A 57,671-nucleotide genomic window follows, 5' to 3' on the forward strand; every position below is an offset into this window, starting at 1 on the left:
GGTTTAGAGACTTGCGTTGGGTGTAGATGGAACTAATCTTGTTCAGCAAGCCCTAACTTAGATATAATCATCAATAACACATTAGGGAATATTTTAATTTTTCTACCATTAGGAATTTTTCTTCCTCTGTTATTTAAAAAATACCAAACCTTCACGAAAGTATTTGCTGCGTCAATTCTAATCAGCTTTTCAATCGAATTCTTACAACTTGTTCTTAAAATTGGACAGTTTGATATCGATGATATCATTTTAAATGTCACCGGTAGTATCATCGGTTTTTTACTTATAGGGACAATAAAGAGTATGATCCATTTACCGAAAGGAAGTATATTCCGAAAAACAACAAATTAATTGCTTTTTCCCTTGGTTGCCTTCCGCAGCTGCTGGTGGTAGCTCTCGATCATATTGGTCGTGTAGATCAGCTTGCACAGATCAGGTGGATACTTAAAGAAGGTAGCGAGCTCGTCCCAGTTGCTGCACCATGAACGGATAATGTTGTGGAGTGCTGCTCACTGTTAGTCAGGAAAGACTAAGAGTTGAGATGTATTGGCGGATATCGTAACGGAGCGGGAGAATGCCCGCTTCTTTTTTTGAACTTATTATGATAGGGGCGGCTAAGGAAGACGCTCTTCTTCTACATACCCCCTCAGTGCCGAATGATTGACTTTTTTGTCGTTGTAACCCTTAACTTAAGCATAATTTTCCTTCGTTTGTTTAAAACCATTTCCATTATTTAATTACTAATGTTTTAACCAATGAGCAGGAACTTTTAAGTAACGAGGTAATCTGGTCTCTTTATTACCTTTAGCCGAGTTAACCTGAGCTTGAGTAAGAAAAATACTTCCGGTAAGATTTGCACCTGATAAATCAGCATCTCTTAAGTCTGAACCAATAAAATCCACTTTTCTTAAGTCAGCGCCCCTCAAATTAGATGCAATCAACAATGCCCCTCTTAAATTCATACCTCGTAGGTTAGCACCTTTTAAATTCGCACCTATAAAATCCTTGCGTATCTTGCTTTCCTTATTACTTTGAATGAATTCTTTTCGAATGAATTCACTTGTTTTGAGTAATAAATGATTCACGATTTCTCTATGAGCCGGTACATCTAAATTAAGAATATCTTTCGGATTAAGATTAGTTAGAGATAAAGTTTTATCGAAAACGCTTTGCAATTCATTCCGGATGGGTTGAGTTTCTTCTAAATCTAAAGCTTGACTTAAGTAGCAAAGCATCTCATGCAACTGTTGAACAATAGGAAATACTGCAAACATTTCCTTTGATAACTCTGGATTCTTTCTCCAATCTTTACCTTTAAAAATTTCTTGTGAAACATGTTGTCCAGCACCAAAACATTCATAGGAAACACACCCATGAAAACCTTGATCTCTTAGATGTTCATGTATGCTGCAACGATGATCTGGACACAAGTTACGACAAGGGACTCCGCCTTCTTTATTAAAAGCAAAATCTGCTGATTTTGTATAGGGTAAGGCCACACAACATAACCCAAAGCAATTTTCACAGTCAGACTGCAATTTACTATTCAAAAAATCACTTCCTAAATTAATTTGACCCGCTTGCCCGTCGCCAGCGGCGAAAAGCCAAGGTAAGCGTTCCATTTGGTTCATCGAATCATTCTTCTTGATACGTGACCATATAACATCATAATGGATGCTGTTCCATTTGTCACGCCGGCACAAATGTAGGGGCTCTCAACAATGAAACGTCTATATTGTCTAATCTATGAGATCTATCCCCAGCCCCTGGGGGACTACCCCAAGCTTGCGACTATCATAGTGCATAGATAGACAGGCAAAACAAAAAAACTACCCATTGCAGTAAGGTAGGTCTTATTTCTCAGCAACCTGGCGATCATATCACTGGGTATTTAGACCCATGGATTTGCGTCCCTATTTTTCGATAGGTTTGCCTTGTGTATAAATTTTATTGAAAAAAAATGTGCAACCTTCCATACTGGTCGTACAATGTTGATTATTCGACAATTTATTTATTGTACAATTATAGTCCTAAGGAACTCCATTTGCAACCATTTCCAATAAAATTCCTTATGCCAATAGGCCTATAAAATGTCCGCGAAACATTCCTCTACGTAATCAGGAGCAGCTTTGTTCAATTGTTCAATCGTATGTAAATACCTTTGAGTCGTATTAATGTGAGCGTGACCCAGATTTTCCTGAACTTGCTGCAAAGAGGCACCGTTAAGAAGAGCAAGCGTTGCATTCGTGTGTCGAAGCCAATGTGGGGTTGGTTCCTTTCTCAGATCGCTTTGTTTACGAACTTTCTGCATAATTCTTTCGACCTGCCTGACCGTTAGGGGAAACAGACGTTGTTCCGGTCGATAGTGGGAAAAACGTTCTGCATAGATCATCCAGAGTTTTTTGGGAACCTTCACTTCTCTTTGTTTACCCCCTTTGCCGTCAACGACGGTTAACCACATGGAAATGCCAGCGGGATCCGAGTGGAAATGCCCCCATTCGATTGCAACCAGTTCCGATACTCGTAATCCCATTAATATTAAAGATAGGCCAATCAAATAGTTGCGTTCACCTGATTTTTTTAGCTCGATTAGGAGATGTATTGCTTCCTTTTTCGTCAGATAATGATTTTTGCTGGTTACCGGTACTTTGGGGGAGCGGATGCAAGTTGTTGGATTTACCGTAAATAGACCAATATTCGGATCACTCCCCCATTTGTATAGCGAACGAATAGGAGCAAGGAAATTTGCTACTGAAGCAGGGGATAAGGGCTTTTTACTAGGACTGCAAAGCCCCTCAGATAAACTGATCTTGAATACCTCGACCTCTTTCCATGTTACTTCACGAAGCGGCTTGAAGGATAGAAATTGACGAAATAATTGGATCGCTCTGCTGTAATTTCTCAAGGTGAATTCAGATTCCATGCAAGTCATTTTTAGGAACATAGACACGATTTGGTCATCAGTGTACGTTCGATTTTTCTGCTTTATTTGTTGTTCCGGTAATACCATAACTTGATTCATCTTGGTTGTTTCTCCTCCATGATGTCGAATAATCAACATTGTGCGACATTGTACATCGTGTTTCGCATTATTTGCAATATGTTCTAAACGGAGGGACACCACATTGAATCAACGAATCGCAAGTTGGCTGTCCAAATTGCGGTTACACGATTCGTCTACCTATCATCACAGTATTCGCGTTAGTAATATGGCAAGACGAATAGCCGCAGAATTAAATTTAAATCAAGAGCAAACCCAAAAACTTGTGCTGGGATGCATTTTACACGACATCGGTAAAATTTTCGTTCCAAAATCGATTTTAGGAAAATCCTCCGTACTGACCCACAATGAATGGGTCTTGATGAAGCAACATCCGATCTGGGGAAACGATTTTTTACGGAATGAGGGCATTACCGATCAGGATGTTACCGGCGCGGTTCTCTATCATCATGAACGTCCGGATGGAACGGGCTATCCATTCGGTTTGGCTGCCGGTGACATTCCATTCTGCGCCAGAATTTGTGCCATATTGGATGCGTTCGACTGCATGGTTTCGGGCCGGCCCTACCGTAAAAGCATCACGTTCGCGGATGCCAAAATCGAGCTATGGGAAAATAGAAACAAACAATTTGATCCGTATGTTTTGACCGTATTTTTACAGATGAGTGAATCGTACTTTATTGAACTGCACCATACCATGAATTCAGAATATGACAGACAGTATCTTTCCCAGAACGATCCGCCGTATCTTTTATCCGAATCCGCATTCCTTGGTTGAGTGAATATCTAGGGGGTGAAATAGTGGAAGTTTTACAGCAAGACCAGTATATCGTGATTGAACTGGGCACAGAAGAATACGCTCTAAAGATTTCTGAAGTTTATGAAATTATCAAAATGCAAAAAATAACAGCAATACCTAACAGTAGGGCTTTTTTGGAAGGTGTTACGAACATTCGGGGTAAAATTGTGCCGATCATCAGTTTGCGTAAAAGATTTCAATTGGGAGAGACGTCCGTAATTCATAAAGCGAGAATCGTAGTGGTGAATCATAACGAAGAAATGATCGGCATCGTTGTAGATGGAGTTAATCAAGTGATCAAATTTTCCGATATACAGCCCTCTACCGAAATTGTTTCTGGAGTTGATGGCAGTTATTTTCAAGGGATTGGCCAGTCGGAAGAAGGACTTATCGGCATTTTAAATCTAGAACATGTTCTTGTAGGGTAAGGGGGAAACCCATATGAATCGTTCGGAATTGATGGGAGTTTTCTTGTCTGAAGCGGAAGAATTGCTTCAATTACTGGAAATAGAGATCCTGAATTTGGAACAGCAAGGCGATTCCCCGCAAATCATACATAATATTTTTCGGATTGCTCATACATTAAAAGGTTCATCCGCTGCGATGGGTTTCGAGGAAATAAAACAATTGACCCACGAAATGGAAAATATTTTTGACAAGATTCGAAATCAACTTCTACCGGTGACGCAGCAGGTTGTAGATATCCTATTTCAATGTTTGGATCATTTAAACTGGTTGAAAAGAGAAATTGAACAAGAAGGTGTTACAAAAACAAATATCGATTCCATCGTGCATCAATTGCGGCAATTGGAAAAGAGGACGGAAGAGAACTTCGAATCGAATAGTAAGTTGTTTGAAGACAAAAAACAGAAATTAAAAAAGTGGAGATGTAAAGTTCGTTTATCCGAACATTGTGAGATGAAGCTTCCTCGGGCCCATATTGTGTTAAATCATCTTAAGAAGTGGGGATCCGTTATGTCGTCGGAACCGGAATTGGACAGCGTCATCGAAGAAACAAACCTCAATGAAATTTCCTATATCGTCAAGACGAACGCGGATTCCGATGCCCTTCAACATTTGCTGAGCCAGCTTATTGATGTTGAAGATGCCGAAGTGGTGCCTTTTTCAAACGACAATTTGGTTGATGCTTTCGTGCCATTGACAGATGCCAATAAGGACTCGGAGCCGGACAACCCGATCCCAAACCAGGGCAGAAAAGAAGAAAAGAAAATAGGACAAACGATTCGCGTCGATGTGGAACACTTGGACAGCATTATGAATTTGGTTGGTGAATTGGTCATCGACCAGACAAGAATCGCCCAAGTCGGAAATTTGTTGCGCGATCGTTACTCTACGGATGAAACGATCGATGATTTGGAGCGAATTTCCAATCATTTCAGCCGAATCATTGGGGAACTTCAAGAATCCGTGATGAAGACGCGAATGCTTCCCGTCGAGCGATTATTCAACCGATTTCCAAGAATGGTACGAGATTTAGCCCGGACGTTAAACAAGGAAGTCAATCTGCTGCTTGAAGGGAAAGAAACTGAACTGGATCGGACAGTCATAGAGGAAATTAGCGATCCGTTGATTCATCTGATCCGGAATGCCATAGACCACGGTATAGAAGAAGTAGAAGTTAGAAAAAAACGGGGAAAATCCCTTAAAGGTACGATAAAGATTAGGGCGTCCCATCAAGAAAATCAAGTGGTGCTGACGGTAGAGGATGACGGGGCGGGAATTAACGCGGAGAAAGTAAAAGAATCCGCCATACGCAAACAATTGATTACTGCGCAAGATGCCGAAATGATGTCGGAACAGGAATGGATTCAACTTATTTTTCTTCCCGGTTTTTCGACAGCCCAATCCGTAAGTGATATATCGGGACGCGGAGTCGGGATGGACATTGTCCGAAATCATATCGAGAAATTAAACGGATTGATCGATGTAGAAACCCGTTTGGGCGAAGGGACGAAGTTCACGATTAAATTGCCTTTAACTTTAGCTATTCTTCGAGGACTTCTGATCAAGTTGCAGGAAACAACTTATGCCTTGCCCATGAACAGTGTGATCGAAATCGTCCGTATATCGAAAAAAGAAATCCACTCCGTTAAGGGACAAGCTGTTGTAAAAATCAGAGAAAAAATTCTTCCACTCATCGGTCTTCACGATCTTTTTAGAATGTCCTGCGGCAAAAGAAAAACAAAGCATGTATTTATCGTGGTTGTCGGACTGGCAGAAAAACGGCTCGGTTTGGTTGTCGATGAATTGATCGGCAGCCAAGAAATTGTAGTAAAATCCATCGGTTCCTATATCGGACAGGTCGAAGGCGTTTCGGGGGCCACGATTCTGGGCGATGGAAGCGTAGCGCTGATCTTGGATGTAACCGGAGTATTCAAATTGGCAAATAACCTTAAGTCTATCGAATCCGAAGTAATGGATGATGTGGTCTAACCATATCCATTTTTCACAGTAAGGAGGGACTCATCGTTGACATCTGCCCAAGCCATCAAGCAGTTGGTTACCTTTCGGATAGAAACGGAGGAATTCGGGCTTCCCATTACAGATGTATATGAAATTATATTTGTTCCTCAAGTCACATCGATCGCAAAAGCACCCGAATCCATAGTCGGAGTTATCAATCTTCGCGGGGAAATCATACCGGTAATCGATCTTAGAATTCAATTTTTGAAAGAACCGATTAAGTCCAAAAAACAGCGCATTATTATAACCCGCTCCCAAGGAAGAGTTATCGGATTATTGGTCGACGAAGTGAAAGAAGTGCTGCGAATCGATGAAAACAGCTTGGAACCGGTTCCTGATACGATCGTTACTACACAAACGGCTTATATGGGAGCAATCTGTAAAATGGACAATCGTCTCATTATATTGCTTCATCTCGATCACTTGTTAAACAAGCTGGAAATAAATTTCATCATCAACGAAGTTGAAAAAAGGGAGGAAAACATTCCATGAGCACTTTGACGAAAAAACTTGCTCACAAATTTATGAAAGCTGCAGGAGTTTCCGAAACCATTGAAGCGGCTATAACCGATTCAAAAAGATTAGAGCAAAATCTGAAGGATCTTGCCGTCATGACGGAACAGATTTCTCATGGGACCAGCCAGCAGTCTTCAGCCATTGAATCCACATCCGACATTGTTGAAGAGATATCGAAATCCATTGAAGGGGTAAGCAAAAATTCAGATCGTCTGGCTGCTTCCGCCAGTGAAATATCGGAAGTCATCCAAGAAATGGTCGCTTCCGTTCAACAGGTTGCTGGCAATAGCCAAAGTACGGCAAGTTCAGTGGAGCAGATTTCCGCTTCCATTGAAGAAATGGGGCAATCGATCCAAGGCGTAGCCGATAATGCGGCGAGCCTGACCGCCTCGGCGGAAGAAGCTTCGAATGCCATCCAGGAGATGGTGGCTTCCATTCAACAGGTTGCCGGAAATAGCCAAAGTACAGCAAGTTCAGAGATGGTGGCTTCCATTCAACAGGTTGCCGGAAATAGCCAAAGTACAGCGAGTTCCGTGGAGCAGATTTCCGCTTCCATTGAAGAAATGGGGCAATCGATCCAAGGCGTAGCCGATAATGCGGCGAGCTTGACCGCCTCGGCGGAAGAAACTTCGAATGCCATCCAGGAGATGGTGGCTTCCATTCAACAGGTTGCCGGAAATGCTGAAAGCACAGCCAGTTCGGTTGAACAAATCTCCGCATCCATTGAGCAGATGGGAAAATCGATTCGCGGCATTGCTGCCAATGCAGACCAATTGCAGAAAATCGCCGGCGATACCTCTGCTTCGATTCAGCAAATAGCGGCTTCGATTGAACAGGTGGCTAAAAATGCGCAAAATGTGAATTCACTTGCGGACCAGGTTCAAACGGATGCCAAAGATGGACAAAAGGCGGTTAGTCAGTCCCTCACGGGAATGAAAGAAATTGCGGATGTCGTAAAACAGGCCTCTGGCGTCATAACTAATCTGGGGAAAAGCTCGGAAGAAATCGGAAGCATTATTGAAGTCATCGACGACATTGCCGAGCAAACCAACCTTTTGGCACTTAACGCCGCAATTGAAGCTGCAAGGGCTGGTGAACACGGAAAAGGGTTCGCCGTTGTTGCCGATGAAGTGAGGAAGCTCGCCGAAAGAAGCGCAAAAGCCACCAAAGAAATTGCCCAATTAATTAAAGGGATCCAAAGCGAAACAACTGATGCCATCAAAGCCATCGAGATCGGTATGGTAAAAGTCGAACAAGGAAACAAATTGGCGGATGAAACAGGTATAGCCATCGAAAAAATAGTAACCGGAGTCGAAAAAATTACGAATGAAATCAGACAGATCACTTCAGCTACGGTTGAACAGGCTAAGGGAAGCGAACAAATCGTGATGGCCGTAGGCGCATTAACCACTCAGGCAGAAATGATGACTCAGGCGACGAAGGAACAAGCCGCCGGCGTCGAAGAAGTCATCAAGGGTGTAGTGAATGCCCGCGAACAAGTGCGTCAAATCACCATAGCAACTGGTGAACAGGCAAAGCAAGGCGAAAATATCGTAAGGGCGGTAGAAAATGTAACCAAACAGGCCGCGATGGTGACTCAGGCGACGAAGGAGCAGGCCGCCGCCGTCGAAGAAGTCGTTAAGGGCGTATCGAATGCTCGTGAACAGGTGCGTCAAATTACCGTAGCAACTGGTGAACAGGCAAAGCAAGGCGAAAATATCGTAAGGGCAGTAGAAAATGTAACCAAACAGGCCGCTATGGTGACTCAGGCGACGAAGGAACAGGCCGCCGCCGTCGAAGAAGTCGTTAAGGGTGTAGTGAATGCCAGTGAACAGGTGCGTCAAATTACCGTAGCAACTGGTGAACAGGCAAAGCAAGGCGAAAATATCGTAAGGGCGGTAGAAAATGTAACCAAACAGGCCGCTATGGTGGCTCAGGCGACGAAGGAACAGGCCGCCGGTGTCGAAGAAGTCGTTAAGGGTGTAGCGAATGCCCGGGAACAGGTGCGTCAGATTACTGCGGCCACAGTGGAACAAGCAAAACACGGAAAGGATATTGTAAAAGTCGTCGAAAATGTAACCAAACAGGCTGCCGAAGTAACGGAAGCGATAAAATTTCAAGTGAAAGAAAGGGACAAACTCGAAAAGGCGATATCCGATACGGAACGTGTTGTCCAACAGAATATTCAAGACGTGGAAGGGATGGTTGTGGTTGCGCGAGAATTGTCAGACCGATCCGCAACAATCAAAAATTCACTTCGAATATTGCAAGCCTAGCATCCGTCCGACGGAAAGCATCAGTTCTTTATTATTCTCTAATGCGAACCTTTGAGAGAGCTTTGAGGACCTTGTTAATGCGCTGCTCATATGGGAGATGTAACATTAATGAATATGGAGTTCATAAACGAAATTCAGGATAATGATATGTGCTTAAAAGATTTGGGGCAAATGATTTATGACTTTTGCGGACTGAATTACTTGGACAATCTTTCGTTGCTCGCCTCGAAGGTCTCGAAGAGACTATCCCTTCTGAATATGACGTTCGGGGAGTACACCGAATTCTTAACAAGGAACCAGCAAGAATGGAATCACCTTGTTGAACTCATTACTAACAACGAAACCTATTTTTTTCGTGAAGAGAGTCAGCTAAATGAATTAAGCAATGCGATTCTTCCCCAATTGCGGAATAAGAAATGGATTCGGATTTGGAGTGCCGCTTGCTCAACGGGAGAAGAACCTTACAGCTTGGCGATGACAATCGCAGAATCAGGGATTGTACCGCTGGAATCTGTACATATCATTGCAACCGACATTAATAAAAAAGTTCTGCAAATCGCGAATCGTGGGTGGTACCATAAAAATTCGCTATGCTTCCGCCGGACTCCTAAGGAGATGTTGGATAAGTACTTTTTTCCGCAAGATGAAGGATTTCAAATCAAGAGCTTCATAAAAGACAGGATTGAATTCCGGCATTCGAATCTTTTACATGATGAGGATATGGCGGCGGTCGAAAAAGTCGATATCATTTTTTGCAGAAATGTGCTTATTTATTTCGATTCCGTAACTACAAGCCGGGTCATTGCGAAATTTTATCATCGTTTAAATCCAGGCGGATTTTTATTTCTGGGACATGCCGAAACGATAACGGGCTTGAACACCAATTTCGAAACCATAAATGCTCGTGCGACATTTTATTTCCGAAAAGGGGACGTTGAGCGTTCGCAATATTGAAGAGACGCCAGCTTCAGAAACTATTCTCATAAGGAGGCAAAGCCAATTGAGTCGGTACGGTGTGCTGATCGTCGACGATTCTGCATTCATGAGGAGGGCCATCAGCCTCTTAATTGAGAAGGATCCGGATTTTTTTATCGTGGGTATCGCCCGCAATGGCCTGGAGGCAATTGAAAAGATAAAGCGGTTCAAACCGGATGTCGTTACGATGGATGTAGAAATGCCGGAAATGGACGGAATAACCGCCTTGGAACAAATCATGAAATATCATCCGGTTGCCGTCGTAATGCTGAGCACATTAACAGGCGAAGGAGCGGAAGCCACTCTAACGGCATTACAATTAGGTGCGGTAGATTTCTTTCCAAAAAGCTCCTTGATGAAGGATCCTGCGGAACCTAAAATAATAGACGATTTTTTGATGAGGGTAAAGGCCGCCGCTAATGCAAAATTACCCTTACAAAACAATGTTGCATCTGTGAAAGAAGCAGTGGAAGAAAATAAGAAAAGAGGTTCCGCTTCCGTTGATCTGCTCATTATCGGGTGTTCCACAGGCGGACCGTCGGCCATACAATCCATACTTCCTCGATTTACACCCGACTTTCCTGCAGGAATTGTTGTTCTACAGCATATGCCGCCCGGATTTACCAAACCATTGGCAGACCGTTTCGATAACCTATGCAATTTGAAAGTGAAAGAAGCGGAAGATGGCGATGTCGTAATGCCAGGAGTCATTTATGTTGCTCCTGCAGGATATCAGACCTTGTTTCAAAAAACAAATGACGGGAAGACGACGTTCAAAATCGTGGTAGACGAGAGCAAATTGTACAAGCCATCCATTGATGTTTCGCTTCAGTCCGGATCTTCGATTTATCGCGATCGTTTATTGGTCGTTATTCTTACTGGAATGGGGACAGATGGGTTAATCGGTTGCGGTGAAGTGAAGCGGCAGCGGGGTCATGTGATCGTTGAATCTGAAGAATCATGTATCGTATATGGTATGCCAAAAGCGGTTTATGAGGCGGGATATGCTGATCGGCAAGTATCTTTACCCAATATATATCAAGAGATCCTATCATTTATTTAGATGCGGGCGATCGTTTTTTTGGATACCCAACCGAACATTTGCTGGCGAAGGGGATCCTCTTGCCCCTTTCATGCTTTTCATTGTTGAATACAAAATCCAAACGTTTTCAGACAAAGAGGAGATTGCGGCATCTTCACAAGTTGCTTGTTTCAATTGGCAGATGATCTCAATAATTTGGTATCCATGATTGCAAGGAGGCTCTAAAATGGAGAAAGAAAAGGAAATCCTCACTCCGGAAGAAATCGAGGAACTCATCCGCAAATTGGAGGTTGAATATCCAGAGTTGGTAAATCCCAGACAAACCGAAAAATCAGATAAGGCGAGAGAAGTGTAATTGAATTGTTAAATATTCATCAAGCCGTAGAGAAGGATTTGTCTCCAGTTCCGGACACGATCCGTCCCTTTCCGTGTCACATCCATCGTAGCCAAATAGAGCATCTTGAGCAATGCTTCATCAGTTGGGAAAATGCTCTTGCCTTTGGTTACTTTCCGGAGCTGGCGATAATAGCTCTTGATCGGATAGTCGTATAAATGAAAGCCACGAGAGCCGCTATCAGAGCGGCCTTCGTGGCTTTGGTATTAACGTACAGCCTTACATTCCATTCTTGATTCACTATTTAATCGTATATCCGCTTTGAATCAGCAATTTTTTCACATCATCATTTGCTTTCTTCATGGCCTGTTCAACGGGCATCTGGCCGCTAACCGCTTGAGAGATTGCGTTCCCGATGGTATCGATAATTTGGAAGCTTTCCGGAATCCGAGGGCGGCAATCGGCGTAAGCTTTCTCGGCGGATTGGGCCAACGTATCAATCCAGTGGAACTTTTGTTTGATCTCGTTGTCGTTCAATTCGGATAAACGGGAAGGAGGTCCGCCTTGAAGAACAAATTTCTTATGGTTCTCTTTGTTGTTGGCCCATTTAATGAAATCCCAAGCGGCCTCCTTATTTTTACTGTATTTGTTAATGCTCATCACCCATCCGCCAAGAGGAGCCACCGGATCTTTGCCGGAAACACCAGGTACAAGGGCTGTAGCAAATTTATCTGAAACTTGAGAACGGCTTGGATCCAAAAGACCGGGGGTCACAACCGACCATGCGGCCATCATAGCTACTTTGCCCTGTGCAAAGGCTTGAGTACGATCATCCCAAGCGAAGTTGAGCGCGCCATCAGGCTGGTATTGCAGGAGCTCCTTGAACATGTTGACTATTTTAATACTTTCAGGCGAATCTATTCTCGGCGTCATGTCGGCATAGGCATCTTTGCTGCCTGGATAGTTGCTTTCAAAAGGCTTATCCACGTTAAAAATGTACTCAAACCAAGCCTGGCCTGCAGGCGCTCCTTTGGCATTATTCATGGCAATCCCGGACATTCCGGGATAGTTCGGATTGTTTGTAAAACGTTTGGCGATGGCCACCATTTCATCATAGGTTTTTGGAGGCTGAAGACCTTCCTTTTCAAAGAGATCTTTGCGATAGTGAAGCATCACGTAATAAGGCGCGAAAGGAACTCCGACAATTTGTCCCTTCCACTCGGCAACTTGGCGGAATGAAGGGATATAATCATCCCACTCGAGATCAGGCGTTGCTTCAATTCTTGCTTTCAAGTCCTCTGTAATTTGTCCTTCGGCAAATTCGCCAATCCAAGGGGAATCCAGGACTATGACGTCTGCAGCGTCCGACTTTTGGGTTCCTAACAGGACTTCTTTTTGGTGTGTTTGATCGTAGGAATAGGAATCGATTTGGACTTTGATTCCAGTGGCTTTCTCATATTCCGCCCCGAAGTTTTTCATTACGTCAACCCAGGGGTCGGCAATCATAATAATTTTCAAGGATTTTGGGGTTCCGTTGTTCGTATTTTCAGCCGCGGTTGAACCTTCCGGCTTGTCATTAGAGCAGGCGCTAGTAAGAAGCAGGGTACCGGCTAAAACGGCGGGTAGAGCTTTTTTCAGGTAATGTATAGATTTCATAGGAAGCCTCCTTGGAATTTTTAGAAATCGCTTACACAAGTGTTGCAATGGAGTGCAGTCCTGTTCGTTCATAAAATGCCATGAGCGAAAATAGGGACTGCACGAAGGATAGGGATTAGCTTTTATTTATCTTGTATCGTATCTTTTTTTTATTATATAATATAAGTTGTATAGTTTTTTTTTCTTTCGGTACTGTAGTTTCTTTTGGTTGTTACCATTGGAAATTCAGTACTGTTTTTTTCCATCCTCGATGTTCCGCAGCTTCTTTCATTACAGCGGCAAAGTCCTCTGAGGTTCGAATGGTGACATTCTGGTCAGGAAGCAATCTGCGCAAGGTGGTTTGAAAGCCGATATCTTTCATAGCAGAAATCAAAGGATGGTAATCGGAATAGGAGCTTCGACTGCTTCCGATGACCAATAAGCCCTTCTCCAATATATCCCTCGTATTCATTGGAACTCTCTCTTCGGTAACCCCCATTAATAATAAAGCACCGCCAGGACTTATAATATCAATCGCCTGATTAATGGCACTTTCGGAGAAGCGACCGCCTGTGCATTCAACCGCAATATCGAATGAAGCCGAATGGGTAAAATCGTATTCCTGCACCAACGCTCTAGAAGCGAATTGGAATTGCTCAAGCTTCTCTGGAATCGCACCAAATACGTGCAGCCGGTCTTTTGTAACCCCGAAAACATGATGCAAAACTGCGGCGGTCAAGTAACCTACGGGTCCGTCGCCGAACACGGCGACACGACTTGCGGGTAATCGGTCGGCAATGCGGCTGGCTGCCTGATAGGAGACGGAACACAGTTCCGCCAATACGGCAATTTCGTCAGGAACCTCGTCCGGAATCGGTATGGCACATGCGGCCGGAAGGACGAGATGACTTTGAGCAATGCCGTCGAAACCGCTTCCCAAAAATTTGCCGTAATGGCAATAGTTTTCCCCCAATCCTTTTTGGCAGGCTGGACAGCAAACCTGCGGAGAAATGTTTCGAAGCAAATATCCTGGTAAATTAGGAACAATGATAACCCGCTGGCCCATTTGGATATCCGGCGAAGTGCTTTCAACAACGGTTCCGATGCCTTCATGGATCAAGGCCATCGGTAATTTTTTGGCCAGTGCTTCAGGCCGTCGTTGACCGGTAAAATACCTTAGGTCTGCATGACAGATGCTGCCCATGGACGGTTGAACAACAATTTCCCCATCGCGTATCTTGTGTTCGAGGGTCACCTCACTGATTTCTCCCGGTTTAAGTAATCTGTACGCGCGGGACTGAACGGATGTCTTGTTCTTGAGTGGTTGCAATGAAAATCAATACCTCCCTATAAGGATATGAATGATATAAGAAATTTCTTGCAGCCCTCTTCTGAGGCAGAGATCCGGAATGCAAGAAATGTCCTAACGCATGGCATTTTATTTAAACCGTAATCAACTGAATCCCTGAATCCTTAAATTGCTTTCGGACGGATTCGGATATGTCGTTACCGGTAATTATCGAATGAATCGATTCGATCGGAGCAACCGTATGAAGCGACACCTTGCCTACTTTCGATTGATCGGCGACCACAATGACCTCTTGAGCCGCTCGAATCATACCTTGCTTCGTGGGAACAAGCTGGGCCTCGGGATGAGTAAGCCCAAACTTAGGATGAATAGCCGGTGTCCCGATAAATGCTTTTTGCACATGTAAAGTATGAAGTACCTGATCTGTGAACATGCCGTTGAGCATAAAACTCGATTTATATAAAAGCCCCCCCGTAACGATAACCGTAACCCCCGGAGAGTCGCGCAGCTCACTGGCCACATTAATGTCATTGGTCACTAAGGTAATGTTGTTACGGTGAGTAAGATGCTTTGCGATATGAATCGTTGTTGTACCGGAATCCAGAATGACATGATCGCCGTCTTCAATCATTTCAGCCGCCTTTTTGCCGATCCGGATTTTTTCTTCTATCTGATCGATAGCCCGCTCGGAAAAGGATGGCTCAAAATTGGCCCCCTTATCCAAAACGACTCCACCGTGTGTACGACGTAACAGGCCTTCCTGTTCGATTTCAATCAAGTCTCTGCGGATCGTTGCCTCATGAACATGAAAATGTTTGGCGAGAGCGGCTACAGTGGCAGTATGTCGTTGTTTTACATATTCAACAATAAGATGCTTTCTTTCGGCAGCAAGCATAGTCGATGACCTCCACTGTTTGAAATTGCTCGTTTTTTTTCATAATTGCTTGATATAAGCTTATTATCGAACACGATGTTTTGTCAAGAGCTTATCATTTCAGCTAAATAACGTAAGATTACCTCTATTTTAAACGAAGTCACGAAGGTTACCTACTAAAAATCAAGCTTATTAATGTTTATATATGTTCGATAATGCGTATAAATTTTCGTTTTTTTGAAAATTAATCTTGATTTAACGGAAAGAAATCATTTAAAATAAACTCATAAATTCGAGTAATCGCTTTCAAATAGGAATGATGAATTGGTTATGCGCGAAAATGTTCATTTTTACGTGAATGGCTTTGCGTGAATAAACAACATGTTAGGAGTGGTCATATGCAGGCGAAATATATGGAGGGAGACATTAAGTTGCTAGCCAAAAAGAAAGAACTGGGGCGATCCCATTTGACTGGCTGGATCATGCTGCTGCCGGCACTGATTTATTTGCTGGTCTGGAATGTGTATCCGTTGGTTTATGCGCTTTACGTCAGTTTTAGCAATTTGAATCTGACCAGAATCAACGCTGCAAAGTTTATTGGATTCACGAATTACACGGTGTTGTTAAAAGATAAGACCTTTTATACCGCCGTTGGAAATACGTTGCTGCTTACCGTTTCGACGATTGCCATTGAACTCATTATAGGTTATTTCATTGCCAAGCTCTTTACGGCTGCCGATGGAGTAAAGGGAACCGGTATTCTTAGGACATTGTTTATGATTCCGATTATGGTGACGCCTTTAATTATAGGTTTACTTTGGTCGTACATTTTGAATCCTACCCTTGGAGTGATGAACTATATATTGGACTTGCTCCATTTGCCGACTCTGGCGTGGTTTGGCGACCCAAAAGTTGCCCTGTATTCCATTTTGGGTATCAATGTATGGCAATGGGCGCCTTTTATGATGCTTCTGATTATTGCCGGATTAAACAGCATACCGAAAGATTTAACGGAAGTAGCTCAAATAGAAGGCGCCGGTTTTTGGTCCAGGCTGAAAAATATTGAAGCTCCATTTATATGGCATGTTGTCGTTCTTGGTATTTTTATCAGGGTGATGGAAAGCTTGAAAATGTTTGATGTAGTCTATGTAACTACTAACGGTGGCCCTGGAACCGCTACAGAATTGATGAGCTTGATGGCGTACCGGCAATCCTTCTTGTACTACCAGACGGGGAGCGGAGCCGCTGTTGCCATAATCATTTTGATAATAAGTACTGTGATTGTTCAGATGCTGTTTAAATACTTATGGAAGAGAGATGTGGTATGAACCGTAACTTAGTTAGAAATGCTGCCGGCGTATCGGTCTATTTGGTAACTGCTGTTTATATACTTCCGTTGATTTGGCTTCTGCTTGCCGCGTTCAAATCAAGAGCTGAAATGTTTACTATGCCTCCGTCTATTTTGCCAAAATCATTAAATTTTAATAACTTTGCCGTCGTTCTTTCCGAAACGTGGCCGTACTTTATTAATTCCTTTACCGCCGGTGTATTTTCAACCGTGATTGCCCTGCTGCTTGGCATACCTGCGGCTTATGCGTTAGCGCGATATACTCTTCGCGGCTCGAAACATATCGAATTATGGATCTTGAGCACGAAAATGATGCCCCCGATTGCCGTTATTATTCCACTATTTATTATTTTTCAAAAAGTTGAGCTTTTTGATACGCGCATGGGGCTGGTTTTGCTTTATACGGCATTCAACTTGCCTTTTGCCGTTTGGATGCTGGTCTCTTTCATTAAGAAAATGCCAAAAGAAATTGAAGAGGCTGCATTGATTGACGGGTGCAATCTGATGCAGACGCTGCTGTTCATCGTACTGCCATTAATTCGCTCCGGCATTGCTGTAGTGGTGATCTTCTCTTTTATTTGGACTTGGAACGACTTGTTGTTCGGGCTTATCATGACGCAGGATGCGGCCAAAACATTGCCGGTCGCATTGACCTCCTATACGAGTCAACTCGATATTAAGTGGGAGTTAATGGCGGCATTATCTGTTTTACAAACGATTCCTATCGTCTTGTTTACATTCTTTAGCCAACGTCATATTGTTTCTGGACTGACATTTGGCGGTGTTGAAAAATAATTACGGAGGCTATTGTCATGAATACTCCAACATGTTCGCTGGGAATTGATTTTGGCACGGAGTCCGGTCGTGCGGTTCTTGTGGATGTGTCGAATGGCGAAGTGCTTGCAAGCCATGTAACGCCGTATGCTCACGGGGTGATTACAGAACGTTTGCCTCATGCAGAATCCAACTCGTTTGTTCCCCCGGATTGGGCTTTACAGCATCCCCAGGATTACCTGGAGGTGCTTTACCGTTCCATTCCGGCTGTCCTTCAGGCGGCCGGCGTATCGGCGGAGCAGGTGATTGGGTTAGGAATTGATTTCACTTCATGCACGATGCTGCCGGTCGATGCTGCTTTTGAGCCGCTCTGTCTCAAAGCGGAATATTCGAATCATCCCCACGCTTGGGTTAAGTTATGGAAGCATCATAGTACCCAAGAGGAAACGGACTTATTAAATCGTATCACTCTGGAACGCAATGAACCTTGGTTAAAACGATATGGGGGGAAGATCTCCTCGGAATGGATGCTGCCCAAATGTCTTCAAATACTCCATGAAGCCCCTGAGATTTACCGGGATGCAGCTTATTTTATTGAAGCGGGAGATTGGATTGTCGCCAAGCTGATTGGTCAGTTGAAACGCAGCGGCTGTATGGCCGGATTCAAGTCGTTTTGGCATGAGGCCGAAGGGTATCCGGCTCCCGATTTTTTTGCGGCAGTAGACCCTCGCCTCCAATCGATTACCGATACCAAATTAAGCGGTGAAGTAGTGCCGCTAGGAAATCAGGCGGGGACGCTTCTGCCTCATATGGCTGCAAGACTTGGGTTAACTCCCGGCCTTCCGGTAGCCATATCGATGATTGATGCCCACGCGGCGGTTCTGGGCACCGGAGTATGCACCCCCGGGAAATTAGTTATGGTCATGGGTACTTCAACTTGTCACTTAATGTTATCGGAGAAGGAAATCTGTGTTCCAGGCATCAGCGGTGTTGTTAAAGATAGTATCATTCCAGGTCTTTACGGGTATGAAGCGGGCCAATCGGCTGTAGGAGATATATTTGCTTGGTTTATGAAACAAGGGATTCCGGTTCAAATCATCGAAGAGGCTGCAAAAGCACAAATGTCCGTTCAGGATTGGATGGAGCGGCTGGCGTCTGAACTGAAGCCTGGAGAAAGCGGGATTCTTGCACTGGACTGGCATAACGGCAATCGTTCTCCACTGGATGATGCTGAGTTAACAGGTGCGATATTCGGTATGACGCTGCGCACTCGACCTCATGAAATTTACAGGGCGCTGCTTGAAGCGACGGCATTCGGTGCACGCAGCATCATGGAAACATTTCGAAACTATGAATTGCCGGTTCATGAGCTTTATGCTGCCGGGGGCATACCTCAGCGCAACCGATTGCTAATGCAAATTTATTCCGATGTGATGAACATGGAAATCAAGGTGGCCGACTCTCCGTTTACACCGGCCATTGGCGCGGCTATTCTGGGCTCCGTAGCAGCAGGAGAGGCCGGGGGCGGATATAAAACCATTCAGGACGCAACGGCGGTCATGGGGAAAACAAAAAGCGGGGTGTTCAAGCCGATTCCCGAGCATGTTTCCATTTACGAGACGCTTTATAAGGAATACAGCACACTGAAGACATATTTTGGCGAGGGCGGCAATGACGTGTTAAAGCGTCTGAAAAGGATGAAATGATTGTCGCAAGTACGGGCATGGCTGCATTCGAGCACGCCTTGCACGGACAAGCCAATCCGTCATCGTAGCGCAAGCCTTCTTTCTGCGAAAGCGGGGAGGGGCTTTTTCTTTTTCATACGATTCATATGAATTTACGTTCGGTTTCGTCTCGTTATTGAGCATATGTGTCTGCATCCCGCAGGCAAATAATTATTTATGATAATACCATAGCAGCGAGAAAGACGAGTGTAAGAAGGAGGCATGTAAAGTGAAAATAATGGGGACTTGAGACTGCTTGGGCGGAGACGAAGGGGACGCAACTTTTTTGAAATCGAATTGTAAGCGTTTTAATTAAAGGAGGTATGTACAGATGGCGCTTAGCAAAATCCAGGTCGAACAGCATTCCAAAATTCAAGCGCTTCTCGCAAGCGCGGAAACGATCGGAAAGATCGCGGAAGCGGAAGCCATTGAGGCGGATCGCAATGCCCGCTTCTCCCCACGCGTGGCGAAGGCGATCGAGGAAGCCGGGTTTCACAAGATCATGCGGCCCAAAAAGTACGGAGGGCTGCAGATCGATCTCAAGACGTACGCGAAGATCATTCGAACCGTGTCCCGTTACAGCGTGCCTGCGGGGTGGCTCGTTTACTTCTACTCCGTCCATGAGCTTTGGGCCGCGTATCTTCCTCCGAAGGGCAGGGACGAGATTTTGGGCGGCGGAGAACTGCTGGCCGATGTTGTCGCTCCCATCGGACGCGTGGAGAAGGATGGAGAAGGATTCCGCCTATACGGGCAGTGGAATTTTTGCAGCGGGGTGCTCTGGAGCGGTTGGATCGGGCTCGGAGCCATGATGGAACTGCCGGACGGACAGGGACCCGAATATTGCTTGCTGGCGCTCCCGAAGTCGGATGTCAAAATCGTTGAGAATTGGGACACGATCGGTCTTCGTTCCTCGGGCAGCAACGGAGTTTTAGTGGACGGCGCTTATGTGCCGCCGCATCGCATTTTTCCTGCCGGACGGGTCATGGCCTCCGGAACGCCGGCCGGCGGCGAATACGATCCGAACGATCCGGTGTATCGCATGCCGTTTATGCCGCTTTTTCTCCTGGGATTCCCTATTGTCGCTCTGGGCGGCCTGGATCGGATTTTGTCTCTCTTTTACGAACGCACGGAGAAACGTGTCCGCGTCTTCAAGTTGGGAGCGAAGGAGAAGGAGTCTTCCGGCAGCCAGCGGTTTCTGGCCGAGATGAAGATGCAGCACCACGCACTGGAGGGAATCGTGGACAGTTACGTCCGTCAGTTGGAAGAATGTCAGGTGGAAGGAAAAACGGTCATGAACGATGAAGAACGGGAGCGGATGTTCGCCATGCGGGGTTACGTCGCGAGGTCCGTTTCTGAATTAACGCTTCGGGCGATGCTCACCTTGGGCGGAACATCCATCTTCAAGGGCGATCCGGTGGAGCTGTTTACAAGAGATCTGATTGCGTTGGCGGCTCACCCGAATCATTTGTATGAGGATGCCATGGCCGCTTACGGACGAACCATGTTCGGCCTGCCGGGGGACCCGGTCTGGTAATAAGCGTCTTACTGTCGAAGGCAGACACTTACTATATATAAAACAAGGAGGCAATTCAAATGCAAAAAGAACCTATGTTTGATGTCCATCAGTTGGCCCATGTGGAAATTTTCAGCCCGAAGCCGGATGAAACGTTGTGGTTTTTCAAGGAACTTCTCGGGATGGAAGAGACCGTACGCAAAGGCCAGTCCGTATACTTGAGAGCCTATGAAGATTTCTATCACCATACGCTGAAAATTACGGAAGCGAAGGAACCCGGACTCGGTCACGTCGCATGGAGAACGTCCTCGCCTCAGGCGCTGGAGCGCCGCGTTAAAGCGATTCAGGCGACTGGACTTGGCAAAGGCTGGTTGGAAGACGAAGAAGGCCACGGAGCCGCGTATCAATTCATAACGCCGGACGGGCATAAGATGGAACTTCTATGGGAGGTAGAGTACTGGCAGGCGCCCGAGCATCTGAAGACGCCGCTTCTTAACCGTCCGCAAAAGCGTCCGACCCGCGGCGTGCCGGTACGCCGCCTCGACCACGTAAACTTAATGGCGCACGAAATGAAGCCGAACGTAGATTTTTTGATGGATCAGCTTGGCTTCAATCTGCGAGAGCATATCCGTCTGAACAACGGTAACGATGCCGCGGCCTGGCTGAGCGTGAGTCCGCTTGTGCATGAGATTGCGATGATGGGAGACCCGCTTGGCGGCAAAGCGCGCATGCACCATATATGCTACTGGTACGGGTTCCCGCAAAACATTTCGGATATTTGCGACGTATTCATCGAGAACGGCATAAAGATCGATGCGGGACCGGGTAAACACGGGATCAGCCAAGCGTATTTCTTGTATGTAATTGAACCGGGCGGAAACCGCGTGGAGCTGTTTGGCGATCCGGGTTACTTGATTTTCGATCCGGCCTGGAAGCCGATCACCTGGAAGGAAGAGGATTTGGCCAAGGGCATCATCTGGTTCGGCTCTCAGCTTCCGCAGGAATTCTTCATGTACGGCACGCCTGTCATTGACAACACACAAGAAGTGGCCAGCACGAAATAAATCTTCCGATCCGAAAAGCATTGCCGCTGCGTGGTAATGCTTTTCGGTCATCAGACTACCTTAATTGAAGGAGTTGAACGGTATGGATGATCGCTCGTTTCGGAACGCTATGGGCCAATTCGTAACCGGGGTTACTGTTATTACGACGAACGTCGGGGATGAAACGCACGGCATGACGGCCAACGCATTTCTGTCCGTTTCTTTAAACCCGAAGCTGGTTCTCGTATCGATCGGAGAGAAGGCCAAGATGCTTCAAAAAATCAAGGACGCGGGACATTACGCGGTCAATTTCCTGGCGGAGGACCAGCAGGAAATCTCCATGTTGTTTGCAGGACAAATCAAAGACGGGCGCTCCGTCGATTTCGAATGGCTGAACGGAATGCCGGTCATTCCCGGAGCGATCGGACGGATCACATGCCAAGTCGTAAACGAACATGTCGTTGGCGATCATACGCTTTTTGTCGGTGAGGTTACAGGCATCGAACTGAACGACGGCGCCCCCCTGATTTATTTCCAAGGCAAGTACCGCGAGCTTGCGTCGATGAATGAAAACGAAACATTGCGAATATAAAGGAGGTTAGAGATGGCTGCTCCATTCGAATACACGGTGATTCCCCCGAAAGCGATCGAATCGGGGAAGACGTATCCGGCCGTTTTCGCTCTTCACGGGATTGGTTATACCGAGAAAGATATGCTGTCCGTTATTGAGCCGCTGAAAGGCGAGCTGTTCTTGATCGGCATTCGCGGTCATCTACCTTACGAGGAGGGACACGCCTATTATTATTTGAAGAGCTTCGGCAATCCGGAGCGTGACTTGTTTGACCGCAGCGTGGAAATGCTGCAGCACTTCATAGACGATGCCGTCCGTCGCTTTCCTATCGACCCGAGACAAGTCTATTTGATCGGCTTCAGCCAAGGAGCCATCTTGAGCTTGACCTTGGCTCTAACGCTCGGCAGTAAAGTCAAAGGCGTGATTGCAATGAACGGGTACATTCCATCCTTCGTAAAGGAGGAGTACGTTATTCTGCCGGCCGGTCATCTGTCCGTCTTTCTTTCTGACGGCGATTGCGATCCGATCTTTCCCCCTTCAGTAGGAGCGGAGAGTCATCAATACCTCAAAGACAAAGTCGAACGCATCCAGTATGTAACGTATTCCGCGGCACACGAAATTACCGACCGGAATAAAGCGGACGTCGTGGCCTGGATTGAGAAGGAGATTGCGCGTTAGGCGAATTAGGCGGCCCTCATCGGAGGGCCGTTTTCGTTAATGATTGTCCTGGCTATGGCTTTGGCCGGCGTGCGATGGAGTTTCGTACGATTCGTACGGAAAGATCATCTGCAGCCCCGGTATTCCCGCACAAATCGGCGTATTTTCAAGAACGGAGATGGTGTATAATTCGCCAGAGAATCAAAAACGTAGTACAATTATTATTGAATACGCTTACAATGGGAAAGCATCAAATGCTTGCCATCGTAAACATGCAGAATCATCATTGCCAACTTTCAGTAAGGTGGGGAGATTATGAGGTCTGCGGATTTAAAGTTAAACGAGTTTTACAAAACGTCCTTCGATGCCGATCCCCGTTACGAGAAGATGATATCGATCCCAACGTCGGCGATCGGCACGCTGCGCAAGGAATTGATCGAAACGATCGGTCCGGAACGAATGAAAGGCTTTTTGATGCGATATGGCTGGCATTGCGGCGTCAGCGATGCTCTGAAAATGAAGCAATTGGCTTGGGACGACCCGGCCGAAGCGCTGCTTGCCGGACCCAGGATGCACATTTTGCACGGGAACCTGGAAGAAGTGATCATTCTGCAGAACGACTTCGATTTCGAGAAAAAGACGATGCATATGGAAGCGCTCTGGCGGAACTCCTATGAGGCCAAGGAGCATCTTGAGAAATTCGGGAAGGGCGGTCATCCGCAATGCCACACTCTGGTCGGCTATGCCAGCGGGTATTTGTCCACCATTATAGGCGAGAAAGTTATCGTCATCGAGCAAAGCTGTCAAGCCATGGGGAACGACTGCTGCTTCCCGATTTGCAAGACCGTGAAAGAGTGGAAAGGCAAAGCGGACGACGTGTTGAAATATTATGAGCCTGACAGCTTGATCAACGAATTGGACCGGATGTTCGAGAAGCTGAGGATTGAACGGGACAATTTGAACAGAACGTACCAAGTGCACGAAAAATTAATGAATGAAGTGCTGCGGGAGAAGGATCTGTCGTCGATTGCCAAGGTGCTGTTTCAAACGACGGGCATTCCCGTGCTGATCGAGGATAAGCATCAAACGGTATTGGCGATGTCCGGAATTGAACAGCATGAGTTAGCGGAGCGTCAAATCAAAGGCTTGTCGGGTATTACGCGGACGGAATGTTTGTCGGTGAAGAATACGTGTTACCTGGTGACGCCTATTTTTTTGCAACGGAATATTGTGGGGTATTGCTATTTTCTTTACGACGATGGGCTGCCCCAGGAAGTCGATTGGATGATTCTGGAGCGTGCCGCCGTCACGTGTTCCATGTATCTGTTAAATGAGCGAACCCGCTTGATGGCGGAGCAGCGGATGAAGGGCAGTTTTCTGGATGAGATGATCTCCGGTCATCTCTGCCGGGAAGAATTCATGCGCCGGGCGCAATATTTCGAATTTGATGTGCGGCCTCCGTTTTTTATGGTGACGCTGCACGAGAAATCGAAAAAGCTGTCCTCAAGATATCCCCTTGATTTCAACGACGAGCTTGTAAACAGCTTATACAACTTCTGCAGAGACCGCCAAATCAACAACCTCATAGCAGATAAGTCCGGGAAGACAGCGCTGCTGTTCTCGGAAACGGCCTTAACGGAACGAGGGTATACGAAACGCGATGTAAGCAAAAAAATCGTGGAGTGTTTGCAGCAAAAGTATCCTCATTTGGACTTTAAGGCGGGCGTAAGCTCCTCCTCGGAACGGCTGGAAGAAATCGGGCAGCTTTTTGAAGAAAGCTTGGCCGCGCTGAAAATTACGAACCCGAAATCGTGCGTCGTGCATTACGACAGCCTGGGCATCGAGGGGGTCTTGTTCCAGGCCAGCAACGTGAATTTGATCGAGAAATTCGTCGACAAAAGACTGGGCAAGCTGATCCGGGAAGATCGGCATAAGGACATGGAACTGACGAAGACACTGTACCATTACGTCAGCAACGGCTGCAACGTCCACAAGACGTCCCGCAAGATGAATATTTCTATCAGCGGATTGAGATATCGCCTTCAACGGTTGAACGAGATTCTGGAGTGCGACATCAACCGGCCGGCCGTTACGTATCAAATCTATTTAGCGCTTCAATCGATGATTGCATTAGGAGAATTGGATATGAACCTGGAGCTTGAAGAATTGTGAATCGCTTTTAGCCCGACCGATCGCGTCGTGATTGTTTTTTTCGGGAAGGTTGTCGCCGGCGCGTTCGTACCTTTCATACGAAGAATGCCGCGATTTGGGCGGAAATCCAATAGGAATCGTCTGCTTACTTTGATCACGCCCTGTATTATGATCGGATTGTACGCAGATGATTTTCATTAAAAGGGGGGCGATACATGGTGCATTCCTTTGCAAAAGCGGCCGCGTATGCGGACCACCTGGCTGCTGCGGAACAAACGTTAGCCGGCGCCGCGCCGCTGACGGAGCTGGATCGGGAGCTTACGGTCGAGCAGGCGTATCTGGTGCAGCTGGAGACGATCGGGCGAAGAGTGGCCGGCGGAGCGAAAATCGTCGGCAAGAAGATCGGGCTGACCTCGCTTGCCATGCAGAAGCTGCTGGGCGTCGATCAACCGGACTACGGCCATTTGTTAGACGATATGGCCGTTGAGAATAACGGAGACATCCCGGCGGGACGGCTGCTGCAGCCGAAGGTGGAGGCGGAGATCGCGTTTGTTTTAAAAAAAGACCTGGCGGGCCCGAACGTAACGGCTGCCGATGTGCTGCTCGCCACCCAATACGTCTTGCCCGCTTTGGAAATCGTGGACAGCCGCATCGCGGATTGGAAGATCAAGCTGCAGGATACGGTGGCGGATAATGCTTCCTCGGGGCTGTTTGTGCTTGGCGGCAAGCCGGTGAGGGTCGATGAAGTCGATTTGCCGCGTCTCGGGATGGCGTTGTACAAGAACGGCAGCCTCGTCAATACGGGGGTCGGCGCGGCGGCGCTGGGGAATCCGGCATACTGCGCCGCTTGGTTGGCCAACAAGCTGCATGAGTTCGGGATTACGCTGAAGGCGGGAGAGGTGATTTTATCCGGAGCCCTCTCGGCCGCTGTGAACGCGGAGCCCGGGGATACGTTCTCCGCGAGGATTGCCTGTCTCGGACAAGTCGGCGTTTCATTTCGATGCTCGGGGGATGGGATATGACAAAACTGAAAGCGGCTATTCTGGGTTCCGGCAATATTGGGACTGATCTTATGATGAAGCTGAGAAGCTCGCCTGTGCTGGAATTGACGGCCATGATCGGGATCGATCCGCTGTCGGACGGTTTAAAACGGGCGCAGGAACGAGGATACGCCACCTTTAGCAGGGGCTTGAAAGCGTTTCTTGAAGAGGCTCCGGATATGGCGGATATCGTCTTTGACGCCACCTCCGCCAAAGCGCACATTCGGCACGCCAGGATGCTTAAGGAAATGGGGAAAATCGCCATTAATTTGACGCCTGCCGCGGTGGGATCTTATGTCATCCCGTCTGTCAATCTGACTGAGCATCTGAAGGCGGAGAACATCAATTTGATCACCTGCGGCGGGCAAGCGACGATTCCGATTATTCATGCGATCGGCAAAGTCGTTCCGGTCAGCTACGGAGAGATCGTGGCAACCATCTCTTCCCGGAGCGCGGGTCCGGGGACAAGGGCCAATATCGACGAGTTTACGGAGACGACCTCTCATGGCATTCAGCTCATCGGAGGGGCAAAGCGCGGAAAGGCCATTATCATCCTAAATCCCGCCGAACCGCCGGTCATGATGCGGGACACCGTCTATGCGCTGGTCGAAGGGCAGGCGGACGCGTCGGCGATCGCCGCTTCCATTGCCGAAACGGTCGACTATATCCGGTCGTACGTGCCCGGCTATCGGCTGAGAACCGAGCCCATCATTGACGGCAATAAGGTATCGGTGTTTCTCGAGGTCGAGGGCGCGGGGGATTATTTGCCTTCCTATTCCGGCAATCTCGATATTATGACGGCGTCGGCTGTGAAGGTTGCGGAGGAAGTGGCGAAGAACCGGCTGTCCGAAGCCGCCGTATCATGAATCCGGGTCCGAGGGAGGAAGAGGGATTGAAGACGAATCAACGGATTACGATCACCGAGGTGGCGCTTCGCGACGGCAGCCATGCGATCAACCATCAATATACGGCAGATCAAGTGATCAGCATAGCGAAAGCGCTCGATGAATCGAACGTTCCTTATATTGAAATATCCCACGGCGACGGACTTGCCGGGTCATCGCTGCAATACGGATTGTCGCGGACGAACGAGATGGAATTGATCGAAGCGGCCGTTTCTGTTTGTACCACGTCGAAGATTGGAGTGCTGCTGCTCCCGGGGATCGGAACGATTCGCCATTTGAACGAGGCGGCGAAGTTGGGGATCGGCATGGCACGCATCGCCACCCACGTCACGGAGGCGGACATTTCCGCACAGCATATCGCAAGGTCCAAGGAGCTCGGGCTGCACACCGTCGGCTTTCTCATGATGTCGCATATGGCCCCGCCCCGGTTGCTCGCCGAACAAGCGAAATTAATGGAAAGCTACGGGGCGGATACCGTCTACGTGGTCGATTCGGCCGGAGCGCTGCTGCCCCATCAGGTGACGGAGCGAATCCGCGCGCTCACGCAGTCGCTCTCCGTTCCGGTTGGGTTTCACGGGCATAACAATTTGTCCCTTGCGATGGGAAATACGCTGGCGGCGATTGAGGCGGGCGCGACATGGATCGACGGCAGCGTCCGCTGTCTCGGCGCAGGCGCCGGCAATACCCAGACGGAAGTGCTGGTCGCGGTGCTGGACCGTTTGGGCATCGAAACCGGCATCGACGTTTATAAAATCATGGATTTGGCGGAGGAGATCGTTGCGCCGATTCTGCTGAAGCCGCAGGAAATTACAAGAGGCAGTCTTATCCTCGGTTATGCGGGGGTGTACTCCAGCTTCCTGCTTCATGCGGAACGGGCGGCGGAGAAATTCGGGCTTGATGCCAGAGACATTCTGTTGGAAATCGGAAGACACAAGGCGGTAGGCGGGCAGGAGGATATGATTATGAGCGTTGCGGCCGAACTGGCGAAAGGAAAGCGGGAAGCGCCGGTTTAGGATGGGGGGATGTCCATGAATCCAAGTGGTTATGAGGAAATGGCCTTGTTTTTAATCGAGTCGGAGGTCGGCAAACGAGAAGTCGAGCGGTTTACCAAGCGGCGGCCCGAATTGACGGTGGAAGACGGCTACCGCATTCAGGAAGCGCTCATCGCCCGAAAGCTGGAGCAGGGCTATCGGGTGATCGGGCCCAAGATGGGGCTGACGAGCCGGGCGAAGATGAAGCAAATGAACGTTGAAGAGCCGATTTACGGGTTCATTTTTGATTATATGGTCGTGGAAGGCGATGTGCTTCGACTCGATGAGCTGATCCATCCGAAGGTGGAAGCGGAAATCGCGTTTGTGCTGGCAGCGGACGTACAGGGACCGGGAGTGACGGCTGCGCAGGTGTTGGCGGCGACGGAATATGTCGTGCCTGCGCTGGAGATCATTGACAGCCGATATGAGGACTTCCAGTTTGCGCTGCCGGATGTCGTAGCGGACAACGCTTCGTCGTCTCGCGTGTTTATCGGCTCGGGCTTCAGAAGTCCCGTCGGCTTGGAGCTCGATTTGATCGGCGTTACGTTATCGATCAACGGAGAATGGAAGGACGCCGGAGCGGGAGCGGAAGTATTGGGCCATCCGGCCGAATCGGTGGCGATGCTGGCCAATATGTTATCCCGCAGAGGTCAGTCGTTAAAGGCGGGTCAGGTCATCCTGAGCGGCGGCATAACGGGTGCGCACACCTTGAAAGCCGGGGATACGGTCACGGCGATCTGGGACCGGCTGGGAACGATGCAATTCAGGGTGCAAGGTTGAAGTGCCGGCTTACATTCATATTATTTATCGGGGAGGTTGGCGTATGCAGGAGCAAGGATTGTATGACACGATCGGCGGTCATCGCGTGTATTATCATGAAGCCGGACAAGGGGAGCCGCTGCTTTTGATTCACGGTTCCGGGCCGGGGGTTTCGGCTTGGGCGAATTGGCGTTTGGTGTATCCGATTTTATCGAAGCATTATCACGTATACGCTCCGGATCTGATCGGCTTCGGCTCGTCGGAAAAACCCCCTTCGGCTCAATACGGGGTAGACGCGTGGGTGGAGCAGCTGATCGCATTCATTGAAGCGAAGCATATCGGGCCGACGTCGATCGTCGGTAATTCCCTCGGCGGCTGTCTTGCTCTGCATTTGGCCTATCGAAGGCCGGATCTGGTGAAAAAGCTGGTGCTAATGGGGAGCGTAGGTGTTTCCTTCCCTCTGACGGAAGGTCTGGACCGTGTGTGGGGCTATACGCCGGATCCGGAAACAATGAGACAGTTGATCCAAATTTTTTCCTATGACAAAAGCTTTGCCGAAAACAGCGATCTGGTGCATATGCGTTATCAAGCCACTTTGAACGAAGAAAACCAGTCGGCCTTCGCTTCGATGTTCCCCGCCCCGCGGCAGCGCCATATCGATGCGATGGCTTTAACGGAGGATCAAGTCAAACGGATCGATTGTCCGGTGCTGCTCGTGCACGGTCGGGAAGACGAAGTGATTCCGGTCGAACAGACCAGCTGGAAATTGGCGCAGCTGCTGCCGGATGCGGAGTTTCATATGTTTTCAACATGCGGACATTGGACGCAGATCGAAAAGACGAATTCGTTCTGCACATTGGTGGAATATTTTTTGCAAAAATAGATGCTTTATAACGGAAAAGAAGCCGCGCCGCAGGCTGCCGCGGGCGGCTTCATGGCGTGATCGCCCGTCCGTTGAATTGAAAAAAGGAAATGTGCAGTGTGAAGATCAGGCTGGGGCCCTGGTCTTTTTTTCGTTCCCGGCGGATCATTTTACAATCAAGATATTGGAAATTAATTTTCGATCGTTTATAATAAAAACCAGGTCCGTCGTCCTAGAAACAGGAGCGCGCGAGAAGCGGACTATTCCTCTTCATGAGGCCGAAAGGCTACCCGTCAGTCCCGGCAGCCGGCCCGGATAAGGGTGTCTTTCTTGGAGTATTGTGAACGCAATGATGATCATAACCCCCATCTTTGTGGAAGCCATGATCAGCCATTCTCAACTGGGCACTTGAATGGCTGGGAGCGAGTAGTGCAACCGACCCCATAATCTATAGGGTCGGTTTATTTTTTACAATGAATTTCGGTGGAGCCGAACCATTCCGGCGGCATCCTTCCAAATCAAATTTAACGGGTGATGAGAGATGAGAAATCAAGGTTCAAATCGTGTGTCCGTTTCACCAACATATCCTTTTTTGGAAAGCCCATTATTCGAAAAGGACGAGAAATTGAAAAATATTTTAAAGGAATTGGCCGATATCAGGCATGCCTTGGACCAGTCCTCCATTGTGGCCATAACCGACCCGCGCGGGATCATACTCTACGTTAATGAACAGTTTTGCAGAATCTCCCGATATGAAAGGGAAGAATTGCTTGGTCAGGACCATCGGATACTTAATTCCGGGTATCACTCCCGTGATTTTTTTAAGAACATGTGGGCCACCATCGGATCCGGAGATATTTGGCGGGGGGAAATACGGAATAAAGCCAAAGACGGATCATTCTATTGGGTAGATACGACCATCGTTCCTTTTTTAAATGAACAAGGAAGACCGTATCAATATGTTTCGATTCGAAATGATATCAGCCTCCGAAAACAAATGGAAGAAGAGATCAGGAAAAGCGAGGAAAGATACCGTTTAATCACCGAAAATTCGTCGGACCTGATTTCAATCATTGATGCGGAGGGGAATTTTTTGTATGTGTCTCCTTCCCACGAAAGCTTGTTAGGACACGATTTGGCTGATTTTGAATCCAGCCAAATCCTTCAATGGGTGCATGAAGAAGACCGCGAGACGGTCGTTGATGCGATTGAGAGCCGGCTGGCCGCCAGAAAAGAGTCTCCGCCGCTGGAGTTCCGGGTCCGTACGAGGGGCGGCAGCTATTGCTATATGGAAACCAAGATCAATCCGATCCTCAACCAATCGGGCGAAGTCAACAGCCTGACTCTGATTATGCGGGATATCACCGAACGGAAAAAGTCGGAACAAACGATTTACCATTTAGCTTACCACGATACATTGACGGATTTGCCGAACCGGAGATTATTTATGGATCGGTTGCGTAAAGAAGTCCATCAAGCTAAGCGCCGTCATTCGCAATTGGCCGTCATATTTCTTGACTTGGATCGGTTTAAATATATTAATGATTCGCTCGGTCATGAGGCCGGAGATCTTTTTCTCATCGAAGCAGCCAAAAGAATCAGTCATTGCATTCGTTCGAATGATATGGTCGCCCGATTGGGGGGCGATGAGTTTATCGTATTATTGACGAACCTGTCGAGTTCGGCGGAGGTCGAATCCATATCTCAAAGGATCCAAACCAGCCTCCAGGAACCAATCGAGCTGTTCGGGCAGCGCCATTGTATTTCTTGCAGCATGGGTATCGCCCTCTTTCCATCGGATGGGAGGGACCCGGATGAATTGTTAAAACGAGCGGATATGGCTCTATATGCTGTGAAGGATAGCGGCAGGAATGGAGTTTCATTCTTTCATTCGGATATGGAAGAACGTTCTTTGGAACGCATCCTGTTGGAAAATGAACTGAAAAAGGCCATTCAATATGAGCAATTTCGTATTGATTATCAGCCCAAACTTGACCTTGCGACAGGGAAAGTAACCGGCATGGAAGCGCTTGTTCGTTGGGATCATCCCGAATTAGGGAGGATCGCGCCGAATAAATTCATACCTATAGCCGAAGAAACCGGATTAATCATTCCTTTGGGAGAATGGGTTCTTCGCCGAGGATGTGAGCAAAATAAACATTGGCAGGATCAAGGATACCCTCCATTAAAAGTATCCGTGAATTTGTCTGCCCGACAATTCTATCAACCTGACCTGTTGGACATGATCAGCAGGATATTGAAGGATACCGGACTGGAACCGCAATGGCTGGAACTTGAGGTTACAGAAAGTATTTTTGCGGACATAGACAATGCGGCAGCGATTCTGCAGGAAATCAGGAATTTAGGCGTTCATACGTCTATCGATGATTTTGGAACGGGATACAGTTCATTCAGTTATATCAAGAATCTTCCCATAGACACCTTGAAAATCGATGCTTCTTTCATCCGGGATATTCACCGGAATAAGGAAAGCCATGCGATTGTAAAGGCGATACTGACCATTGCCCAAACGTTAAATCTAAGCGTGATTGCCGAGGGAGTTGAAATTCCGGAGCAGCTGGCCGTTTTGAATGAGGACGGATGCGGTCACGGGCAGGGCTTTCTATTCAGCAAACCGTTGTCCAGTCAGGATTTTGAGAACTATTTGAAAGATTTGCCGATAACCACCTAGGCATTGTACCTATTTCTCCCCTATGCGGGTGAACAGGTCAAAGAGACCAAGAAAACGAATGCATTGGCCGAAGAGGGGATTCCCCTCTTTTTTGTTTTCATCGTATTTTTTAAAGCCAAATGAGGGACTGGGGTGTCTAATAAGTGAAACCGGGAGGAGGGAGACGACATTTGGATACCATCAACCTTGTCCAAAAGGCGCAAAAGGGTGATGAAACGGCCTATTTGGAACTTTTTAGGCAGCATGAGGAACGGATTTACCGCATGGCTTTTGTCTATGTGAAAAATCAGGAAGATGCTTTGGATGTAGTCCAGGAAACGGCTTATCGCTCATTTAAATCGATAAAGACTTTAAAGCAACCGCAATATTTTAAGACCTGGCTTACAAAAATCGCCATTCGTTGTTCTTTAGACTTACTACGCCAGCGAACCAAGGTGATTCACTTTGAACCGCGGAAATGGGATTGCGTACGGACGGAAAACGAAGATGATGTAACGATCTCCATTATGCTGGATGATATCATCGAGAAATTGGATGAAACGGAAAAAAGCATCATCTTGTTAAGATTCTATCAGGATTACACCATCAAGGATGCAGCAGAGATGCTGGAGCTTCCATTAGGAACAGCCAAAACGGTTTTGTATCGGGCATTGGATAAACTTCGCGGGATGTGCGGGGAGGCGGAAGCGAATGGGAAATAACATCAAGAAGGAAATGGACAAAATAGAAATCCCGGCGGAGCTTCATCAAAGAAGTGTACTCGGTGTTCAAAAAGCAATGCAGGAACTTGCCGGGCAAAGAGATGGGAGCGGTATGGGAATGAAACGGTTATGGCAAGGAATTGGGGGCGTCATCGCCGCTTCCGCCTTGGTCTTTGCATTAATGATGGCAGTTGAACCCGGCCTTGCATCATCCGTTAAGGGATACTTTAAAGATATAGTAAACGGGAGAGGGGCAGTAACGGGTACGGAATATAGGCAAGCGACCGATGAAATCAAGGTTGAACTTGGCGAGCCTGATATGAATGCAGAGAACGCCGTTGTGCCGCTGACCGTAACCATACTTCACGGAACCAGTGTACCTTATCGTGAGATCGAGGTGGTCTCGTTGGGGGAATTCACGATTGTCGGAAGCTCGGGTGAAATGTTGGATGACAAGGAAGTGACCGTTCAAGCGATAACGGATCAGGACTACAGCTTCGAGATCCGGGATTCCAGTAAACTTTTATCGGAAGCTGTACCCGACGACAATAGCAGTAAAAAATTTCAAGCCCGTCTGATCATACCAAGAGATATTTTTGAACGAAATCATCATCTTGCGTTAAGAATTCATTCTTTTTATGGGCATAAAAAGGGCGATGCGCCGTTGGAAATAAAGGGGGAGTGGGAAGCGCAAATTAAATTACAGGAGTCATAACAGGGATGATGATTTCGCTAATAAAGGCAATCGTTTAACGGAATGAGTTAATCCATAAGGCTTTGGACTGTGCACTTAACAATGGTTAGGAAATCATTGAGATGTAAAGAGGGGAATACCCCTCTTTTTTGTTTGGATTGTTCATGCCGTCAAACGTTTGGAATATCGTGTCAACTTGAGGATATTTGATGTTCCCAGTGAACAAAATAAAACAATCAGGTAATGGGGCTCGAAGCGGTCTATCCGAAGCGAACCTGAGCAAGCGTCTCCACGCCACCTATACTCGCCCCTACCTGCTCTTCTGCAAGCCGGAAATCATGAACAGCGACCAGGGCTCTCACTTCACATAAACGAATTCGAAGACCCTCGCGCGTTGCGTCAAGGGATAGCTCGTTATATCCAATTTTACAACGGGGAACGTCCTCACCAGTCCCTCGGCGAGGCAAGGCCCATAAGGAGGTTTTCACCATGACTCAATCGATTGAGCGTGCAAACATGCGACGCATCACAAGCAACATCTTCAAAGGATCGGTTGGAAATCTGATCGAATGGTACGACTGGTACGTATATGCAGCTTTCGCCGTGTATTTCTCGTCTGAGTTCTTCCCGAAGGGAGACCCGACCAGCCAACTGCTCAACACGGCGGCAATCTTCGCCGTCGGCTTCCTGATGCGCCCATTAGGGAGCCTGCTGCTGGGCCGCTACGCCGATCGTTATGGCCGCCGTGCCGCGCTGACGCTTTCCATCACCGTCATGGCCAGTGGCTCCCTGATCATTGCCTGTACTCCAAGCTATGGCACCATTGGCGTGCTGGCCCCCATTATTCTGGTGCTTGCACGCTTGCTCCAAGGGTTGTCGCTGGGCGGAGAATATGGAACCTCGGCAACCTACCTGTCCGAGATGGCCAGCAGCGGCCGCCGCGGCTTCTACTCGAGCTTCCAGTACGTCACGCTTATTGCCGGACAGCTGGTGGCGCTGGGCGTCCAGATCATCCTCCAGCAAATACTCAGCGAACCCGATATGAAATCCTGGGGCTGGCGTATTCCCTTCTTCATCGGAGCCGTTGGAGCATTAGCCGTATTGTGGCTGCGCCGCACGATGGACGAATCGGAGCAATTCTCCAAAATGGGATCTGAAAGCAGGCAGCGTGCCGGAACCATTCGGACCCTGATGAAACACCCCAAGGCGGTGTTGACAGTGGTCGGACTAACGCTTGGAGGAACCGTCGCTTTCTATACCTATACGACGTATTTGCAGAAGTTCATGGTGAATACGGTGGGCCTCAGCAAGGAGGTCGTCAGCTGGATCAACTTTATTGCCCTGCTGGTATTCGTCGTGCTTCAACCGCTCGCGGGCCTGCTATCGGACCGGATCGGCCGGCGCCCGCTATTGATTAGTTTCGGTATCCTCGGAACGCTGCTGACCGTGCCGCTGTTCCTGATCTTGGAGCAGATGAAGAACCCTATCGGAGCATTTTTCCTCATGCTGACAGGTCTCATCATTGTCACCGGCTATACTTCCATCAATGCGATCGTGAAAGCCGAACTGTTCCCGACCGAAATCCGCGCCCTTGGCGTGGGATTCCCTTACGCAATTACCGTTGCGGTGTTCGGAGGGACGGCGGAGTTCATCGCGTTATGGTTCAAGAGCATTGGAGCCGAGTCGCTTTTCTATTTCTACGTAGCCGCCTGCATTTTCGTGAGCTTCATCGTCTACTGGCGTATGGATGAGTCTTCCAAACATTCCCGTATCGAAGCTGAGCTCGACGGTAAAAGGGGCTAGCTGTCCGCGAACCTGGCTCAGGCACTCTGAAGCTACAATAAGTGGGCTCAAAGCGCCCCGTCAAAGGCCAGCTTTTTATTTTCTTAAAGACATTCAAAGCAGTCGCCGCGGCGGCTGCTTTTTCAGTGAAAGAAAAGACGGCGATTCCGGTGACCGGATGCTTCCCGGGGCAGATTCTTCTAGAATTTATGCATTTATTAATATATCTGATCAATCTTATAAGGTTATTCTAATTGACCTGCACCGCCAGCTGTGATAGGTTCAGAATAGTAGGAAATTATTAAGATGTGTATACTGGGAATTTCATATCATTTGGAAGCTTTGCGAGGTGGATATTGTTGAAACTGGAAGTAACAAACAGCCCTTTTAATCAGGAGCAAGTAGAACTGCTCAATCGCGTTCTGCCTCTGCTGACGGAAGCACAGCGTATCTGGCTGAGCGGATATCTTACGGCTCTTCAAGGTTCGGCGGCCGCGGTGACGCCTGTTCCTGCGCCGCTAGCGGCTTTGCCGGCGAATGAAGCGGTCGTTTCCAAGGAGGTTACCGTACTCTTCGGATCGCAGACAGGCAACAGTCAAGGATTGGCGAAGAAGCTGTCCAAGAAACTGGAAGAGCGGGGCTTTCAGGTATCGCTCTCTTCGATGGCCGACTTCAAGCCGAATAGCTTAAAGAAGGTCCAAAACCTGCTCATTGTGGTGAGCACCCACGGGGAAGGAGAGCCGCCGGATAACGCGATTGCTTTCTATGAGTTCCTTTACAGCAAGAGAGCGCCCCAATTGGAGGGCACGCAGTTTTCCGTGCTCGCGCTCGGAGATACGTCCTATGAATTTTTCTGTCAAACGGGCAAGGATTTCGACAAGCGCCTGGAAGAGCTGGGCGCAAGGCGGCTTACCCCGCGCGTCGACTGCGACGTGGACTTTGAAGAGCCTGCAGCAGAGTGGATGAACCGCGTCCTGGAATCCCTCAGCGGTGCATCGGCGGCCCCGGCCGTCGCAAGTGCAGCCGGCGCGGCGGTCGTGAGCGGGACGGAAACGGAATATTCGAGATCGAATCCGTTCCATGCCGAGGTTCTTGAAAATTTGAATCTGAACGGCCGCGGATCGGAGCGGGAAACTCGCCACGTTGAGCTGTCCCTTGAGGGATCCAATCTTCAGTATGAACCGGGCGACAGCCTGGGCATCTATCCGGAGAATCATCCCCGCCTTGTGGATGAATTGATCGAAGCGATGGGCTGGAAGGCAGAGGAGCCCGTTGCCATTAATAAGAATGGCGAGGAGCGGCCATTGCGGGAGGCGCTGCTTCGTAATTATGAAATCACCGTTCTGACCAAGCCGTTGCTGGAGCAAGCGGCAAAGCTGACTTCGAACCAGGAGCTGAAAAAGCTTCTGGAGGCGGGACGCGAACAAGAGCTCAGAGCGTATCTCAACGGGCGGGATCTGTTGGATCTGGTACAGGATTACTCGCTTAAAGGTGTGCCTGCGGGCGAATTCGTATCGATCCTTCGGAAGATGCCTGCCCGTCTGTACTCGATCGCGAGCAGCCCGAAAGCGTACCCGGGTGAGGTACACCTGACGGTCCGCGCGGTTCGCTACGAGGCTCATGGACGAAACCGGTACGGCGTCTGCTCCGTTCAGCTTGCGGAGCGGGTACAGCCGGGCGATACGCTGCCTGTGTACATTCAGCATAACCCGAACTTCAAGCTTCCGGAGAATCCGGATACGCCGATCATTATGATTGGACCGGGTACCGGGGTCGCTCCGTTCAGGGCCTTCCTCGGAGAACGGGAGGAGATCGGAGCCGAAGGCAAAACATGGCTGTTCTACGGCGATCAGCATTTCTCCACGGACTTCCTTTATCAGATCGAATGGCAGCGTTGGCTGAAGGAGGGCGTGCTGACACGTATGGATGTCGCGTTCTCCCGCGATACCGACAAGAAGGTGTACGTACAGCACCGTATGCTTGAAAAGAGCCGGGACCTCTACCAATGGCTGCAGGAAGGAGCCTGTGTGTATGTCTGTGGCGACGAGAAGAAGATGGCGCATGACGTCCATGCGGCTCTGATCACGATCCTCGAAAAAGAGGGAGGCTTGGGCCCTGAGGAAGCCGCGGAATATTTGACCCGTATGCAACAGCAGAAACGTTATCAGCGGGATGTTTATTAAGTCCGAGTCCCGAAGATCGCGAGAGGAGAAAATCCAACATGTCAGAAAATAATTTACTATCACCGAACAGTGCGCCGCACAGTGATGTAGAGGAAATTAAGAAAAGAAGCAATTATTTGCGGGGAAGCCTTGCAGAAACGCTGGAAGATGTGATCACAGGCTCCATACCCGAAGACGATAACCGGTTGATGAAATTTCATGGCAGCTACATGCAGGACGACAGGGATTTGCGCAACGAACGGCAGAAGCAGAAACTGGAGCCGGCTTATCAGTTCATGGTGCGCGTGCGTGCGCCAGGCGGGGTGGTTACGTCTGATCAGTGGTTGATGATGGACCGCATCGCGCAGAAATATGCGAACGGAACGATTCGATTGACGACGCGTCAGTCCTTCCAGCTGCATGGCGTACTCAAGTGGAACATGAAGAATACGATACGGGAAGTCAACGATGCGCTGCTGAGCACGCTAGCCGCTTGCGGCGACGTAAACCGCAACGTCATGTGCAACCCGAATCCGTACCAGTCGGCGGTTCACTCCGAAGTATACGAGTGGGCCCGCCGGATCAGCGAGCACCTCAATCCCCGGACCAGAGCCTACCACGAGATCTGGCTTGACGGGGAAAAAGTGGTGGATAGCCGGGATAACGGGGGAGAGCAGGAGCCGATATACGGGCCTGTCTATCTGCCCCGGAAGTTTAAAATCGGCATAGCCGTCCCGCCTTCCAACGATGTAGACGTATTCTCTCAGGATTTGGGCTTTATCGCGATTGTCGAAGATGGACGCCTGAAGGGCTTCAACGTCACGGTAGGCGGAGGCATGGGGATGACGCACGGCGATCCGAACACCTATCCCCAGATCGGTCAAGTGATCGGGTTCTGCTCGCCGGAGCAAGTCATCGACGTCGCGGAGAAGACGGTCACGATCCAACGGGATTACGGCGATCGCTCGGTCCGTAAGCACGCGCGGTTCAAGTACACGATCGACGACCGCGGCATCGACTGGTTCATCAATGAGCTAACCGAACGTCTAGGGTGGAAGCTTGAGGAAGCGCGTCCTTACCATTTTGACCACAACGGGGACCGCTATGGCTGGGTAAAGGGAACCAACGGAAAATGGCACTTCACGCTCTTTATCCAGAACGGCCGGGTCAAAGACGATGGCGGCTATCTTCTGATGACGGGTCTGCGGGAAATCGCCAAGGTGCATTCCGGAGATTTCCGGCTCACTCCCAACCAGAACCTGATCATCGGCAACGTAAGCAGCCAGAAGAAGAAAAAGATTGAGGAACTGATCAAGCAATACGGGCTTACCGACGGGGCCCACTATACCGCATTGCGGAGAAATTCCATGGCCTGTGTGGCGCTGCCGACCTGTGGATTGGCGATGGCCGAATCGGAGCGCTACCTTCCTACGCTGCTGGATAAGATCGAGCCGATGCTGGAGGAAGCGGGCTTGCGCGACGAGGAGATCGTCATTCGCATGACCGGCTGTCCGAATGGCTGCGCCCGACCGATGTTGGCGGAAATCGCGTTTATCGGCAAGGCGCCCGGCAAATACAACATGTACTTGGGAGGCGGCTTTGCCGGAAACCGGCTGAATAAGCTGTACAAGGAAAACATCGGCGAAGCGGAAATTCTGGAGTCGTTAAAACCGATTCTTACTCATTATGCAAAGGAACGGCGGGAAGGCGAGCACTTCGGCGATTTTGTCATCCGCGCCGGCTATGTCAAGGAAGTTCGTTCCGGTCAGGATTTCCATTCGTAAGTAAACCTGCGTTTGGATTAAATGCATCATAGGGCAAGACCAACAGGAGCAGTCTGAAGCTGTCATTGCAGCTTTAGACTGCTCCTTGCTTATCTCGCGGAGAGGCGATGAGGATTAAGGAAGCTCGACGACTTGAGCCGCCGCGTTCCATTGATAATGCATCTGCTGCCCATGGCTGGTGAGGATGAAATGCAGCTGGTTCCGATCCCAGAAGTAAGTGTGCGTTCCTTCCACTTTTGTGGCGGAGAGCGCATCTTCGAGCATGGATGCGGTACCTTGTTCGATGTCCAATAGAAGAACATGGGATTGGAACTGCTTATCATCGTCCGAGAAAAGATCCAGCGCTGCGTACCGGCCGTCCGGCGATACGATGATTCCTTCTACGCCAACATTCTTCATGCCGTTGATGGCGGTGACATGCTCCAATAGCTTGAACGTTCCGTTGGCTATGTCATAAGTAACGACCTTCACGGAGGACGCCTGACCGATGCCCGGATCCTGTAAAACCTGGAGAGAGAAAATAACCTGATTCTGCTTCGAAAGGTAGGCTAACGACGAAATACGAAAATTTCCTTCGGGCCGAAGCTCGTTTGGAAGGGTATCGGCTGAAAAGAGCCTTTGCTTCGAGCCGTCATCCTTTTCCATCACGATGAATCCGTCCGGCTGCTGAAGTATCGATCCCCCTCCCGGCAGGTCCTTCGTTTCATCAATAAGATAACCTTGTTCTTTTGGCGTAAGATAGTATCGGACGTGGCTGAAGGAATAATACGGATTAGCGGTATAGGCCCAATGTTCTTCCACATCCACATAAGGCCTGTTATTCTCCGTTCCCGAACCTGTAATGGTATAGCTCACTTGGTGCGGATTGGAAACGATGAGGAAGTCCTGATGATCTTTCAAGAGACTCCGGGCAAAATCAAGGTCGCGCAGAATCTTCGCCTGATTAAAAGCACGGACCGTTTCTTCTTCCTGCAGCGCCTTTTTCGAGAAATCAATGCGCATCACACTCATGGTCGAGCCTTCCGAGTTCTTGCTTTTCAAAGCAAACAAGCTTTGGGAATCGCTGCTCCAAACGGGATGATAATAGCTGTACAAGCCTGTAACCTTGAGCACTTGCGGCGTATCGCCCGGCGTAAGTCCTTTAGGCAGGTCCTGTTCATGGATTTGGCGGTTTGGCGTATTGGAAGTTACCACTCGCTTGGTTTTGCCGTCAATATCGGAAATCCGGATTTGGTCTACCGTATCCTCCGCATACACATGGGATTGCAGCTCACGTCGGTTGTTCTCGGATGTAATATAGGCGATATATTTTCCATTGGGAGAAACGGCGGGATTCCGCCCTTCATCAATCACGGACTCTTGGCCGCTGGCTAAATCTTTGAAGACCACTTCAGACCGGGTGTCTGCCGTTTTTTCAAATACGATGGCTTTCTCTCCGTTAACATAGGAGGGAGATGCTCCATCGCCAAGCTTTGTCGGCGCCAGGCTGTCCAGAGTCATTTCGTAGATGCCGGATTCTTTCACTGTAAATCCATGCTCTTGTTGTTCCAGCACCTTTTTGACATACAGGATGGTTTGATGATCCTTCCAGGAAGGCTGTTCATAGAATACCGCAGAACCATCGCCTTTAAGGAGCTCTGTATACTTCTTTTGCGCAACATCATAAACGCCCAGCGTGCCGCCGGTTTGCAGAATCAGCTTGCTTCCGTCCTGATTGATTTTGGCCTCGTTGACTTCCTGCTGAAGCAGCTGGTGAAATCCGCTTTGGTCATAGGCGAACAAGCCCTTTCCGGCAACCGGGAGGTATACCGTTCCTTTGTACTCGGAAACTCCTAACGGGCTTCCGGAGCCTATATCGATAAAGGATATCTGGTTTTGCACATGCAGCTCCTGAGCCTGAACCGTTTGCAGCCCTCCCGGGCCCTGAAGCATAAATGTCCCTGCCAACAACAGGAGCGCCGCGGCAAGACCCCATTTTTGCAAAGTTCGCTGTCTTTGCCGCCGTTTGAACGCTTTTCCAAGCCGTTGTTTGAGTTCCATATTGACAGGTATCCGTTTTTTTAATTCTTTTAAAGCTTGCTCGACTTGATGATCATCCACCGATTTTCTCTCCTTCCAAACATTGCTTAACAAGCACGCCCAGCTTTTTGATTAAACGATAGACACGCGTCTTGATGGTTTCCTCCGACTTACCTGCAATCTCCGTCATCTCTTTGTACTTTAATTCTGCAAAATATCTTAGCTGAATGAGTTCCTGGTCTTCTTCGGAGAGAGAGGACAATGCTTTTTGCAGGCATTCCATATCCTCTTTAAGCTCTACCTGTTCTTCAAAGGAGAACGGCTGAATCAGCCTATCCATTCCCTCGCCGATGAACGTATCCTTCTTCTTGCGGTAAAAATCGATGATGGTATTGCGGGCGATCGTAATAAGCCATGCTTTCGCACTCGACTGCTCCTGAAGTGAAGCATAGCGTTCAAACGCCTTGCGGAAAATATCGCTTACGATGTCGTCGGTATCCCATTTGTTGCCTAATTTCATGTAAACATACCGGTAAATATCACTAAAAAAACGATCGTATATCTCGATAAAAGGTTCTTTCATCGGGGCCCCACCTCTCACACTAAATAACGAAGCCAAACGAAAAAAGGAACACGTTAGTTCAAAATAAAATATTAATCGGAATACAAAACAACAGGTTTTCGCTGCAAAAGTAAGAGGATGGAGTGCCACGGCAAGGAATATGCAAATTTTTCTTGATCCCTTGGATCATCCGACGATACAATCATGATAGATCGTAACGCGTTAAGGCGTTATCGCGCGGCTAATCCCGCTTATGATTCATCATGCGGCCCATCATCATACCATGCCGTTGATGCTATTCATTTTATAATTCACCGTATGAAAAATGGAACAAATAAACCGGAGCATATCCTATGCGGAAGCGGTTGAGAGGATGTTTATGAAGACAAAATCCATTTATTTTCTGTTTGGCGTGTTCGCCAGTGCTTTCCTCAAATCGTTGTTTATGGCAGTAACCTATCCATCGAAGAGCGATTATATCCTTTTTCACAGCGAAGGGAAACCGCATTTGTTTTTCATTTTTCTGGGAACGCTGCTTCTTCTGGATGCGCTTGTGATTTGGCTCATACTGAGGCCTAAAGCGATCGGGTTTTGGTTAGCCCTCGCAAGTATCGCCGTATCCAAATTGGAGGAGTTTACCGCACTGCAAATCGCACTGAGGAATAATGATCTCATTAAACAACTGTTCATTGAACAAAGAGAAGCCAGGGGCCGGCTGATGGACGATAACGCGTTGCGGATGACCGACGTTCTCTTTTCGCCAACGGGGTTGTATGCAGGCTTCTTTTTGATGCTTGCAGGCTCACTTCTGGTGCTGCTCGTACTTTGGCGGAATAGGGATTACTTCTTTAAAAGCTATATATGGCGCTAAAGAGACAACCGTTTCCGGATTTGGTTATACGAATGACCTTAGATGCAAGGACCTGGCCGCAATAAAAAGACACAGATGAAAGGATAGCGGAGAATATGTATAATTACATATACATGGAAATCTCATTAGGTGGAATGTTCTCCTCGCCAATTATATCATAAAATATAAGCTTCCTTAACTTTATTGGAATGGGGGAAAGCCCTTGACAGTAACCTACGACGCTCACTATTATCCGTATCCTTCCCGGCGAAATGTGGTCTATGGACGAAAAGGGATGGTGGCCGCCTCTCAGCCGCTGGCAGCGCAGGCCGGTTTGCAAATCTTGAAAGCAGGCGGGAATGCCATTGATGCAGCCATTGCGACGGCAGCCTGCTTAACGGTAGTCGAGCCGACATCGAACGGAATCGGCTCGGACGCTTTTGCGCTTGTCTGGGTTAATGGAAGGCTGCATGGCCTCAACGCCTCGGGTCCAGCCCCCAAAAAGCTGACGATGGAAGCCGTCAAAGCGGCTGGTTATGATCATGAGATGCCTAAGCGCGGCATGATTCCCGTTACGGTCCCCGGGGCTGTCGGCGCTTGGGCCGAACTGTCGAGGAAGTACGGAAAGCTGCCTTTGACGCAGGTGCTGGCCCCGGCTATCGACTATGCCGAAAGCGGTTACCCTGTTTCCCCGACGCTGGCAAAGTTTTGGCAGCTTTATTATGAGGACTATAAAGAAAGCTTTAAAGGGGAAGAGTTCCGGCCCTGGTTCGATACCTTTGCACCAGGAGGCAGAGCCCCGAAGGCGGGGGAGATCTGGCGGTCGACCGGACATGCGGCGACCCTGCGGCTGATTGCCGAAACGAATGGAGAAGCCTTCTACCGCGGGGAGCTTGCCGAACGGATCGATGCCTTCTTTCAAAAGCATGGCGGATTTTTGCGGAAGGAAGATTTAGCGGAATATGCCCCGGAATGGGTGGACCCCATTAAGGTCAATTACCGGGGGTATGATGTGTGGGAGATCCCGCCTAACGGGCAAGGCCTGGTTGCGCTCCATGCCTTGAATATCCTGAAGGGATTCGATTTCCCGGAGAAAGAGAGCGTGCAAACCTATCACAGGCAAATCGAGGCCATGAAGCTCGCTTTTGCCGATGGAAGGAAGTATATTACCCAGCCTTCAGACATGAAGGTCACGGCAGAGGAACTGTTAAGTGAACAGTACGCGGCGGAACGCCGCGCCCTGATTGGTGAAGAGGCTCTTGCGCCCGAACCCGGACATCCGCCGAGGGGAGGAACCGTTTATCTGGCCGCTGCGGATGGGGAAGGGAATATGGTATCCTTTATTCAAAGCAATTATATGGGATTTGGATCAGGTATCGTCGTTCCGGGTACAGGCATAGCGCTGCAAAACCGCGGCCATACCTTTTCCTTGAACCCGGATCATGCCAATGTGTTAAAACCGGGCAAGAAAACCTACCATACGATTATTCCGGGGTTTCTGACAAAGGGCGGTCAACCGGTCGGCCCATTCGGTGTAATGGGCGGATTCATGCAGCCTCAGGGTCATGTTCAGGTCATTATGAATACGATTGACTTCCATTTAAATCCCCAGGCTTCCCTGGATGCACCGCGTTGGTTATGGACCAGGGATAAAACGGTGGAGGTTGAAGCGGGCTTCTCCAGCGAGATAGCCAGAGCATTAATACGCAAGGGGCATCAGGTGAATGTCGTATTAAAAGAGGATGGCTTTGGCCGGGGACAAATCATTTGGCGTGATCCTGAAACCGGCGTTTTATCCGGAGCTACCGATCCGAGGACGGATGGAGAAGTGGCCGCGTGGTAGGCCTGTTCCCAAAAAACGTCTGACGACCGCATGATCGTCAGACGTTCTTCGTGCTTCGCTTTATCGATGAGCATCACACATAATATTTCAAATAGACCGATTCGTAGTAAGGGCTTGCAGGATTGGGGGTGACAATTTCGATCATATGTCCGTCAGGGTCTTTAAAGAAGACCTGACGCAATCCGCTGGGGGCGTTTTCCAGCTCATACCAGGGAATATTTTCGGATTCGACTTTTTGGATAACCTTTTGGAGTTCTTCTTCATTGTCAACAAAAAAAGCAACATGGGCGTCCTGTGCGGACAATTTCGCCCGATCAACATGCTCGGGCTGATCTGGCTGTTGAATGATATGAATCATAATATCGCCTAATTTATACCATATTCCGGGGAAGCTGAAATTGGGCCTTGAAATTTCCGGCAAGCCCAAGATCCGGCTGTAAAAATCCTTTGATTTCACGGCATCCTTCACGGACAAAGCTACATGATCAATTCGGGATAATTTCATTATGCATCGCTCCTTTTTGGTTTTAAACCGGTTTACGTAAGGCCGTATAAACAGCCGTGTCCAATTTTAGGGACAAATCGGCAGCATACGTTTTGATATACTTGGGCTCGGAGGTAACCTTACCCCCGTAGAACATAATGTCGTCCGCTCTGTCAATGGCCAATTCCACACAAAGCATGGGAAACGGCATATCGGGAATGGGATCGGGCAGAACACGGGCAGTTCCCGTAACGGCTAACGTATGCTCCGGAATGGAAAATAAAATTTGCATCCTTGGACGCTCATTCACGTTGCGGATCAAGGGTGACTTGGGCGAAACCGCAAAGCGAATCAGATGGGGATTGACGGCCGCCCACCAGGAGATCGCCGTCGAATAGATTTCGTTGTCCGCATTGGTGGTGACCGCAAACGCCAATTTTTCTCCTTGAAGCTGATCGACGACCGCTTGAGGCAAAAGCGTGGTATCGGTTTTCATAAGTTAACTCCTTTCTTAATTATGATTTTTTTTCCAACCAGCCCGCGTTCACATCAAGGCCCAGGCTTGCCTTTCCGATAATTTCCAAGCATTTGTCATTATTCGGCGGCATGACCATCCCGGCGCGGGCATCGCGGTGGATTCTTTCCAGAGGGAATTTTTTCATGTAAGCTCTGCCTCCGCATACACGAATGGCTAAATCAGTTACTTTGACGGAAACCTCTGTTCCGACATATTTGGCGATCGTTACAGGCAGAACCCGGTCTTCTGCGGTACCGTAATCACGTGCGTCCGCAGCTTGATAAAGCAGCTGCTTCGCAGCTTCAATTTCCAGAGCCATTTCAGCGACACGATGCTGAATCGTAGGATAATGGCTGATCGGATGAATTTCCGGTTTAAATGTGGTGTTTTGGGCATAACTGACGGTAAAATCCAAAGCGGCCTCCGCCAGACCTATGCCGACGGCAGCGAAGCCAAAGGCATAACCGTCACTCACATTTTTACGAACGGCATCCCCGGGTTCTCCGATCGCATTCGCTTCTTCTACAAAGCACTCTTTAAAATGAATGGTATGGCTGGCCGTTCCCCGCATCCCCATGGCATTCCAGGTATCTTCAATCGTTACCCCCGGAGTGCTGCTGGGGATTGTCAGCATGATAAGGCCGTCTTCCACCGAGGTGGTGCCTTCGATTTGACACAGCGTATTGAAATAGTCCGCCGCAGAGCTTAACGAGGCGAAATGCTTTACCCCGGATACTACGTAACCGCCATCGACCTTGCGGGCGATGGTGCTTGGCTTGAAATTCCCCCTTAAACTGCTTGTAGGTTCACTGGTAACAGATGCGAACAATTTCCCATGCTCAACCACTTCCCTGAACAATCGCTGCTTTTGCTCCTCATTTGCCATTTCCTTCAAAATATTGATGACCGTACAATGCATATTAAATGTATTTGCGGTGGAACCGCACACTTTCGCCAGTTCTTTAAGAACTTCCCCCATTAACCGGGAATTGGCTCCAAGCCCCCCATACCGCTCGGGGACCATGAGGGAGAGAATCCCGTGCTCCCGTAAATCCTGATAGTTTTCATAAGGAAAACGGCTTTCAAGATCGTATTGGCTTGCACGGGCGGCGAAGTTTTCTTTCGCCAATTGCTTTACCACACCGAGAATATGGCGGGCTTCCTTACTATGTGTTAATTGCATGAGCATCCTCCTCGAATTTTACGTGTCAATGATATACACAGCATTTTCCATGCCAAACTTGGCTCCAATCAAAAATCATCGTCAACCTCAAGCCTTTCGTGCGTATTTCCCCGCATATGATGAAAAAGTTTGATCCTTCGGAAGCAAGAGGCTGCATGTTTCAATCCGTTTTTGGTGTTTTTTTGCACCGAATGGTGGTGAATTGCACCGATGGTGAAGGAGGCCGCACCAGCGAATGGAAGTGAAGGATGGGAATACTCCATTGATTCAGGAAAGAAGGTCAAAAAAGTAAAGCTGGCATGAAAATTGCTCTTTAAATGCTAATAGGGGATGGAAATGAAGCCGCAGAGAGTAAATGGAGGACGAACGGATGACGCAATTTTGGTTTTTCCTGTTGACGATAGTTGGAGGAGCGATATGGGGAGCCCAGGCTTCCATCAACAGTGCTTTAGGTAAAAAAATAGGCACGTTGGAAGGCGCTTTTGTCAATTTTGCAGTGGGTACGTTAATTTTGGCGATCATTGTTTTATTTTTTGGCAGGGGAAACCTCCTTCAGGCAGTGACGGTTCCGAAATGGCAGCTGGTTGGAGGACTTATGGGAGCGGCGGTCATTTTCACGACGATCATCAGCGTACCCCGGATCGGAGCGGCATCGATGCTTCTGGCCATGATTAGCGGACAAATCGTCATCAGCATGATCATCGATCATTTCGGCTTTTTCGGTGTTCCGCGAATCGCTTTTGATTGGCAAAGGCTTCTGGCCTTATTGTTAATGAGCGGCTCCTTATTTTTAATTTTCAGAAGCAGTATTTAAATGTATATTCATTATTGACACGAGAGGGGGACGGATAGGTGAGTTTTCCGAATCCAATGGACCCTATTCTGGGTATTCGCGTTGTGGTCTCGAGCTCTAACCTCCGGGAGTCCGTCAAATTTTATGGAGAGACTTTGGGTTTGAAGGAGATTTCCTCCGGTTCAGAATTCACAAGATATGATATCGGTGGAATGATCCTGGATATTATTCCGGGAGCGATCAAAAAAGAGAAGCAAAATCAACTTGCCATCTCCTTGAGTGATCCTCATCTTGTGTTTGAAGTCGACCCTCAACGGTATGAGCGGATGAAATGGCTGTTGATACGGGAGGATATCACGTTATTGGAATTAAGCGACTTGGAAGGGAGGAACAAAATGTTTTTCAAAGACCCGGACGGCAACCTCAACGCGATCTTATCCGGTTAAGGCTTGATAACAAAATGGGCCGCGCCGCATTTCCCGGTAACGTTAAGGGGATGACTTTTATTCTTTCTTTCCATTATAATGAAGGATGTATTTCATAAATTATGGATGCAATCCCCGACATTGGAGGTTGACGAGCATGGAGATGGATGCGTCAAGCCTGCCTTCTGCAAGAGAGAGTGAATGGCATACCATTATAAACGCATTGTTCGATGGAATTTGGGTTGCTGATGGTGATGGCAGAACCGTACTGGTGAATAAAGCCTATGAGAAATTAACCGGGATTCGCATAGATGATGTGATCGGTCAACGCGCCCAGGATTTGGTTGAAGCAGGAGTGCTGTCGCAATCCGCCATTCCCGGTGTTATGGAAACCTTGCAAACCGTCACGATCATAAACAAAGTGAATGGAAAGCGCTTACTCGTCACCGGGGTTCCGGTTTTAAATGATGAAGGGGAATTATGGAGAATCGTATGCAGTGTCAGGGATATTACGAACCTTGCCGAGCTCCAGCAGGAAATCGAACGGAAAAGCGCATTAATTAAACACTATGAAACGGAATTATTAAAGCTTCAACAGATCGACAATGGCCCTGTTATTCGCAGCCCGCATATGATCCGGTTGTTTGAATCGGCCAAGCATGTCGCAGCCACATCGTCTACGGTGCTTATTTTAGGAGAATCTGGAGTAGGGAAGGAAGTGTTGGCCAAATGGATTCACCAAATGAGCCAGCGGGTAAACCAACCCTATATGACCGTGAACTGTTCGGCTATCCCTGAAAATCTCATTGAATCCGAGCTTTTCGGGTATGAAAAAGGGGCATTTACAGGCGCACAGCCGACCGGGAAGGCAGGATTATTCGAAATGGCTCATAAAGGGACGATTTTTCTCGACGAAATCGGGGAGCTTCCTTTTGCCATGCAGTCTAAACTGCTCAGGGTGCTGCAGGAAAAAGAAATCCGGCGCATCGGTTCCGGAAAGCCTGTCCCTGTTGATGTGCGGGTGATTGCCGCTACCAATCGATCCTTGGAAAAGATGGTGGCGGAAGGAACGTTTCGAGAGGATTTATATTATCGCATTAATGTCATTCCGTTTACCATACCTCCGCTCAGGGAACGTAAAGAAGATATTCCTATATTAGCCGCACACTTTTTAAATGAATTCAACCAAATCTATGATCGGGATGCAGAAATAGGTCCCGTCGTATTGAACCGCTTGATGGGATATCATTGGCCCGGCAATGTGAGGCAGTTAAAAAATATCATTGAGCGCATGATCGTACTGTCCAAAAGCAAAGAAATTACGGCAGACGATTTGCCTGAATTTTTGGGAACGGCCCCCGTATTGCAGCAGAACAGGGATACGATTGTCCCCCTGCGCCAGGCCCGGATGGAGTTTGAAAAGAATCTCATTATCCAAGCGTTGAAAAAAAGCAAGTCGATTCGTCAGACCGCGCAATTGTTGGAGCTGGATCATTCGACCCTGATTAGGAAAATCCAACAGCAGGATATCGATCCTGAGTCCTTCTTGGGACGGGAATGGTCTAACTAAAACGATAAATAACAACAAAACAGTCTGCCATTAGGTGAAACGGCACTCCATTGTTAGACATCGCTAACCCTTGGAGGGCAGTTCGCAAGGTGCAGACTGTTTTGATTATCCATACACGATTATTTGGGAACGATTAAAGTGACCTTGGTTCCTTCTCCGGGCTTGGATTGGACGGAAAACTGGCCATGCACGGACCGGGCTCTCTCTTCCATGCTGAAAAGCCCTACGCCTTTGGCGCCGGTTCCACGGATAAAGCCCTTGCCTTGATCCTCAACACTGACTTCAATATAATCATCGAACTCATGAAATCTTACGCGTGCCTCAGCCACATCCGCGTATTTTGCAAGATTGGTTAAAGCCTCTTGAATGACACGGTAAATGGTCGTCTCTTTTTTGGCCTCCAAGCGTCTGCGAAGATTGCAGTCAAAATGAACCTTGATGCCGTAGTGGTTGGAATAGCTGTCGATGTAGGAACGGATGGCCGGAACGACGCCAAGGTCGTCCAGGACGGACGGGCGCAATTCCCACGCTAATCCGCGCACATCCTCGATAATTCCTGCCACTCTGTTTCGCAGGTCGCCCAGCTGCTGCACTCCGGTTTCCCCGATTAAACGGTCAATTTCAATGAGCAGGGAAAAGAGGCTCTGTCCGATCCCGTCATGCAGCTCCCGTGAAAATTTGCGCCGCTCGTCTTCCTGAACCTGCATGACATGCCCCATCATATGCTTCAATTCTTCTTCTACCTTTTTGAGCCGGGTCACCTCGTTGCGAATGGCTAGATACTGGTAAGGACGCCCATTGTCGTCTTGAAACGGCACGATGGTGGTGTTTACCCAATAGTAGGTGCCGTCTTTGGCTTTGTTCTTGATGTCTCCCCGCCACACCAGTCCGGAGGAGATCGTTCTCCACAGCTCTTTCATGAACTCTTTGCTGTGAAAGCCGGAATTGATAATCCGATGGTCCTGACCGATCAGTTCATCGCGGTCATATTTGGAAATTCGGCAAAAATTGTGATTCACATATTGAATGATTCCGCGATGGTCGGTGACGGCAACAATAGAGGATTCGTCCAGTGCAAATTTGACATTCGCCAGCTGGTTTAACGATTGCTTCAGAAGATCGCGAAAGGATGGATCGGCGATATGGGTATCCAGCTGTTTTTGTAATTCAGCGACATTCTGGCCAATGACCTCAGGGTGAGTCTTGCTTGTTTTAGGCTTCAATACAATCCTCCTTCCTGCCGGGTTCATTTCTTATCTTAGCAAAGAAGGAAGAACCGGTACAATGCTCGCGGCGCAAAAAGTGAAACAAATCAAGACCGGCTAAGCTTGCTGCTGCCCGGTCTTGATTTGTTTTCCGAATGGATTATTTATGGGCCGGCACCTTCATGCGGCTTTTGGCTATCGGGTTATGCCCGCCGTTCCTATAATTCAGGTGAAACCATTTGCGCAGCAGCGGCAGCAAGTAATAGTCGGCGCCGAATTTGCCGGCATTGGCGCCCGCGACCAGCACGATTCCGCCGAGCAGGATCATCCACGGGTTTGTGCTTACCGTTCCGGCGAAAAGAAACATGAAGTTCATCAATAATCCAAAGCCGGCGGCGGCCGTCGTTAAGGCGCCAAGAATCAGACCGAGACCGACCAGCGTTTCTCCCAAAGGGATGATGAAGTTGATCAGTTTCGCGTTAGGCAGTGCGAAATGGTTCAAAAATGCAGTATAGTTAGGATAGATTAATTCGTTTGTCGCTCGATCGAGAACCGGTTTGTTTATTGCGTTGTTCAAAAAGCCTGTCGAGTCAAACTCACCCGTTAGCTTGTGCCAACCCGATGTCAGCCACATCCAGCCAAGATAGATGCGAAGGACAAGAAGCAGGCCGGCGGCATAAACATGCTCTCTTAAAACATTCATCATGGCAACCATCTCCTCAACAGCAGTAGACTTTCCTCTCACGACTTCACTGTACATCAAGCGGTAAAGCTGCGATATGATTCGCATCACAGGATAAGAAAAAGTCTTTGAGTCTGTTGCTCCAAGGAACCTGATCCATACGTTTGGCCTCAAATACGGCAAATATGCTTCGGACAATTTTCACAGTGGCAGATATCGCGCAAATAAGTCAAATCCTTGATAATGAAATAACCGTTAACCATGTCGAGGATGTTTTCCTTTCTCATATCGTTCAGCATCCGGTTGACGCTTTCCCGGGTGGCGCCGATCATTTCGGCCATTTCCGTATTGTTCAGCTTAACCGAGATGCGGCTGTACTCACCGAAGGGCTCCCCGTAGGAATTGTTCAGGCGAATGAGAAGGGAGCAGAGCGCCCCGGGCTTACCGAACATCATCAAATCGCGGAATTTGGTTTGTGTCAGCAGGTGCATCGTCGCCTGCCAGCGCATGAATTCTACCGCAAGATCGCCATGCTGCCAAAGCAGAACCTCCAGATCCTTTTGCTGAATCAGGCCAAGGTCGCAATTCTCAAGCGCTTCTGCGCTGAGGAGGTAAGCAGAGCTCGCCATGCCGTCTCCATAGCCGATCAAGTCTCCGTCGTGGTGCAGATACAAGGTGAACGTACCGCCGTTATCGGCCGATTTGGTGATTTTGACGCGGCCTTGTTTGATGTAATACAAGTATTCGGCTTTATCGCCTTCCCGGAAAAGGCGGGAGCCCTTCTTCACCTTTTTCGAATACATGATACCGGTTAGCCGTTCAACATTCTCTTCCGTAAAATACTGCTGCAGCCCCCGGGTTTGAAACCGAACGGCGTCCGATGTATGATTAACCGGATAATGATGAATCATCCGCGCCTCCTCCTTTTTGCGTTCTTTGTATTTATTTTACCAACTCCAATGACCCGGCGTTATCGGGGAATCCTCTGATATTCAGGGGGGGAAATCCTGAATTGCGGCATATTCCCCGACCGGGAAATCAGGGTATTCCCTGACTTACAAACGAAGCTGCAGCGGTTACAATGAAAAGCATCGGGATATGGATTTCGGTTGGAGAAGTGCACGGAGCAGCATGGAGGGAGGCGAGAAGGGTGGACACGGAGCACAACCGGATTCTAAACGAGTTGTGTATGATCCGATCCTTGGTATCAGGAGACTTTGCCGCACTGGCCTTAGGCGTTGGCGATGGCCGTCTGTTTCGCTGGACATTGTTTTCCGGTAATGAGACAGAGCGGAGCGAAACGATGACGTTTCGCTCGGGGCGGGGTGTGGGCGGTCTGACGATTCGGATCGGACGGACGATAGCATGGAACGAAACCGATGAGGCTATGGTCCACCTGTATCGCGAATGTCCCCTTACGCTTGCGGAAAGATTGCGAACCTCCGTCACGGCTCCCGTTGTCGTACAGAGGGAGAGCCGGGGTGTGATATTGGTGGGTTCCCGTACGGGCCGTCTGTTTAGCGAGGAGGATATAGCCGCGGTGACGCTGGCGGCGCAGCGGATCGGCAAGCTGATGGAGGATGAGCGGTTTTGAGACCGGGTATGATAAAGAGGAGGGTGATCGTATGATAAAAATCATGGTAGTCGACGACCATGCCGTTGTACGATCGGGGTTGAATCTGCTGCTCCACGGCAAACATGACATGGAAGTCGTAGGGGAAGCGGCGGACGGCGACGAGGCGATTCGCCTTGCCGGAGAGCTGAACCCCGATGTCGTGCTGATGGATCTAAGCATGCCGCACGGTAAGGACGGCCTGACGGCTGCCGTCGAGCTGAAGCAGAAGCAGCCGGATACGGCGGTGCTGATATTGACCATGCACGATGACGAGGAATATTTGTTCAGGGCGATTCAAGCCGGGGCGTCGGGCTATATTTTGAAAAGCGCGCCGCACGAGGAACTTCTTGCGGCCATTCAATCCGTAGCGGAAGGAAACGCATACTTGTATCCAAGCGCGACCAAACGTTTAATGGGCGAGTATCTGGAACGGCTGAAGCAAGGCGAGAACACAGGCCCTTTCGACACGCTATCCGAACGGGAGAAGGAAGTATTGGCGCTGGTCGCCAAAGGGTATTCCAATAAAGAGATAGCCGATCAATTGATTATCAGCGTCAAGACGGTGGAAACGCACAAAAGCAATGTGATGGAAAAGCTAAAGCTAAAGACGCGCCCGGAGCTTGTGAAATTTGCGCTGAAGAAGGGGCTTTTGAACTTCGAATAAAGACGGGAAATCCAATGAATAAGGAACAGGGGACTGCAGCGGCACGCGTGAAGAGCCGCTGCAGTTTTTTGTCTAAACTGTGACAAAAATCACAGCTTAAATCCGGGGTACGCGATATGCTGAATCCACCACATGAAGGAGGTCTGATTGATGGAACGGGGAAAAGATCGGTTCTTGAATGCTGCACGTCCATCGGATTTGGTTGTCATGTTGGAACGGATGAGGGACGAGCACTTGAAAATGAAACAAACCATAGCAGAGCTCGAAGCGGCGGTGGAACGGGCCGACCGGATGCCGGATGTATTGACGGTGGCGCATGAAATGCGGCGCATCAAGCAGCCGCTGATCGCGTATATGAATGAACTGGAACGCCATGCGACCTGGGAAGAGAAAGAACTGCAGCCTTTGCTCGACGATTATTTTTTTAATAAGCATGCGCCGAAGATCAAGGATTCGATCTGGGCAATGGAAAAAGACCACCAGTTGGGCACCGCCAGCCTTGAAACGTTCCTTCAAAGACTGGACGAATTCGGACTTCGGCCGCACGCAGCTGCGGTGGCGGAAGCGGTCGGCTGTTTTATGCAAGGCTGCGGCCTTCTTAAGAAGCATTTCAGACTCGAGGAGGAAGTCATAATGCCCCTGGTGGAACAAATGCTGAATGATTCGGATGCTGATGGTCATAGCAAACGAAAATGACTGGCAAGGAGGAAATCGCCATGCTGACAGGCCTTATTTTAGCCGGTGGGCCTAATACGCGGATGAACGGCGATCCGAAGGCGCTGCTTCCTTTTGGAGGGGAGACGCTTATTGAGCGGCAGATCAGGGTCATGAGGCAGATTTGCCGGGAAGTCATCGTCGTCACGAGGGAACCGGCTCCATTACTTCGATTGCTGGACAAGGAGGTCCGCATCATTACCGACTTTTTTGGCGGCAAAGGTCCCCTTGCGGGCATGCATGCCGGATTCAGTTTGGCCAAGTTCGATCAAATTTGGGTGGCGGCCTGCGAGATGCCGTTTCTTTCGGCGAAAGCGGCTGAATTGCTATTGGAATCCAAGAAAAGCGGTTGGAATGCGGTTCTTCCTGAGGTGAACGGCAGTCCATTTCCGCTGCACGCCGTTTATGATAAAGCCTGTGCCGGCCCCATAGCCGCTTTATTGGAGAAAGGGGACTACCGTCTTTCGGAGCTGTTGAAGTCCCTTCATTGGCTGGGGATACCGGAAGCGGCTTTTAGGGAAAAGGGGATTGACCTCCGGTTTACTGTGAGCATAGATACCCTTGAAGATTATCGGCAGGCGCTCCAAAGTGAGTAAGGTTACGGAGGCTACATGCAAGCCCGCATATTGCTAATATTTCACCGCTAGGGGGATGGATGATGGATTTATCGGAAAAACGCAAAAAGCAAATCGACTACTTGGGCATAACGGCGGATGACTTATTCCTTTTAGAAAGTAAAAAGGCGGAATTGACGGCGATCGCTGACGCTCTGGTGGAAGAGCTTTATAACCGCATTATGCTCCGTCCCGAGCTCAGGACCATTATTGAAGCGCACAGCACGATCGAGCGATTGAAAAAAACGCAGAGATGGTACTTTCTTTCACTGACTGACGGGAAAATCGATGAGGCTTTTATCGAAAAAAGACTATTGATCGGGAGCATGCACTCCAAAATCGGCTTAACGACGCAATGGTATTTGGGAACGTATATGCTTTATCTGGATTTGGCGGCCTCCCATCTCCGGCAAGTGCTTCCAAACGAGTGGCTGCCGGTTCTTCATGCGATAACCAAAATGTTTAATTTGGATTCGCAGCTTGTGCTTGAAGCCTATGAAGCCGAAGAGAAGCAGAAAGTGCAAAGACTTGCGGATGAACGCGGCCATCTCTTGGCCGGCATTAACGCGGCTGTGCAGGAGCTGGCCGCGATGATGGTTGAGCTTAGCAGCAGTACGCAATCCGTAGCGGAAACCGCCATCCATACGGCGGAATCCCAGGAAAAGTCGCTTGGTACGGTAAATGAGCTGACCCGGGAAATTCAACACATTCATCATATGGGATCATTCATGGAAGAGATATCGGAGCAAACCCATCTGCTTGGGCTTAACGCGGCCATTGAAGCAGCACGGGCGGGCGAGCATGGCCTCGGTTTTGAAGTGGTGGCCAAGGAAGTCCGCAAGCTCGCCGCCAGATCCAAAGACGCTCTTGTACAAATTCACTCCAAGCTGGATATGATTTCAAGATTGCTGAAAGAAGTGAAGAAGGAGTCCGAGCAGACGAGCATACAAGCACAAACGCAAGCAGCAAGCTCCGAAGAGCTGTCCGCGTTTGTTCAAATGATTGAGAAGGTGATCGCAGAGCTGGAGCAATTGAGGCAATAAGCTGTGAATGGCATGGTACGGGATATCCCTTATCCATGAAAAGAAACGGACATCGCTTGGGATCCCGTATTGCTGCCGGGGGAGATGATATGAGGTTTTGACGCAACCAACGGATCGTTTTATAAGAAACGGCGGAAGCCGACCCTGCTAATGCAGCGATAGCTCCGCTAGAACGATCACTGCCGCAATGACAATAGACGGAAGCAGATTGGCGACATTGATGTTTTTGATGTGAAGGATGTTGAGCCCGATGCCAATAATCAATACCCCTCCAACAGCCGTAACTTCAGTGATGATGGCACTCAAGTCAGCCTCGCTGATAAATAGGGTAAATAACGTTGACGTAAGCGCAATGGTCCCTTGATATAAGAACACCGGGACTGCTGAAAGCGTGACGCCGATGCCTAAAGTGGAGGAGAGAATGACGGCAGAAATGCCGTCCAACATCGATTTGGTGTATAAAATATCATGGTTGTGCCTCAGTCCGCTGTCGATCGAGCCTAGAATGGCCATGGCGCCTATGCAGTAAATGAGCGTCGCCGTAACGAAGCCTTCCGCGATGCCGCCTCTATTCGTCGGACCGGTCTTCTCCTCCCGGCGGAATTGTGACTCCACCCAGTGACCGAGCTGGTTCAGCCGATATTCAATTCTCATGACTTCTCCGAGAATCCCCCCGACTGCGATACTGATAATGACTATTAAAAAATTCTCCGATTTAAGCGCCATCGTGATGCCAAGAACGGCAATTGCAATCCCCAGTCCCTGCATGACTGTATTACGAATTCCTTCCGGAATACGGGGCAGAACTAGACTGCCCAATAAACCGCCTACCATAATGGCAAGCGCATTGATGATGCTTCCCCATAAAGCCATAAATGCTAATTTCCTCTCTGTTCGGGCCAGGTATGTGACAAAATATCGGTCCGCTGTCTATTGATTAATCCTATAAACCATATACCATAATAACCATTTCTATTAAGCTCATCAATGATTGAATTGGAAAAATTTCTTAACACCGTTCGAGTGAGTGAAGCCTTGACAATGAAATTGATTATCATTACCATATATTTATAATAAAAATGATAATGATTATCAATATCTTTGGGTTAGTCAGGATAAAACGACCAATGAAGCAGGAGGCTAAGGGTGGAAACCAATTCAATAATTGAAGACAGGTGTTTAAGTGACTGCCATGAACAGGACTTGTGTGCTGCGGTCTCCAAAATGGTCCGGGAGGATCCTATTGGTTCGGCGGCCGGGCATGAGCGTTATTTGTTCGTGGAAGTTCCGGTTCCCTGGGACTACGATGTCACGGCATCGAGGCATTTCCCGAAGGGCTTTATGGAAGTCCTCAAAAGGGCGGCCGAGAACGCGCCAAAATTCCGATTTTTATCTTTTGTATCCGATGCTCATCCCTCGCCCGCAGGGTACAGAAGAGTCATGTATTTTC

At 48.6% G+C, this 57,671-nt stretch carries 54 protein-coding genes, 1 pseudogene and 2 riboswitches (1 of these 57 running past the window's edge); of the genes and pseudogenes, 40 read left to right on the plus strand and 15 right to left on the minus strand.

Going from position 1 to position 57,671, the window contains the following annotated elements; genetic code table 11:
• Window positions 1-90 precede the first annotated feature (90 nt).
• Entirely contained in the window at window positions 91-351 is a 261-nt protein-coding gene (locus tag NR121_RS04310) for a VanZ family protein (protein ID WP_483874587.1), read from the plus strand.
• A 2-nt stretch (window positions 352-353) separates the two neighbouring features.
• Here NR121_RS04310 and NR121_RS04315 read toward each other — a convergent pair.
• The 3 genes and pseudogenes from NR121_RS04315 to NR121_RS04325 form a co-directional block, all read right to left on the minus strand.
• A pseudogene (locus tag NR121_RS04315) lies at window positions 354-494 on the minus strand (transposase); the annotation flags it as partial.
• Window positions 495-740: 246 nt separating this feature from the next.
• Window positions 741-1,550, minus strand: a complete 810-nt coding sequence (locus tag NR121_RS04320; RefSeq protein ID WP_054820286.1) for a pentapeptide repeat-containing protein — start codon at window positions 1,548-1,550, stop codon at window positions 741-743.
• 309 nt (window positions 1,551-1,859) lie between these two features.
• Window positions 1,860-1,944: riboswitch (cyclic di-GMP riboswitch) on the minus strand.
• A gap of 139 nt (window positions 1,945-2,083) precedes the next feature.
• Complete coding sequence (locus NR121_RS04325) at window positions 2,084-3,022, minus strand: tyrosine-type recombinase/integrase (protein WP_256830632.1); 939 nt, start codon at window positions 3,020-3,022, stop codon at window positions 2,084-2,086.
• Between the two features lie 103 nt (window positions 3,023-3,125).
• On the opposite strand from NR121_RS04325, the gene NR121_RS04330 reads away from it, so the two are divergent.
• The 8 genes from NR121_RS04330 to NR121_RS04365 all read left to right on the plus strand — a co-directional run bounded on the left by NR121_RS04330 (window position 3,126) and on the right by NR121_RS04365 (window position 11,448).
• Window positions 3,126-3,779 carry an HD-GYP domain-containing protein gene (locus NR121_RS04330; protein ID WP_074727449.1) on the plus strand — a complete coding sequence of 218 codons (654 nt, stop codon included), beginning with the start codon at window positions 3,126-3,128 and terminating at the stop codon, window positions 3,777-3,779.
• Between the two features lie 23 nt (window positions 3,780-3,802).
• Complete coding sequence (locus NR121_RS04335; protein ID WP_171005960.1) at window positions 3,803-4,228, plus strand: chemotaxis protein CheW; 426 nt, start codon at window positions 3,803-3,805, stop codon at window positions 4,226-4,228.
• 13 nt (window positions 4,229-4,241) lie between these two features.
• On the plus strand, window positions 4,242-6,254 hold the full coding sequence (locus tag NR121_RS04340; protein ID WP_062410542.1) for a chemotaxis protein CheA: 2,013 nt from the start codon (window positions 4,242-4,244) through the stop codon (window positions 6,252-6,254).
• Between the two features lie 36 nt (window positions 6,255-6,290).
• The gene (locus NR121_RS04345; protein WP_062410543.1) at window positions 6,291-6,776 is read left to right on the plus strand and encodes a chemotaxis protein CheW; all 486 of its coding nucleotides are present in this window, start codon (window positions 6,291-6,293) and stop codon (window positions 6,774-6,776) included.
• A complete protein-coding gene (locus NR121_RS04350) occupies window positions 6,773-9,076 on the plus strand; it encodes a methyl-accepting chemotaxis protein (protein ID WP_256830637.1) in 2,304 nt (767 codons plus the stop codon). The genes NR121_RS04345 and NR121_RS04350 overlap by 4 nt, the downstream gene beginning before the upstream one ends.
• 108 nt (window positions 9,077-9,184) lie before the next feature.
• Complete coding sequence (locus NR121_RS04355; RefSeq protein ID WP_256830639.1) at window positions 9,185-10,030, plus strand: CheR family methyltransferase; 846 nt, start codon at window positions 9,185-9,187, stop codon at window positions 10,028-10,030.
• Window positions 10,031-10,091: 61 nt separating this feature from the next.
• Entirely contained in the window at window positions 10,092-11,114 is a 1,023-nt protein-coding gene (locus NR121_RS04360; RefSeq protein WP_256830836.1) for a protein-glutamate methylesterase/protein-glutamine glutaminase, read from the plus strand.
• Between the two features lie 205 nt (window positions 11,115-11,319).
• Window positions 11,320-11,448, plus strand: coding sequence for a hypothetical protein (locus NR121_RS04365; protein ID WP_256380576.1), 129 nt, complete (start codon window positions 11,320-11,322; stop codon window positions 11,446-11,448).
• Window positions 11,449-11,727: 279 nt separating this feature from the next.
• Here NR121_RS04365 and NR121_RS04375 read toward each other — a convergent pair whose 3' ends face one another.
• The 3 genes from NR121_RS04375 to NR121_RS04385 all read right to left on the minus strand — a co-directional run bounded on the left by NR121_RS04375 (window position 11,728) and on the right by NR121_RS04385 (window position 15,266).
• Window positions 11,728-13,083 (minus strand): extracellular solute-binding protein, encoded by a 1,356-nt coding sequence (locus tag NR121_RS04375; RefSeq protein ID WP_074727446.1) that lies wholly within the window; start codon window positions 13,081-13,083, stop codon window positions 11,728-11,730.
• 211 nt (window positions 13,084-13,294) lie between these two features.
• Window positions 13,295-14,392, minus strand: coding sequence for an alcohol dehydrogenase catalytic domain-containing protein (locus NR121_RS04380; RefSeq protein ID WP_256830642.1), 1,098 nt, complete (start codon window positions 14,390-14,392; stop codon window positions 13,295-13,297).
• Between the two features lie 112 nt (window positions 14,393-14,504).
• Window positions 14,505-15,266 carry a DeoR/GlpR family DNA-binding transcription regulator gene (locus tag NR121_RS04385; RefSeq protein ID WP_062410547.1) on the minus strand — a complete coding sequence of 254 codons (762 nt, stop codon included), beginning with the start codon at window positions 15,264-15,266 and terminating at the stop codon, window positions 14,505-14,507.
• 377 nt (window positions 15,267-15,643) lie between these two features.
• Between NR121_RS04385 and NR121_RS04390 the strand changes: the two genes are divergently transcribed.
• The 20 genes from NR121_RS04390 to cysI all read left to right on the plus strand — a co-directional run bounded on the left by NR121_RS04390 (window position 15,644) and on the right by cysI (window position 39,438).
• Window positions 15,644-16,573, plus strand: coding sequence for a carbohydrate ABC transporter permease (locus NR121_RS04390; protein ID WP_074727444.1), 930 nt, complete (start codon window positions 15,644-15,646; stop codon window positions 16,571-16,573).
• Window positions 16,570-17,388, plus strand: a complete 819-nt coding sequence (locus NR121_RS04395) for a carbohydrate ABC transporter permease (protein ID WP_054819817.1) — start codon at window positions 16,570-16,572, stop codon at window positions 17,386-17,388. The genes NR121_RS04390 and NR121_RS04395 overlap by 4 nt, the downstream gene beginning before the upstream one ends.
• A gap of 17 nt (window positions 17,389-17,405) precedes the next feature.
• A complete protein-coding gene (locus NR121_RS04400; RefSeq protein WP_256830648.1) occupies window positions 17,406-19,073 on the plus strand; it encodes a ribulokinase in 1,668 nt (555 codons plus the stop codon).
• 349 nt (window positions 19,074-19,422) lie between these two features.
• Entirely contained in the window at window positions 19,423-20,625 is a 1,203-nt protein-coding gene (locus NR121_RS04405) for an acyl-CoA dehydrogenase family protein (protein ID WP_054819819.1), read from the plus strand.
• 59 nt (window positions 20,626-20,684) lie between these two features.
• Window positions 20,685-21,668 (plus strand): catechol 2,3-dioxygenase, encoded by a 984-nt coding sequence (locus NR121_RS04410; protein WP_062410551.1) that lies wholly within the window; start codon window positions 20,685-20,687, stop codon window positions 21,666-21,668.
• 82 nt (window positions 21,669-21,750) lie between these two features.
• Entirely contained in the window at window positions 21,751-22,239 is a 489-nt protein-coding gene (locus NR121_RS04415) for a flavin reductase family protein (protein WP_256830650.1), read from the plus strand.
• Between the two features lie 12 nt (window positions 22,240-22,251).
• Entirely contained in the window at window positions 22,252-22,896 is a 645-nt protein-coding gene (locus NR121_RS04420; RefSeq protein ID WP_054819820.1) for an alpha/beta hydrolase, read from the plus strand.
• A 294-nt stretch (window positions 22,897-23,190) separates the two neighbouring features.
• Window positions 23,191-25,047, plus strand: a complete 1,857-nt coding sequence (locus NR121_RS04425) for a XylR N-terminal domain-containing protein (protein WP_137670714.1) — start codon at window positions 23,191-23,193, stop codon at window positions 25,045-25,047.
• A 194-nt stretch (window positions 25,048-25,241) separates the two neighbouring features.
• Entirely contained in the window at window positions 25,242-26,048 is an 807-nt protein-coding gene (locus NR121_RS04430) for a 2-keto-4-pentenoate hydratase (protein WP_256830655.1), read from the plus strand.
• Window positions 26,045-26,932 (plus strand): acetaldehyde dehydrogenase (acetylating), encoded by an 888-nt coding sequence (locus tag NR121_RS04435; protein ID WP_054819824.1) that lies wholly within the window; start codon window positions 26,045-26,047, stop codon window positions 26,930-26,932. Before NR121_RS04430 ends, NR121_RS04435 begins: the two co-directional genes overlap by 4 nt.
• A gap of 26 nt (window positions 26,933-26,958) precedes the next feature.
• Window positions 26,959-27,984: a 4-hydroxy-2-oxovalerate aldolase gene (gene dmpG, locus NR121_RS04440; RefSeq protein WP_256830659.1), complete on the plus strand. Its 1,026-nt coding sequence runs from the start codon at window positions 26,959-26,961 to the stop codon at window positions 27,982-27,984.
• A gap of 15 nt (window positions 27,985-27,999) precedes the next feature.
• Window positions 28,000-28,782 carry a 2-keto-4-pentenoate hydratase gene (locus tag NR121_RS04445; RefSeq protein ID WP_054819826.1) on the plus strand — a complete coding sequence of 261 codons (783 nt, stop codon included), beginning with the start codon at window positions 28,000-28,002 and terminating at the stop codon, window positions 28,780-28,782.
• Window positions 28,783-28,825: 43 nt separating this feature from the next.
• The gene (locus NR121_RS04450) at window positions 28,826-29,644 is read left to right on the plus strand and encodes an alpha/beta fold hydrolase (protein ID WP_256830661.1); all 819 of its coding nucleotides are present in this window, start codon (window positions 28,826-28,828) and stop codon (window positions 29,642-29,644) included.
• Between the two features lie 345 nt (window positions 29,645-29,989).
• Window positions 29,990-30,073, plus strand: a riboswitch (cyclic di-GMP riboswitch).
• Window positions 30,074-30,164: 91 nt separating this feature from the next.
• Window positions 30,165-32,315, plus strand: coding sequence for a sensor domain-containing protein (locus NR121_RS04455; RefSeq protein WP_074727440.1), 2,151 nt, complete (start codon window positions 30,165-30,167; stop codon window positions 32,313-32,315).
• Window positions 32,316-32,485: 170 nt separating this feature from the next.
• A complete protein-coding gene (locus NR121_RS04460; RefSeq protein WP_256830663.1) occupies window positions 32,486-33,016 on the plus strand; it encodes a sigma-70 family RNA polymerase sigma factor in 531 nt (176 codons plus the stop codon).
• Window positions 33,006-33,731, plus strand: coding sequence for a hypothetical protein (locus NR121_RS04465; protein ID WP_256830665.1), 726 nt, complete (start codon window positions 33,006-33,008; stop codon window positions 33,729-33,731). Before NR121_RS04460 ends, NR121_RS04465 begins: the two co-directional genes overlap by 11 nt.
• Window positions 33,732-34,104: 373 nt before the next feature.
• Complete coding sequence (locus tag NR121_RS04470; protein WP_160327404.1) at window positions 34,105-34,203, plus strand: integrase core domain-containing protein; 99 nt, start codon at window positions 34,105-34,107, stop codon at window positions 34,201-34,203.
• Window positions 34,200-35,513: an MFS transporter gene (locus NR121_RS04475; protein ID WP_062410561.1), complete on the plus strand. Its 1,314-nt coding sequence runs from the start codon at window positions 34,200-34,202 to the stop codon at window positions 35,511-35,513. The genes NR121_RS04470 and NR121_RS04475 overlap by 4 nt, the downstream gene beginning before the upstream one ends.
• Before the next feature lie 338 nt (window positions 35,514-35,851).
• Window positions 35,852-37,675: an assimilatory sulfite reductase (NADPH) flavoprotein subunit gene (locus NR121_RS04480; protein WP_137670724.1), complete on the plus strand. Its 1,824-nt coding sequence runs from the start codon at window positions 35,852-35,854 to the stop codon at window positions 37,673-37,675.
• A gap of 38 nt (window positions 37,676-37,713) precedes the next feature.
• Complete coding sequence (cysI, locus tag NR121_RS04485) at window positions 37,714-39,438, plus strand: assimilatory sulfite reductase (NADPH) hemoprotein subunit (protein ID WP_054817285.1); 1,725 nt, start codon at window positions 37,714-37,716, stop codon at window positions 39,436-39,438.
• A 114-nt stretch (window positions 39,439-39,552) separates the two neighbouring features.
• On the opposite strand, the gene NR121_RS04490 is transcribed toward cysI, so the two are convergent.
• The gene (locus tag NR121_RS04490; RefSeq protein WP_256830667.1) at window positions 39,553-41,538 is read right to left on the minus strand and encodes a TolB family protein; all 1,986 of its coding nucleotides are present in this window, start codon (window positions 41,536-41,538) and stop codon (window positions 39,553-39,555) included.
• Entirely contained in the window at window positions 41,531-42,040 is a 510-nt protein-coding gene (locus tag NR121_RS04495; protein WP_074727432.1) for an RNA polymerase sigma factor, read from the minus strand. The genes NR121_RS04490 and NR121_RS04495 overlap by 8 nt, the downstream gene beginning before the upstream one ends.
• Before the next feature lie 358 nt (window positions 42,041-42,398).
• On the opposite strand from NR121_RS04495, the gene NR121_RS04500 reads away from it, so the two are divergent.
• Both NR121_RS04500 and ggt read left to right on the plus strand, forming a co-directional pair.
• On the plus strand, window positions 42,399-42,890 hold the full coding sequence (locus NR121_RS04500) for a hypothetical protein (protein ID WP_074727431.1): 492 nt from the start codon (window positions 42,399-42,401) through the stop codon (window positions 42,888-42,890).
• 274 nt (window positions 42,891-43,164) lie between these two features.
• Entirely contained in the window at window positions 43,165-44,712 is a 1,548-nt protein-coding gene (ggt, locus tag NR121_RS04505; protein ID WP_256830837.1) for a gamma-glutamyltransferase, read from the plus strand.
• Window positions 44,713-44,785: 73 nt separating this feature from the next.
• Here the strand turns inward: ggt and NR121_RS04510 are convergent, their stop codons facing one another.
• The 3 genes from NR121_RS04510 to NR121_RS04520 are packed head-to-tail and all read right to left on the minus strand — an operon-like array spanning window position 44,786 to window position 46,896.
• Complete coding sequence (locus NR121_RS04510; RefSeq protein WP_074727429.1) at window positions 44,786-45,217, minus strand: VOC family protein; 432 nt, start codon at window positions 45,215-45,217, stop codon at window positions 44,786-44,788.
• Window positions 45,218-45,239: 22 nt separating this feature from the next.
• Window positions 45,240-45,692, minus strand: coding sequence for a PNPOx family protein (locus tag NR121_RS04515; RefSeq protein ID WP_054817292.1), 453 nt, complete (start codon window positions 45,690-45,692; stop codon window positions 45,240-45,242).
• A gap of 19 nt (window positions 45,693-45,711) precedes the next feature.
• Complete coding sequence (locus tag NR121_RS04520; RefSeq protein ID WP_054817293.1) at window positions 45,712-46,896, minus strand: acyl-CoA dehydrogenase family protein; 1,185 nt, start codon at window positions 46,894-46,896, stop codon at window positions 45,712-45,714.
• Window positions 46,897-47,266: 370 nt separating this feature from the next.
• Between NR121_RS04520 and NR121_RS04525 the strand changes: the two genes are divergently transcribed.
• The 3 genes from NR121_RS04525 to NR121_RS04535 all read left to right on the plus strand — a co-directional run bounded on the left by NR121_RS04525 (window position 47,267) and on the right by NR121_RS04535 (window position 49,684).
• The gene (locus tag NR121_RS04525; RefSeq protein WP_062410571.1) at window positions 47,267-47,710 is read left to right on the plus strand and encodes a DMT family transporter; all 444 of its coding nucleotides are present in this window, start codon (window positions 47,267-47,269) and stop codon (window positions 47,708-47,710) included.
• A gap of 38 nt (window positions 47,711-47,748) precedes the next feature.
• Entirely contained in the window at window positions 47,749-48,135 is a 387-nt protein-coding gene (locus tag NR121_RS04530) for a VOC family protein (RefSeq protein WP_256830671.1), read from the plus strand.
• A gap of 136 nt (window positions 48,136-48,271) precedes the next feature.
• Complete coding sequence (locus tag NR121_RS04535) at window positions 48,272-49,684, plus strand: sigma-54 interaction domain-containing protein (protein ID WP_074727424.1); 1,413 nt, start codon at window positions 48,272-48,274, stop codon at window positions 49,682-49,684.
• A 119-nt stretch (window positions 49,685-49,803) separates the two neighbouring features.
• On the opposite strand, the gene NR121_RS04540 is transcribed toward NR121_RS04535, so the two are convergent.
• From NR121_RS04540 to NR121_RS04550, 3 genes are all read right to left on the minus strand, one after another.
• Window positions 49,804-50,934, minus strand: coding sequence for a PAS domain-containing sensor histidine kinase (locus tag NR121_RS04540; protein ID WP_062410574.1), 1,131 nt, complete (start codon window positions 50,932-50,934; stop codon window positions 49,804-49,806).
• Window positions 50,935-51,049: 115 nt separating this feature from the next.
• Complete coding sequence (locus NR121_RS04545; protein ID WP_074727423.1) at window positions 51,050-51,595, minus strand: DoxX family protein; 546 nt, start codon at window positions 51,593-51,595, stop codon at window positions 51,050-51,052.
• 146 nt (window positions 51,596-51,741) lie between these two features.
• Entirely contained in the window at window positions 51,742-52,482 is a 741-nt protein-coding gene (locus NR121_RS04550) for a Crp/Fnr family transcriptional regulator (RefSeq protein WP_083351225.1), read from the minus strand.
• Window positions 52,483-52,721: 239 nt separating this feature from the next.
• Between NR121_RS04550 and NR121_RS04555 the strand changes: the two genes are divergently transcribed.
• The 5 genes from NR121_RS04555 (at window position 52,722) to NR121_RS04575 (ending at window position 56,221) form a co-directional block, all read left to right on the plus strand.
• The gene (locus tag NR121_RS04555) at window positions 52,722-53,165 is read left to right on the plus strand and encodes a GAF domain-containing protein (RefSeq protein WP_054817297.1); all 444 of its coding nucleotides are present in this window, start codon (window positions 52,722-52,724) and stop codon (window positions 53,163-53,165) included.
• A 31-nt stretch (window positions 53,166-53,196) separates the two neighbouring features.
• On the plus strand, window positions 53,197-53,850 hold the full coding sequence (locus NR121_RS04560) for a response regulator (protein ID WP_074727421.1): 654 nt from the start codon (window positions 53,197-53,199) through the stop codon (window positions 53,848-53,850).
• A gap of 150 nt (window positions 53,851-54,000) precedes the next feature.
• The gene (locus tag NR121_RS04565) at window positions 54,001-54,546 is read left to right on the plus strand and encodes a hemerythrin domain-containing protein (protein WP_062410576.1); all 546 of its coding nucleotides are present in this window, start codon (window positions 54,001-54,003) and stop codon (window positions 54,544-54,546) included.
• Window positions 54,547-54,566: 20 nt separating this feature from the next.
• Complete coding sequence (gene mobA / locus NR121_RS04570; protein WP_054817300.1) at window positions 54,567-55,160, plus strand: molybdenum cofactor guanylyltransferase; 594 nt, start codon at window positions 54,567-54,569, stop codon at window positions 55,158-55,160.
• A 59-nt stretch (window positions 55,161-55,219) separates the two neighbouring features.
• On the plus strand, window positions 55,220-56,221 hold the full coding sequence (locus tag NR121_RS04575; protein ID WP_062410577.1) for a globin-coupled sensor protein: 1,002 nt from the start codon (window positions 55,220-55,222) through the stop codon (window positions 56,219-56,221).
• A 147-nt stretch (window positions 56,222-56,368) separates the two neighbouring features.
• On the opposite strand, the gene NR121_RS04580 is transcribed toward NR121_RS04575, so the two are convergent.
• The gene (locus tag NR121_RS04580) at window positions 56,369-57,094 is read right to left on the minus strand and encodes a DUF554 domain-containing protein (RefSeq protein ID WP_256830680.1); all 726 of its coding nucleotides are present in this window, start codon (window positions 57,092-57,094) and stop codon (window positions 56,369-56,371) included.
• Window positions 57,095-57,367: 273 nt separating this feature from the next.
• Here NR121_RS04580 and NR121_RS04585 point away from each other — a divergent pair, with 273 nt between their 5' ends.
• Window positions 57,368-57,671 carry the beginning of a ferredoxin family protein gene (locus tag NR121_RS04585; RefSeq protein WP_062410579.1) on the plus strand. Its footprint extends 692 nt past the window's final position, so the window shows 304 of its 996 coding nt (coding positions 1-304); the start codon lies at window positions 57,368-57,370; its stop codon lies off the right edge, out of view.

It is taken from the genome of Paenibacillus sp. Pae15, assembly GCF_024519685.1.
GTDB lineage: Bacteria > Bacillota > Bacilli > Paenibacillales > NBRC-103111 > Paenibacillus_G > Paenibacillus_G naphthalenovorans.

Excerpts from the sequence above, each read along its gene's own strand:
- NR121_RS04565 (WP_062410576.1), top strand. The coding sequence starts at position 54,001 with ATGGAACGGGGAAAAGATCGGTTCTTGAATGCTGCACGTCCATCGGAT.
- ggt (WP_256830837.1), top strand. The coding sequence starts at position 43,165 with ATGGTGGCCGCCTCTCAGCCGCTGGCAGCGCAGGCCGGTTTGCAAATC.
- NR121_RS04405 (WP_054819819.1), top strand. The coding sequence starts at position 19,423 with ATGGCGCTTAGCAAAATCCAGGTCGAACAGCATTCCAAAATTCAAGCG.
- NR121_RS04395 (WP_054819817.1), top strand. The coding sequence starts at position 16,570 with ATGAACCGTAACTTAGTTAGAAATGCTGCCGGCGTATCGGTCTATTTG.
- NR121_RS04495 (WP_074727432.1), bottom strand. The coding sequence starts at position 42,040 with ATGAAAGAACCTTTTATCGAGATATACGATCGTTTTTTTAGTGATATT.
- NR121_RS04445 (WP_054819826.1), top strand. The coding sequence starts at position 28,000 with ATGAATCCAAGTGGTTATGAGGAAATGGCCTTGTTTTTAATCGAGTCG.
- NR121_RS04420 (WP_054819820.1), top strand. The coding sequence starts at position 22,252 with ATGGCTGCTCCATTCGAATACACGGTGATTCCCCCGAAAGCGATCGAA.
- NR121_RS04580 (WP_256830680.1), bottom strand. The coding sequence starts at position 57,094 with ATGGCTTTATGGGGAAGCATCATCAATGCGCTTGCCATTATGGTAGGC.
- NR121_RS04540 (WP_062410574.1), bottom strand. The coding sequence starts at position 50,934 with ATGAACCCGGCAGGAAGGAGGATTGTATTGAAGCCTAAAACAAGCAAG.
- NR121_RS04520 (WP_054817293.1), bottom strand. The coding sequence starts at position 46,896 with ATGCAATTAACACATAGTAAGGAAGCCCGCCATATTCTCGGTGTGGTA.
- NR121_RS04465 (WP_256830665.1), top strand. The coding sequence starts at position 33,006 with ATGGGAAATAACATCAAGAAGGAAATGGACAAAATAGAAATCCCGGCG.
- NR121_RS04385 (WP_062410547.1), bottom strand. The coding sequence starts at position 15,266 with ATGCTTGCTGCCGAAAGAAAGCATCTTATTGTTGAATATGTAAAACAA.
- NR121_RS04515 (WP_054817292.1), bottom strand. The coding sequence starts at position 45,692 with ATGAAAACCGATACCACGCTTTTGCCTCAAGCGGTCGTCGATCAGCTT.
- NR121_RS04325 (WP_256830632.1), bottom strand. The coding sequence starts at position 3,022 with ATGAATCAAGTTATGGTATTACCGGAACAACAAATAAAGCAGAAAAAT.
- NR121_RS04575 (WP_062410577.1), top strand. The coding sequence starts at position 55,220 with ATGATGGATTTATCGGAAAAACGCAAAAAGCAAATCGACTACTTGGGC.
- NR121_RS04455 (WP_074727440.1), top strand. The coding sequence starts at position 30,165 with ATGAGAAATCAAGGTTCAAATCGTGTGTCCGTTTCACCAACATATCCT.
- NR121_RS04475 (WP_062410561.1), top strand. The coding sequence starts at position 34,200 with ATGACTCAATCGATTGAGCGTGCAAACATGCGACGCATCACAAGCAAC.
- NR121_RS04435 (WP_054819824.1), top strand. The coding sequence starts at position 26,045 with ATGACAAAACTGAAAGCGGCTATTCTGGGTTCCGGCAATATTGGGACT.
- NR121_RS04350 (WP_256830637.1), top strand. The coding sequence starts at position 6,773 with ATGAGCACTTTGACGAAAAAACTTGCTCACAAATTTATGAAAGCTGCA.
- NR121_RS04355 (WP_256830639.1), top strand. The coding sequence starts at position 9,185 with ATGAATATGGAGTTCATAAACGAAATTCAGGATAATGATATGTGCTTA.
- NR121_RS04450 (WP_256830661.1), top strand. The coding sequence starts at position 28,826 with ATGCAGGAGCAAGGATTGTATGACACGATCGGCGGTCATCGCGTGTAT.
- NR121_RS04500 (WP_074727431.1), top strand. The coding sequence starts at position 42,399 with ATGAAGACAAAATCCATTTATTTTCTGTTTGGCGTGTTCGCCAGTGCT.
- NR121_RS04410 (WP_062410551.1), top strand. The coding sequence starts at position 20,685 with ATGCAAAAAGAACCTATGTTTGATGTCCATCAGTTGGCCCATGTGGAA.
- cysI (WP_054817285.1), top strand. The coding sequence starts at position 37,714 with ATGTCAGAAAATAATTTACTATCACCGAACAGTGCGCCGCACAGTGAT.
- NR121_RS04400 (WP_256830648.1), top strand. The coding sequence starts at position 17,406 with ATGAATACTCCAACATGTTCGCTGGGAATTGATTTTGGCACGGAGTCC.
- NR121_RS04425 (WP_137670714.1), top strand. The coding sequence starts at position 23,191 with ATGAGGTCTGCGGATTTAAAGTTAAACGAGTTTTACAAAACGTCCTTC.
- NR121_RS04340 (WP_062410542.1), top strand. The coding sequence starts at position 4,242 with ATGAATCGTTCGGAATTGATGGGAGTTTTCTTGTCTGAAGCGGAAGAA.
- NR121_RS04390 (WP_074727444.1), top strand. The coding sequence starts at position 15,644 with ATGCAGGCGAAATATATGGAGGGAGACATTAAGTTGCTAGCCAAAAAG.
- NR121_RS04375 (WP_074727446.1), bottom strand. The coding sequence starts at position 13,083 with ATGAAATCTATACATTACCTGAAAAAAGCTCTACCCGCCGTTTTAGCC.
- NR121_RS04415 (WP_256830650.1), top strand. The coding sequence starts at position 21,751 with ATGGATGATCGCTCGTTTCGGAACGCTATGGGCCAATTCGTAACCGGG.
- NR121_RS04430 (WP_256830655.1), top strand. The coding sequence starts at position 25,242 with ATGGTGCATTCCTTTGCAAAAGCGGCCGCGTATGCGGACCACCTGGCT.
- NR121_RS04535 (WP_074727424.1), top strand. The coding sequence starts at position 48,272 with ATGGAGATGGATGCGTCAAGCCTGCCTTCTGCAAGAGAGAGTGAATGG.
- NR121_RS04560 (WP_074727421.1), top strand. The coding sequence starts at position 53,197 with ATGATAAAAATCATGGTAGTCGACGACCATGCCGTTGTACGATCGGGG.
- NR121_RS04510 (WP_074727429.1), bottom strand. The coding sequence starts at position 45,217 with ATGAAATTATCCCGAATTGATCATGTAGCTTTGTCCGTGAAGGATGCC.
- NR121_RS04545 (WP_074727423.1), bottom strand. The coding sequence starts at position 51,595 with ATGATGAATGTTTTAAGAGAGCATGTTTATGCCGCCGGCCTGCTTCTT.
- NR121_RS04525 (WP_062410571.1), top strand. The coding sequence starts at position 47,267 with ATGACGCAATTTTGGTTTTTCCTGTTGACGATAGTTGGAGGAGCGATA.
- NR121_RS04550 (WP_083351225.1), bottom strand. The coding sequence starts at position 52,482 with ATGATTCATCATTATCCGGTTAATCATACATCGGACGCCGTTCGGTTT.
- mobA (WP_054817300.1), top strand. The coding sequence starts at position 54,567 with ATGCTGACAGGCCTTATTTTAGCCGGTGGGCCTAATACGCGGATGAAC.
- NR121_RS04365 (WP_256380576.1), top strand. The coding sequence starts at position 11,320 with ATGGAGAAAGAAAAGGAAATCCTCACTCCGGAAGAAATCGAGGAACTC.